Here is a 41,920-nt window from a genome sequence, read left to right as displayed (position 1 = left end):
GGCTGGTGCGGGGGCTGGTACGGGTGCTGGTACGGGTGCTGGTGCGGGGGCTGGTACGGGTGGATTCTGGGCTGAGGTCGATCGGGCGTCGCCCCTTATTTGGTTCCGCCTCGCCAGAAATATCTCAAAAGGAACGCCGTAATTCTCTACAGCCTGTTGAAGCCGCACGTCAGCTTTACCGTGAGTTGCTACCACACGGCCGTTGCTGTCGAGAACCGGGCCGCCACTCATACCGGGGAGAGATGCGCCGTCGTAGGATAGTTCGTAACCTTCACGAGAACCGGGTGCTCTACCGTTGACGTTGACAGGGTAAAAGCGGTAGCCGCGTTTGGTATCAAATTGTCCGGGACTGGGATAGCCTGCTACATAAACTGTTGACCCAGGCTGCAAATTTGCAGAGGTCGCAGTTTGAGCGACTCCATAGTTATTTTTGCTTTGGAACTGCAACACTGCTAAATCTGTTCCCGGCACGTTTATGGCTTCGTAGATTTTGTAGCGCATACCGTCGCCAGTTTGAATAAAGCATTCACCAGTAGTTGCTACGACGTGATTGGCAGTAAGGACTGTATAATTTTCACCTTGACGCTCAATGATCGAGCCCGATCCCTGACAGTCGCCAGCGATCATTACCGTAAATTTTTTAGCAATTTCCCCGATTTCGGTTCGTTCTAGTGCTGGTGCTGGCAGAATTTGCACTGAGACGACGATCGCCACCGCCCCTACCAATGTTGTTGGAATTCTGCTATAAAATTTTGTCATAGTCCAATTATTTAGTTTAGTTTCAGGAATATTAGGGCGGGTTTGTATATATTTTCGATCGCTCAAATCGCCACCAAGCCAAAGCACGAAATATCCCGCACTCAATCGCGCCTATTTTTTCACAGAATTGGTTGTCATTTCCAGCCCTGAAGGTGCTAGCTGCTTAAAAGTGTCGATCGGAATTCCCCAACTGTACTTACTCATCTGCTCTCGCAGCGCTGCATTCGGTTCAGTGCCATCTTTATACTGGTATGGGTCTCCCCACAGCGGGTAAGCGTGGACGCCGTTAACCCCCACCACCTCGCCGCGAACATTCAGCAGCGGCCCGCCGCTCATCCCTTTTTCAATCTCATTGGTGTAACCAATTTGATAGCCACCTTCCAAAGCTTTATCTAACACTCGCCAAACTTTGCCAGTTTTGAACACAAATCCTCGGTCTTTTTGACCTTCTTCTGTCAAAGGAAACCCACCTGCAAATACTGCATCCTGAACTTTTGGTACGGCACCCGGCTTAGCAGTGGTATATTCAACGCTGCTAGTAAAGCGCAACAACGCCAAATCATTGCCTTTAAAATTAGCGTCTTTGACAAAGATTGCAGGGTAAATTTTATTATCTGGGGTTTGGATTTGGTAGGGAGCCTTGCCGGCTTTGAGGACGTGTTCGTTTGTCAGTACGGTGTACTGCGAACCCTGCTTGCGAATGGCGATTCCCGTTCCGGCAACTTGTCCAGACGATCGCACCCTAACAGCGATCGACTCAGCGTGTTGCTGCAATTGCTGTTGCGACATTTCGACTGGCATCTGTTTTAAGAAATTTTTGGCACGCGGAAGTTGTGCAGGCAAAATCATTGAGATGCCACTGATACAAGTTGCCAAGATTAGTGAACGCCAATCCATGTTTGTTTAGCTCGCAGTTTCTTTGCTACTTTTACCACAAACGCTCGTTGTCTGGTAGTTCGTTTTCAAACCATTGATTGAGATTGACGTTAGCAAACCCATTTTCGTATGTTACCAGTTGCTTTTCCCCACTCAGGTAAAGCGGCTGCTTGGAGGCGCGGTTGCGGGTGTTAAGCATTTCTTCGAGAATCTGGTTGGCATTGTTGGGCCGGGGTACTGTCAGCACTATTGCTTCAGCACTCGAACAGTTCCCGCTACCTCTGACTCTATCGACGCACAATACTTGTTGACCATTGAAAGTCCCCGCTCTCATGAATCTGAGTTGACCGTTATCGTTAAACCGTTGAAATCTAGCCGATACGTCTTCGCAGCGCCGTTTGGGAGTCCAACCCGAACCGGAAAAAGCTTCATTGTTCCAAACTATCAGCGGTACGGGGCCTTTAGCGGCCGTGCGGACGATTGTTGCTGGTTTGCCTTCGCTAATCCCGCAGAAAAATTGATTTCTCGTTTGAGCTTGGCCCTGCTGGGAAAACACAGCCGATGTACCTACAACGAGCGCCGCCGCGGCGAGTTTGCCAAATAAAGGTTGTCTCATTAGAGTAGCCTATATAGTTTTAATGATTGGAATTTTTTTTACGTTCTCTCCCGTTAAACTCGATCGAGTTCACAGGAGACCCCTTGCCGCACATAGTTTTTAAATCTTGCGACCATTAACATTTTACTTTACATTATCAAGTAATATTAGTCAATCTGCGTCCAGCAAATTTTTGATAATTAGCTGCTAGCTGTTCTGAGCCTCGCCGCAGCCCGCCCCACAATCATCATATTCAATCTATTTTTAAAGTTTGTAGTGCGGACTTCAGTCCGTATGATGCGGACTGAAGTCCGCACGCTCGATCCCATTTTATTGTGGTCAATCAACCGGACATGAGATAACCTATTTTTGTGGAACAGGCTTCTAGCCTATTTTTGTGGAACAGGCTTCTAGCCTATTTTTGTGGAACAGGCTTCTAGCCTATTTTTGTGGAACAGGCTTCTAGCCTGTTCGATCGCACTTCCCAGCATTCCGTCAACCGTTTAAATAATAATCGCGCGTTCCCTTCGCATTCATAGCTTCTCCGAGTCGCTGCAAACCGTACACGTAAGCAGCAGTCCTCATACAAACCGACAATTCCTGAGATTTTGTCCAAATTGCCTCAGTTTCCTCCACCATTTTGTGCTGCAAGCGCTGGTTGACTTCCTCCAGCGTCCAATAAAGCCCGCTGCGATTTTGCACCCACTCAAAATAACTCACCGTCACGCCCCCGGCATTGACTAAAATATCCGGGAACACCTGAATTCCCCGCGCTTCCAAAATCAAATCAGCAGCAGAATCAATCGGCCCGTTCGCTACTTCAAAAATAAACTTAGCCTTGACATCATTGACATTTTGTGCAGTAATTTGATTCTCCAAAGCTGCTGGAACCAGCACGTCTACATCTAAGGCTAAAAGCTGCTCGTTTGTCAAGATTTCGTGTTCGACAATATTGCAAACAGAACCTTCGCAATAAATAGCTTTGATACCTTTGTTAGCTTCTTTGAAACGGCGGATGCTGGGAATATCCAGCCCTTGTTTCGCATAAATTCCCCCTTGGGAATCGCTGACAGCCACAACTTTGTAACCTGCGTTCCAGAGCAATTCTGCTAATTCAGCTCCAGCATTACCAAAACCTTGGACGGCTACCGTTGTCTCCCACGGAGTTCGGTTGAATTTGGGTAGGAGATTTTGAATTACAAAAAAAGCGCCGGTGGCGGTAGCAGTATCTCTGCCCAAACTGCCACCAATTGTTACTGGTTTACCTGTCACAACCGCCGGACTTAGCTGCCGCTTAATAATATTGTATTGATCCATCATCCAACCCATAATCATGGGATTGGTGTAGACATCCGGTGCGGGAATATCGACATCTGGGCCGATGAAATCTGCGATCGCATCTACGTAACCCCGACTCAATCTTTCCAATTCGAGTTTGGATAATTCTTTGGGGTTGACTGTGATTCCGCCCTTTGCTCCCCCAAAGGGTATGTTGAGCACTGCACATTTAAACGTCATCCAAAATGCCAGTGATTGCACTTCATCCAGGGATACTTTCGGGTGGTAGCGCACTCCTCCTTTCGACGGGCCTCTGGTATCGTCGTAGCGCACTCGATAACCTTGAAAAATTCGCAGCTCACCGTTATCCATCCGCACGGGAATTGATACGATTAAACTGGATTTGGGATATTTGAGCCGCTCGCTAGTATCCTCGGAAAGGGATACATATTTTAAGGCTCGTTCTAGTCGGCGGCTGGCATCGGCAAATAATGATTCAGACATAAGAATAGTTGACAGTTGATAGTTGACAGTTGACAGTTAGTAGGGGCGGTGCCCCCGTGCCCGCCCGCGATCTGTTGACAGTTGACAGAAGGAAGAAGCTAGAAGTAAGAGGAAAGACGGGAAAAGGAACGATGAAGAAGGAAGAATGAAGAAGGAAGAAGAAAGACGGAAGACAGGAGAAGGAAGAGGGAAGATAGGAGAATAATTTGCCGGAAAGCTCTGGGTTAGGTGGTATTTTAAATTTAATTATTGTGGCTTAACTGCTGGTTTTTCGATACTTTCTAATTTAATCACAATCCCGGTTTGATTCTGGATAACTGCCTTCTACCTTCTACAATAACTGCGTAAGTGGCTTCTGTCTGATTGTCGATCGACTTTGGGGGGCGCAGTCCCAAGCACCGATTCAGCAAATACAGTTAAAATAGAGGGTGATGTTTAAGCTCGATCGGCAATTTGAGTTCGATCGCTCAAATCACCGCCAGCCACCAAGCGGATTACCGCTTGCTGTGGGGATTCCGACAAAGAAAACTAAATTATTATGATAGTTGGACTCCTAGCCGCGCTCTCTGCGTCTGCGGCGGGGGGTATGAGAATTGCCCTACCGCTGCTGTTGATTGGTTTGTTGCGGATTGACAAGCTTTGGTCGGAAATACCTCTATTGTCTTGCCTTCACCCCCAAGTGGCAATATCCATCTTGGTGAGTTGGTCGCTGTTGGAGGTGTTTGCTTCTAAAACCTTTGCTGGACAGCGGGTGCTGCAAATTGTGCAAATTATTTTTAGTCCTATTGTAGGAGCAATTATGGGAATTGCGATCGCTCAGGTAAGTGCGATCGACGAAATCATTGTTCACCCTGGGATGCTGTGGATTATTGGTATTGTCGGAGGTTTGCTGGCTTTTGTGCTGCAACTGGTACAAGCAGGATGGCTTTACCGACTACAGATTTTACCAATTTGGGTGATTTTGCTGCAAGATGTTCTGTGTATTTCCCTGGTTTTGTTTGCCTTTGACGCTCCGAAAGAGGGTGCGTTAATTGCTATGCTGCTGCTGTGGTTCGCTATTCGCAGTTCTAAGGAGTGGTATCGCTGGTACAGAAGTCAGGGAGTACCGGGCGATGGGGGAAATCCCCGCCGCCACAAACGCAATCCAGATTAATTTTTAGGTATGTAGTTGCGCTTAAGCGCTCTTTCTTATATATATAAGAAAGAGTGATTTCATCGCAATTACGTACCTTTTGTTTGATCTGAATGTTGCGTCTAGGAATCAGTTTATTCTCCAATACAAAAACCTTTCCGGAGCGCTCAAGCGCAACTACCTACCTCGGAGCGCTCAAGCGCAACTACGTACCTTTGAAAGAGCGCCCAAGCGCAACTACGTACCTCGGAGCGCCCAAGCGCAACTACGTACCAAGAGCGCCCAAGCGCAACTACGTACCTTTGATTTAATGGATTTAATCTCCATGCAAAAACCGCCCTCTTGCGGTTTTTAGATGCGCGGGGCGGGTTTTATGTTGAGATTCTTTGTCTGCTGTTGGTTCAGATTGCAGGCTTAATCTGCACCTAAAAATAGATCGCACAACCGATTATTATTTAAAGCAAGCCGATCGAGTGTAGCGGGCCTTGACCCGTAATTAACTCGATCACTAATGCTATAAAACCAATCATTGCTACACGACCGTTCCAGACTTCCGCCCCCGTCGTTAAACCCCACTCCCACTGCTCTTGAGGGTACATTTTAACTTTCTTGGAAGGGCGTATCACATCCGAGAATTTAACGCTCGGAGATTCTATCGACTCGATGACTAAATCTGCCAAGGCTTCAATAAATACCGGATGAGTATTCAATGCAGGGACTCGGTAGAAATTTTCAATCCCCGACTCTTCTGCTAATTCTCGATACTCCATGTCAATTTCTTGCAGAGTCTCGATGTGCTCGGAAACAAAACTAATTGGAACTACCAACAAATCTTGAACTCCACTTTCTGCTAATTCGGTAATCGCTTCTTCGGTGTAAGGCTTGAGCCATTCCACCGGGCCAACCCGACTTTGGTAAGCTAGTGTATGTTCGTTCGATCGATTCAAATGTTCCATAATCAGGCGAGTGCAATCTTGAATCTCGCGCTGATAGGGGTCTCCAGCCTCTTCTACGTAGCTGAGGGGGACGCCGTGGGCGCTGAAAAAGATGTGAACTCGATCGGGATTTGGACTGTTATCTAATTCTTGGGCGATCAATTCCGACATTGCCTGAAGGTAGCCTGGTCGGTGATACCAAGAAGGAATCGCGGTATATTCTATCTGGTTGAGATCTGGATCTTGGTTCCACATTTCTTCTAGCTGTCGGAAGCTAGAACCGCTGGTGCTGATCGAAAATTGAGGATACAATGGCAAGATTGCCAATTGTTCGATACGATCGCGCTTTATTTTGCCGATCGCCTCTTCAGTAAAAGGATGCCAGTAACGCATCCCCACGTATACTCTGGCATCTTGTCCCTTAGACTGCAAAAGTTCTTGCAGCGCCAAGGCTTGTTCTTCGGTAATCCGCCGCAAAGGAGAGCCGCCTCCGATTTGGCGGTAGTTTTCCTGGGATTTTTTAAAACGTAGAGTCGAAATCAACCAGGCGAGCGGTTTCTGCATCCACGGAAACGGAATGCGAATGATTTCCGGGTCAGCGAACAAGTTGAACAGGAAAGGACGGACATCCTCGATTTGATCGGGCCCGCCCAAGTTTAATAGTAATACTCCCACACGACCCATAGCGGTTACAGCTCTCCCATCGTCTCAGTTCTGTTACTTATTTTTATCATATAACTTAATAATATCTTAAGTCGATAGCAAGATATACATAATTTTGAATATGGCAACAATTTTGAGAGATTTAAGTTATAGGTATCAGTGGCTGTACGATGCGATCGCGCGTCTGGCTGCTTTAAGCGTAGGTGGTGAAACTCGTTTTAGGCAGCTAGCCTTGGAAAATGTGACCCTGGGCGCGGAAACTAAGGTTTTAGACCTTTGTTGCGGTAGCGGTCAAACCACGCAATTTCTCGTGCAATATTCCCAGGATGTCACAGGACTTGACGCTTCGCCATTATCGCTGCAACGGGCAAGGAAAAATGTGCCCTCAGCAAATTATGTAGAAGCTTTTGCCGAATCGATGCCTTTTGGCGACAATCATTTTGATTTAGTACACAGCAGCGTTGCGATGCACGAAATGCAGCCGTTACAGTTGAGGCAAATCTTTGAGGAAGTATACCGCGTTCTCAAGCCCGGTGGTGTATTCACTTTGGTAGATTTTCACCGGCCCGCAAATCTGTTATTGTGGCCGGGGTTGGCTGTATTTTTGTGGTTGTTTGAGACTGAAACTGCTTGGCAGTTGATTGAAACTGACTTGCAGAGTTTGTTGGCCCAAGTGGGATTTCAACTCTACAATTCCGAAGGAAGTCAACAACCTAAACTTTATGCTGGCGGCAGTATCCAGGTAATTCAAGTTCAAAAATAGGTATGTTGTTGCGCTTAAGCGCTCTTTCATATATATAAATAAAGAGCGCTTAAGCGCAACTACGTACCTGGATTGAAGGCGACATTTGGGTTTATGAGTAACAACTAAACAAACTTTTTCGCTTCAGTCAAAGCTGCTTCAAACTTAAGCAATACATCCTTTTCTGTGTGAATAACTTTCTCCTGTTCTAGTAGCGGGCGACCAAACCGAAAAATACCATCTTGTTCTACGTGGTCTACAGCAGGAAGCGTTTCGGGATGCGGTAAAAATTTGCGACCAATCGGGTACGGCGTGTGGTAAGAAAAACTAAAATCGGGAAACTTATCGCTCTTAATTTCTAGGTAATAAAGCGAATAATAATCCTTTGTTTCACAGTACACGCATTCCCGGCACTTATTTACCAGTTTCCGGTTTTGATAGAAAAAATCCCACTTATCCCAATAGTAGTCATCTTTCATCATGTCCTGGTGGTCGTCGCACAGTTCGAGATATAATTTGTCAGCACCGGGAGGACGGTAAAAGTAAAGCATAGCGTAGGGCATTTCAATCAGTAATTTGACTGCTTGATTTTTGCGCTCGTACCATGCTTGCTGGTGAATTTCATAAATTTCGTAGACTTCGTTAGATTTAATTGCTTTAAAGCTGTTAAGCTGATTTTCTTTTGCCCACCGCGACGCCCAAACTGTCCAATAAGCTAACTGGAAAGTTGCTGAAATTTCCGCCGAACCTTGTTCTTTCCAGTCGGCAATAATTTTTTCCCACGCTGCACTAAAAGCTCCTCGCGATTGTTCGTTTTGTTCGGAGTTTTCTGTATTGATTGGCTCGGCTGTTGGGCGATGATTTTTAATCAACCCTTTTGGTTCTTTGCGCCAGTTATCAATGTCTGTTGGCGTGAGACTTAAGATGAATCTTCTGTCGTGAACGGGATATTCTAAATGAATTCCAGATTTGCGGAAAGAGCGGTATTCTAGGATCGGGAGTCTGCCTTGTTCGATCCATTGCTGGCGTTCTGCTGCTGAACACTTGAGCATTGCTTCTAATTCTACTGGATCGACGGCTAATTCACTTTTGAAGGTCTCCCAAAATCTTTCTTGTTCGGCTGCATTTGCTTCCAGCACTGATACAATTGTGCTGACTATGCGATCTGTTTGGTCTTGAGAATTGTCGGGAAGTCCTAGGAAGTCGAGGAGTTGGGCTTTGAGTATTCGTCTGGCAGAAATTAGCTCGGCTAACATGAGAAGCTCCAGTAGAGTCTGAACTTGCAACCTTGAATTCGCAAGATTTTTGCAAGTCTTATCTATCTTAATGGATTCTATTGGGTTGTCGGCAATTGAATTGACATCCGATCGCCAATTATAACGGATATTGTCTGGCACAGGTCGATTTTACGGGATTTGGGCTTGAAAGTCGTGAAGCGTAGCTATCGGAATCTTAATCGCCCGCCACTGGGTCAACTCTAAGCAAAAACACTCATATCAAATCCGGCTGTACCGAAATGATTAAACCACAGAGGGCGCAGAGGACACAGAGGGAGAGAATAGAGATGAATCATTCCAATGAAGCACCGGATTTGATATCAAAGCCTGGTTGTAAGGTCGATTCACGCTCGGGATAGCTACGCCGCGTGCTTGTGACAAAACCGGCTAAAATCGATAATTGCGATCGCGCACCCACAAACTCACAGGCACAGCATGGCCTGTTTTGTCAACCTTGACTTCTACGACAAAAGACTGTCGCTGCTTCCGTTGAGCTTCGCTAATCTCGTCATTGACTTTTTCCCTTTCATTCTCGGGCATATAATAAGTTTCCAAGCCGTATTCCATCTGGGAACCGTTATATTTGCCTTGAATGGCGATTTGATTGGCGGGTAAATTTGGGGGATTGTTCAGACTGACGCGCGTGGGCTTCCAAGGTTGGGGGCGGGCGGAATTTGTCGCGGCTGTTGGCGCTTCTAAGATTACATAAAAACTGATATTTGGGTTGACACGGTATATTTGTTTTTCGCAGACAACTCCGCGCGGACAAGGTAGTTTCTCTAGTTTTCCTGGTAAATCTTTCCAGCCGGGGAGCTTTTCGAGATTTGTGCGATCGGAAATATCATAACTCAAAACTTGGTAATATCCGCGCAAAAAGTCGTAGGGGTCTACCGGTGCAGTTTGCAAGACAACTGTTTTGCCAGTAACAAAAGTGTAAACTGCTGGAGCCGGTACTGCGGCAATCAGTCCAATTTGTAGAATCAATGGAGCCCACATCCGCCACCCGGGAAGCCGTTTTGCAGCCGGGGGAAGGGTGAAGGATGGGGGCTGAATTAAAGTGTTGGTTGTTTCTGAGTTTTCGGTATTCATATTAGGATTTGGGAATTTGTGATTAATTGGTACGTTGTTGGGCTTTAGCCCTCTTGAGACGTATAGACAAAGAGGGCTAAAGCCCAACAACATACCTAGAAACAACTATCTGACTCCTACTCATCGATTTTAGCGAAGTGTTTCTCGAACCACAAGCCTGCTGCAATTACGCCAATGCCGCACAATACAAATACAAAAGATTTGAGCAACAATTCTGTATTGTATTCAAAGACTCGACTGATAATTTGCAAAGTTATAAAGACCATTCCTCCCCAAAAACTCTGACGGTTTCCTAAAGCTAAACCTTCTCGGATTAAGCCGACTGCGAGCAGAAAGGATAAAACATTAAACAGAAAAGTTGCTAATTGAGGAATCGGAGTAAAAGTGAGGTGAAAAAACGGTATGAAAGCGCTGGCGAGAATGAAAACGCCGATCGCACCTGTAGTCAAATCCGCTCCTTTTCGCGGGCGGCGGCCTATCTCCAAACGTCCCAAATGCAGCCACTCAAACACTGCTAAACCACCCAAAACAGCGACATTTGCCAACAAAACCCAATCAGGCCCGGTTTGCCTGGGTGTCGGCGAATATTGCCAAAACCAGTGGAAAGACAGAAAGTAAAACAGGCCGGCGAAATACAGCAGTGCTAAACTGCGGGCGGTAGGTTGAAACAGCCTGCTGTGTACCTTCGGCCATATCCCATCGTCGTATCCCCACAGCAAGGCGGGCGCTAAACCACAAAATATTGCTGCACCCCAGCCGCCATCTGCTGCTTGGGCAATCGAAACTTGTAACGAGAAAATTATGGCGATCGCACCTATAGTAAAAATAACACGCGATCGACACCAATAAGCCAACGGCACAAACATCAAACTCCCAGCGATTGGCATTTGTCGCACCAAAACTTCCAGCCAAGAAAACTCAACTTTAGAAGACCAATCTAACACCGCCAGCCAATAGCCGAAACCGATTAAAAGCGCGGACAAAACACCCAACGAAGTCAAGCGCAAACTGTAAGCCATTCCTAACACTCCGATTCCCCAAACTAAAAAAAGTCCGTAGGAAGAACCGCCAACGTGGAACATTTGCGCCATCAGCGCCATATTTGCTCCTAAAATCAGAGCACCTAAGAGTAACAATCCTTCACCGAGAAGCTTGTTTCGCCCTTTTGTGGCAGGTAAAATACTTTGATTTAAGTTTTTGTTTTGGGATGGGGGAATGCGCCACAAATAGAAACCTGCGACATTGACTGCAACGAAAACGCTTAGCAGCAGTGCCACTCTCACTTCGCGCGACCAAACTTGCCAGTTGGCTGCTACAAATGTTATAACTCCTATGCCTAGAAGTATGCTGCCCAAACCGATGAGAATGCTCAGAAATTGGTTGCGGGAACTGGTTTCGATAATGTGGAATTGATATCGTTCCGAAAGTTGTTGGTAGAAAGATTTATCGATGAGTCCTTCTGCTTCCCAGAGTTTGGCTTCTGCACGCAACTCGCGCCGAAATTTATCTGAAATCATTTTCAATATTCCAGAGTGTTTTAACTGTGATTGTTACAATAATGTCACTTGTCGCTCGATTGTCGGTGGATGTTGGGACACCTGCTCAAGTTGCACAGGAGTGTTTGAAGACAGTAAACTTGAATTGCCTAAATTGTTAATAGATAGAGTAACCGCAGATGTGAGGCAGATAAACACGGATAAACGCGGATATTTTCAAGATAGTTTGCAATTTTTGCAATTCCAGTCTATTATTGATTTATAGTGATTTTCAAACGTATTGCTAGTGCGATCGAATTTATGTTTGATGCGCCTCGCCAAAGCCGGACACAGAAAAGCCGTTTCCCTACAAATTATCGCCTGTAATTTAGATATCGGGAAAAATCTCTGGCGTTGCTAATTTACTTACGGTATGAACGACTCAATAAGAAAAAACGAAACAAGCGAGTCAGTCAAGATATAGCCTTTCTCAAAAAGATGAGGTATAACTGACAGCTCGATAACCGCTTAAACTAAAAGGGCTCTCTTCCCAACAACGTCCGCGAATCTTTGTGAGAACCGCTATAGCTGAATTTTTAAGTTACTCATTTTCATACCCTGATTAAGCAACACCAAATCCCTTAAAGTTATAGCGGTTCTCAAGCGTGGTGAGCAATTTCCAATGCCCAATGCCCAATGCCCATGAGTACCTCATATTTTTGAGAGTGGTTCTAAACTTGATTTAAGTTCCAATCATAGGGCAAAAAAACGATCGCCCATTCATCGCTTACACCCACCTCCGGCCCCAAATAACCGCCCACATAGGCAGCTACCGAACCCGCATTCTTGACAAAATCCTCGCCGTACCACTCAAAAATCTTGCTCAAATAAAGCGTCTTTTTCCCAGCATCGTACCGCACTTTATCGGGATTCTTGATAAAACTATTCGCATCCGTCTCCAGTTGAGTTCGCACAGACTCGGGGAAGTAAGCACCGCGGCGCAACAACGGACATCCGACGGAAGCGCAAACTAAGGCAAAATGAATGCGCGCTTCGGCAAACTCCGGGCGCAAAATTGCGTGTTCGATTTGATTGAGACTGTACTTTTTGCCACCAATAATTGAATTTGAACGGGTGAAGAATTCCAGAAAACCCAGCCAGTTGGGGATTCCTAAAATTTTGGGACGGATGGACGCGATCGGGTATACTTCGATTACTTGGGAAATTGCGATCGCATTGTACGCATTCAGCCACAGCGCCAACCGCGCATCCGCATCCGTCATAGCAGCTAAATCTACATCTGCCAAAGTTCCCAGCCAATTGCTCAAAACCTCCGCCCCTTCAGCTTTCCAGCGTCGGTAATTGACGCGGCCGAAATCGTCAACGTAGCGTTTTAGCAACTCGTCCCAAGTCGAAAAGTCGATCGAATTTATCATTAAGTAGAAGGAAGTTCGGCAACGGATTTTGTAACGGATGTAACGGATGTAACGGATTTCATGAAGAAGGAAAAAGACATACACAGAAAGCTTTTTAGCTATCCGTATTTCACGTTTAGTTAGATAGATTTACCAGAAAGAATTGGTTGAAAGCCGGAACTCTTTGAGGGAGAAATTAAAATCAGACTATTCATTACTCCAATCCTGTTTGTTTGAGGTAGAGGTCGCTTTCAAACTATCAACTGTCCCAGGTCAACTGTCAACTGTCCCAGGTCAACTGTCAACTGTTGAATTACTGTCCGCATTCTAAAGCCGACATTGCTTTAGGTTCGGGTTTTATTTATTGTACGCTTATTTTATTTTAACTCTTGTGCGGTAGCCTTCGACGCTGCCGAAAAGTTAAATTCAAGTGTATAGCCTTTCTCAAATAAGTGAGGTATGCCCGATGCCCTCTTTGCCCCATGCCCTATGCCCAATGCCCATGCCCATGCCCTATGAGCACCTCATGTTACACCAGAAAGGCTATACAACAGCTTATTTAACCCTACCGTCAACCCAAGTAGCCCCTTTAAGCTTAGCATTTTCCAAATTCGCCCCCGTCAAATCGGCTCCGGTTAAATTTGCCTCAGTCAAATCAGCACCTGCTAAATTAGCTTGCCGCAAAGAAGCTCCGCTGAGTGAAGCCCCGCTCAAATTTGCCCCAGCTAAATTCGCTTCTCTGAGATTTGATCCTCTCAAATCTGCCCCTTGCAAATCGGCATTTGCTAAACTCGCTTGCTGGAGGGGAATGCTTCTCAAATCGCATCCCGGACATTGGTTAGTTTGCCGCAACTGGTTTATTTGTTGGGGGTTTGCTGCAATCACCACTGTAGCCATCCCAAATATCAGTCCAAATGAAATCGCTCCTAAAGTTACAGATTTCATAGTGTTTACCTTCTACAATTATAAAAGATTCTTAATTTAAACTTCAACGGGGAGCGGTTTATTCCGGCACAACACCAATCCCACTTTCCGATGGAAATTTGTAATTTTTCGTTACCAAACAAAGCAACTATGAGCGATCGCACAAATTTTTTTGATAAACTGTTAGCTGCTGTTGAAATAAATCAAAGCCTGCTTTATTTAGCCCTCGATCCCAACCCGGAAACCTTGCCAGCACTGGTTTCTATGACTGTTGAGGAAACTCAAAGTTTTGTCGCTGATTTGTTGAAAAGGCTCAAAAGTGCGATCGACCAAACAGCCGATTTAATCTGTGCCTGCAAAATCACCCTCGGTTTTTATCAATCTCTCGGCATTCCCGGCTGGCAACTGCTGCAACAAATATTAACAATTATTCCAGAGCACCTGCCAGTAATTTTAGATGCCAAACACAGCGATTTAAACACCAGCGCGGTGTTTGCCAAAACCGTATTTCAAGACTGGCAATTTGACGCTATTACCTTAAGTCCCTACGCGGGAATCGATGAAGTAGCGCCTTTTTTATTATATCCCGGAAAAACAGTCTTTGTCCTCTGTGCCACGGGCAACCCGTCGGCCGCCGAATTGCAAGAATATCCGACAGCAGAAAACCCTTTCTACTTGCAATTAGTCCGAGTATCTCAGACTTGGGGAACTCCCGAACAACTGGGTTTAGCTGTAGGAGTAATGCCGGATATGTTGGCGCGAATCCGCCAAGCTGCTCCCGAACGCCTGATTTTAGTTGAAGGAGACATCGCCGGACAAAATCACTTGACAGAAGAAAACGACCTCGCGCAACTGCTGGCGGCCGGTTTAAGCAAGAATGGTGAGGGTTTATTGCTGCCAGTCCCCCCAAGTTTGTTTGCCGGGAAAGAGCCACGCCGAGAAATTGAGAAATTACGGGATAATATTAACAAAGAGAGGCTGCGCGCGATCGAAGGAAGTCCGACTTGCGAATTGTGGCTACCGGATGTTTGCTTTTTGCAACCAGAACCCAACCGCGATTTAATCTTGCAACTTTATGACATTGGCTGCGTAGTTTTTGGCGACCACGTACAAGCATCGGGCGCTGTATTTCCATATTATATAGATCTGCGTAAGATCATCTCAATTCCGCAAATTTTCCACCAAATAGTTAGCGCCTACGCAGACATTCTCAAAGACTTAAAATTCGATCGCATTGCGGGCATTCCCTACGGTTCTTTACCTACAGCAACGGGTTTAGCATTGCGGATGGAACGCCCGATGATTTTCCCGCGCAAGGAAGTGAAAACCTACGGTGCGGGTAAGTTAATTGAGGGGCATTTTCAGCCTGGAGAAACGATTGTCGTAGTCGATGATATTTTGATTAGCGGTAAAAGCGTGATGGAAGGTGCGGGGAAGTTAAAATCTGTGGGGTTGAATGTGGAAGATATTGTGGTTTTGATCGACCACGAACAGGGAGTGAAAGATAAATTGCAGGCTAACGGTTATCGCGCACATTCTGTGCTAGCACTTTCGGAGATAGCTGAGATTTTGTATCAAGCAAATCGCATTGATACCGAGCAATTTAATATGTTGACAGCGGAAGGTTGAATCCCAATTCCTGTAGATACTGTCTTGAGCTGTCAAGGGGTAGCAAGTAAATAATTGGGGTCGAAAGGCTTTTGGGACTTTAAAATACCAAAAGCCAAATGCACCAATTTCCGCATCAAAGCACCAATCACCTGCATTTTGACCTTGCCACGACCCAATAAGGGAACACCACAGAATGATTGATCCTATAATGACCAAAAGATAATTTCAGTGTGCAGCCTATCTTATGTCTCTAAAATCTATAATGAAACTGACCGAACACGCCAAATCTCTTTACATCGAAACAGCTAAAAAACTTAAGGGGACAGACAGACGACAATTCATGGCATCGGTAGTCAAAGATTTAGGAATAGGTGGACAAACGTTAGTAGAACAGGAGTTAGGATGGAACAGACGCACCATTCGTAAAGGGATGAAAGAGTTGAAAAGTGGTGAGCCAATTGTCGATGGTTTCAATCGCAGTGGACGAAAGCGGATTGAAACAAAATTACCCAACTTATTGAAACAATACTTCGGACAGTTTTTAAGCCGCGAGAGTACCATAGGATAGGACTGATGGAAGGTTAGGGTGATTTAAAATTAAATTCCGGTCTAAATCTAACTTATCAATAAAGGTGTAAAGTATATGCCTATTGAATTCACGGCGTTTATAAGAGGTCATGGAAAACACGAATGTCTCGGGCGATGAATGACTATTATAAGCTTCATATTTGGCTAAATTCAGAGCAATTAGACTGGCATTAAAATGAAAATCAAGACATTGACCACTACGAGATTGACCAGAGGATAAGCCTGTAAATTGTTTGGCATCACGAAAAATAAACTCAATCTGAAAACGAGCCTGATAATACTCAAGTATTTGTTCACCTGTTAGCTCGATATCAGTGCTGAATAATAAAATATTTTTGATTTTACCATTGGGTTGAACTTCTGAAAGACAAGCTAAACGTATTTTACATTTTAAAGAAACACTCCATACTACTAATGAATAAAGCTTATAGCGTTTCTCAGAAAGATGAGGTATGCCGAGGTATGCTGCAACCCTTATAGTATCAAGCTTTTCTTGGCAAAATGGACACCTCACTTTTTAGAGAAAGGCTATAACTCCTGGCTTAGTTCTCTTGATAAAGGTTAAATCTTTTAAATTGTTACAATCTACTTTTCCATCATATTTGCGAGGAGCACCTATTTTATTTTTTTCACCTGTATAGAGGTATTTTAAGGTTAGCATCTGACCGTAATTTACTAATCAAATTCAAATTTGAATCTCGTACAGCATCCCAGAATTTAGCGCGACAATAATAACCGTCTGCCACCAAATAACGTATAGATTTTGGCAATAAAGAACGAGTATTTTTTAAATGTTGAGCATAGTCGTCAACTCTTGTTATCTCAGGCGTTGAGCTTTGAGAGCCTTTCTTTTTAGTAGTTTTTTTTTGACTTTTTTTTCGCTTGAGAAGTGAGGGGGTTTTTGGGTAGTTCTGTGGGAGGACGGCTGGGTGTTTGTTGTACACTCACACTATAAGACAAATGAGTTTCGACTTCGACCACAGAAATTACAGAAATTTCTAATCCCTCTTCTGGTCTGCCAGCTACACCATTATAAAAGCTAGCTTTTCCTTCGGTTTTTTTGCCACTCTTGTCAATAAATGAGCAATCGATTACAGCAATAATGGTTTGCTCAGGATCCAAGGCTTTATTGATAAAGTATTTATTAAATTCTGCGAAATCAAATTTTTTCAAAAAATGACGGCGATAAGTTTTTTCATTCAACGAACTGTAACGGCTCAGATTGGTAAAGTTCACCTTGCCATAAACAAGTAATATGGTGGAAAACAAAATCACCATAAACTTTTTTTGGGATTGACTAATCCCTGACATTTGTTGTAAAATAGATTCTAGAATATTCATGAGGCATTTTTTTAAGTTCGTGTGTTTTTTGAGCTTAACGTAAAAAGTGCCTTTTTTTTGCATTTTCGGTGAAAATTCCAGAGACTTTTTGTCTCTGCTCGCTTGTGCATCCCTGTTCCAAAACTGTCCGAAGTATTGTTTGACGCTTTTATTGATTTTAACTATTTTACACTTATTCCAATACCCCGGACTGTTTTTTGAGCAGCGACCCAAAGCCTCATTCTATCGTTAATATTTCACAGATACTGGAACCCAGAACCCGCATTCTACCGTTGGTCATTGAAAACTGTCCGGACTATTGTTATTCGGATATTTACAAAACCGGGATGCTCCCCTTGACTACAGTTACATTATTTTTTAAACTGGTATCAGTTATCACATTGACAGCACAATGATGCCTATCTCGTAATTTCGCATCAAATCAATCAGATTAATGCCAATGCGATCGAATTAGGACTGCTAAACCACCCAAATATGACGAGATGGTGCGTTAGTTTTGGCGACGAGTAGCAGGTGTTTAATGTTGGCTACATTAACTACACTTCCGCAGAAATTTTCAGGTTTCTCCGGCGCAGTTCACTACTAATATCTTTAATTTCATAGCGTCATTTTTAATCAGGTCGTCTCGTTTTCACATATCTTCAATCAACAAGCACCAAGCATAACAACTGAAAATGCAAAATCTCAATCAAAAAGACGATCGCCCAAACCGACAAATTCTCACAGGCTTAATCCTCGGATGGGGATTGCAAGGACTATTTAGCCTTCCAGCACTAGCACAACCAAGTTTACCCGAATCTCCCGCTGCGATTGAAAACCAGGCTCAACGCGCCCCTACGGAAATTACGGAAATTGCATTTGAGGCACCGGAGACAATCTTACCGGAAAATCAGCAATTTGTCGATCGGTCTATCCCACCATCCACACCCAGTTTACCCCTGTCTTCCCCAACTCTTGCAACTTTTGCTGAACCAGCCCCTACCGAAATTGCAGTTGACTCACTCCAGAAAAGATTAGTCGAAAATCCTCAATCAGCCAATCAAAATCTCGCAGCCGATGCCAGTTTACTGGAATCTCCAACAACTATTGACAACCAGAATGAACCTATCTCAGAGGAAAGCACAGAACAAGTTACATCTGTCTCTCAACTGGGCGATGTAAAACCTACTGATTGGGCATTTCAAGCACTGCAATCCTTAGTAGAGAGATACGGTTGTATAGCTGGATATCCCGACAGTACCTTTCGTGGCAACCGTGCTTTAACTCGCTATGAATTTGCAGCCGGAGTCAATGCTTGTTTAGATAAAATTAGAGAATTAATTGACACAGGCAATGAAAACAGAGTCAAGCAAGAAGACTTGGTAAAAATTCAAAAACTGCAAGAAGAATTTGCCCCCGATATCGCCGTACAGCGAGGGCGCACCGACTTATTAGAATCGCGAATAACAGAAGTAGAAGCCAATCAATTTTCGCCGACAGTCAAGCTATCAGGATTGACAATTGTGGGGATACAAGGTCGCAGTCCCAACCGTGCCGATCGCGCTCCTAGAGACGGCAAAAGAGATACGAAAGACCCCGGCACAAATATCAACACTATCGCTTTAAGTCAGTTATATTTAACGGCTCAATTCACTCCCCGCAGTAACTTATTCATCGGTCTTTTCAATCAGAGAGGAAAGACTTCACCCCAATTAACCGAAGACGTAAACCTTGCTTACGATTTTGGCGAAAATTCTGCCCTTACCCTCAGCGATCTTAACTATCGCTTTCTGGTAGGCGATAAATTAGCAGTAATTGGAGGGACAGCAGGAGTGAACATGATTAGCGGTTTCCGAGGGCCGAATCGAGCAGAAAGCGCCGCTTCTGGCCCGATTTCAACCTTCGCTCAAAGAAACCCTATTTTGAACATCGGTCTCGGTCAAGGCGGCGCGGGAATTGACTGGCAATTTGCCAAAAGAGCGAGTTTGCAAGCTGTTTATTCTACTACAGTTCCCGGATTTTTTGTCAGTTCTAACGGGCCTAGCGGACACAATACACTGGGATTGCAATTAACTCTCACTCCCGCCGATCCACTAGATATTACTGTTTATTATGTCAACGACTATTCGCCTAACGGCAATTTGCTTAGTCTGGCGGGAGACAGTCAGTTAACTGCTGTTAATTCCAGTACCAACAAATCAGCCTCCATCCAAACGAATGCTGTGGGAGCAACTGTAAATTGGCGGGTTTCTTCGCGTATTTCCTTGGGAGGTTGGGCTGGTTATACTAATTCTCGGATTCCTGGTAAATCTGGGAGTGTGGCAACTACAAATTATATGGTGTTTGTGAATTTTCCCGATTTATTTGGTGCCGGAAATTTGGGGGGAATTTATATCGGGCAACCTCCTAAAATTGTTAGCAGTAATTTACCGATAGGAAACAATATTCCCGATTTTTTAGATACGGGTTTAGGGCGCAAAGGTGGCCAACCGGGAACGACTGCTCATGTAGAGATGTTCTACCGCTGGCAGGTGAGCGAGAATATTAGCGTTACTCCTGGAGTAATGGTGATTTTTCAACCAGATCACACTCGCAATAGCGATCCGATTACGGTGGGTGTCTTGAGAACTTCGTTCTCTTTTTGATTTTGTCAGGACTTACGCACGGGTGGCCAGAAACCGGGTTTTTCCGAGAATACTTCATGAGAACGCTTGAACATGGCAAAAAACCCGGTTTCTTTGGTATCTATGCGTAAGTCCTGTTTGTTTGTAGTGGGACTTCAGTCCTGATAAAAGTGAGAGGATCTTAGTCATCACTATAAACTTATAACGGTTATTTTAAAATAATTAATATTAGTTATCAGTCAGATCGCGCCAGAACTTAAAGTTTTTTGCGGGATTCCTGAATTATTGCAACAAATACAATTTTTCAACCTCAATCAGTTTTGACTTTCTGAGGCGGATTAAAACGCCGAGGGAGATGTCTTAATCTTTTTTCTAAGTAGAAACACATGAGCTTTACTAAAACTTCACATTTTTAGGACTAATGTTGTCATTATATGTTTATTGTCTCACTAAAAATACGGAATTACTTGTAGAAAAAAGATCCGCACAAACACTCTAGGAATTATTTTTAAATTCAATTAACATCTTAACATATCTTCGATAGTTACTGAAGTTAGGATTTAGAAAAACATGATTAAATCAAATGGCTATTTTTGGGTTCTGGGTTTGGCAGCAATTGCGGCTCTCACAGCGTCTCCTTGTCAAGCACAAACGGCTGTTGAATTAAATATAAATTTAACTGGAGATAAGAATATAACAACCACTAACCAGCAGAATGGTGCTAACACTTCTACAGCCGCTCGCTCAAAAACTATTAACACTTCTAAATCTTTTGTGGTTTCAGAGACTAATACCGTACCCGTTCAACCTAGTGCGACGGCGGCGGCTCCGGAAAATCGAGATATACGCAGCAATCCCTTAGGATGTCGATTTTTTAATACTCCTTCAATGCGACAATAAGTACCACAGATATCGGAAAAAGAGAAGATAGTTGCCAAAGAGAGGGCGATGCTTTCTGAGAATTGCTCTCTATTTGCTTAATTAACTTCATTTTAAACTCAACTTTCTGGGGGAAAGTCAGAAAACTGTTTAATATTATTCAATATTATTTGAGGCTTGCTTTTGTACTGTTCAACCTTGCCGCTAATATACACGTAACCGCGTCCTTGACCTGCATAACGCTTTTCAATCAATCGCTTCAAAGGAGCCATTTCATAAGTTTCGGCATCGGGTATCCACAAATCTAATTTATGATAAACTGAACCCGCATAAATTAGGGCATTGCCGCCTATCCATTTATTAATCCCAGCCTGCAAGTCGCAGAAAATAGTAATAGATTTAGCTTCCTCGGAAGCGGCTAAGATTTTTGGGTAGTCCAATCTCACAGAAAGTGCTCTTGCCCTTGCTTCTGACAAGCGAAAGTCTTCTACAATCGAGCCTCGCATCGACCACCAAGGCAGCAAATTAGCATAATTGCGAGAGGGAATTTTGGCATTGGTAATCGGATTCCAAATCATCAGATTGTAAGCTTTTGCAGCCGATTCTGCCTCGGTCATTTTTCGGTGATACAATCTCGATCGCCCGTATTTCATAAAGTAGGGACTCCAGCCTTCTTTAATCAGTTTTAGATTGTAATTTTCTCCATCTTTATGTACGTAACATAAGAGGCGCCCGTAGTTGTCACGGTATTTTTCTAGAGCAATTTCAACCGGATCGTCTGTATCAAATTCAATGTCAATTTTAGCAAGCCCACCATTTGCTGTAGCGAAGTATTGTTTAGCCATTTCCGAAGCTGCTTTCCCTGCGGCAGTTACAGGCTTTGAAGTGTTAGAGTAACTTTCTTCTGTATCGACGCAAATCAGCCGCAATGACTCGGTTTTGCCGTTGAGAGCAACTTTGACAGTATCGCCATCAACTACTTGAGTTATTTGCAGGTTCGGAATTCTAGTTACCATATTTCGCACCCTGTTAGACTTGAGATTTCATTCACATATTGGCTAAAGTGTACATGAGTTTGCTGCTTGGTGCAATTGGTTGGGAGTGAGGCGCTCTGTGCGCTAACGGATATATAGCGCTCTGTGCGCCCACAAGCACCCTACGGATTAGTGTTGGTATTTTTGATATTGATTTTTGCAAGTGGCTGCGTAATTTATCAAGTCTGGGAAAAAAGCCCGAAAATCTGATTCAAGCTGCTGATAATTAACTGTTAAATCTTCTATTCCATCTGCTAAGCTATTAGTCCACTTGATTCTTGCCGACATTCTATTGAGAGCAATATCTATGCCACCAATTTCCCGGTAGGAGCACAGCAAGTCGCGGGCGATAATTGTTGGCACAATCTGCTGGAGCGATTCCGGCAATATATCTCGACTGTCTTGCAAAACTTGATAGACGCCACGAGCAAAATCTGGCAGCGGAACTTCTGAATATTCCAGCCAATTTTTAGCTAAGAAATGGTCGTAAAACATATCAATCAACACTCCCGCAAACCTGCGCCTTTGGGAGCAAACAAGGCTTTTACTCGATCGCACTATGGCATGACAGTCGGTGTAGCGATCGACTTTTCGGTGCAAATCGATGCCGCTTCTAATTGCATCGGGGTAAAGATTTACTGCCGAACCCTTGACAAAATCGCCTAAGAGGTTGCCAATCAGCGATGCTGGCGTGCGATCGGATAAAAAAAGATGTGCTAAGTAATTCATAGACGATCGATATGCTGGCTGATTTTTATATCTAAAACCGCAGATGAATACAGATAAAATTATATCTGCGTTCATCTGCCTAAATCTGCCTGCATCTGCGATCGCAAATATTCCCTACGCTTCACCCCGCAACTTATCCAAAACAGTCCGATCTTCCAAAGTCGAAGTATCCCCAGTCACCTCTTCTCCAGCAGCCAAAGAACGCAGCAAACGCCGCATAATCTTGCCGCTGCGAGTCTTCGGCAAAGCATCGGTAAATCGAATCTCTCCGGGACGGGCGATCGCCAGTAAATGAACCAAGGTTATCAATCTGGGTAAAGCAACTTATCTTCAACTTTTAAATTCCTAATTTGTTCGCGAATCACATCGGTTTTTGTTCTACCGCTGTTCGCGCAATAAGCTTCTAGGCGAAGCATTTCTACTTCAGGCAGCCGGATGGTTAGAACTTTAACATTTTTACTCATACTGCAATTATACTAAAAAATGCAGTACAATTCTAGCAGAGAAATGCGCCTTGGCAGAATGTTGCCGCACCATGCCAAGACGACTTCCCCGAAGTTGAACGTCCAACAAAGGAGCAATTTAATTATGATTCAAGATCCAGAAAAAGAACCAGAACGCTGGGATGAGCCGATTTTAGCGGATAACCCCAAGCAAGCGAAACAGGAGTGCCAAAAACGAGCCGATCGCTACCAGGTTGAATGAGAATCTGTAACTCAACCCCGAAAAGTCGAAAATCGCCCTCAAGTGTACCGTTGCAACTACAAGGAGAAAGAATAATGGCTGTTTTGGAGTGTGTAAAACCTGGTGCTAAACTCGGTCAAATTATTCTGGCCGTCGATTTAACTGTTGCCGGTGCGATCGATCGCATTTTAGCAACAATTCAAGACTTAGGATATGACCCAGAGATCCGTCATATCGAATACCCGTCAGGAGTTCACGTCTTAGCAATTCTCAAAGACGAACAGCATTCTCAAGCAGTCGATGATGATTACTTGTTAGAAGATTGGTTGCAATTAAGGTCGCAAATTAACCCCGATGCCGTTCATTTATGGCGAGGTAAATAAGCGAATTAACAACTAAACCGCAGACGAACACAGATGGAAATCTTATCTGTGTTCATCTGCGATCGCAAAAATCCCCTAGGAATCAGCCCGCAACTTATCCAAAACAGTCCGATCTTCCAAAGTCGAAGTATCCCCAGTCACCTCTTCTCCAGCAGCCAAAGAACGCAGCAAACGCCGCATAATCTTGCCGCTGCGAGTCTTCGGCAAAGCATCGGTAAATCGAATTTCGCCGGGACGGGCGATCGCACCAATTTCCTTCACAACGTGCTGCTTCAATTCCTTAGCCAATGCGTCGCTAGGCTGCTGCGAGTTATCCAGCGTCACAAAAGCAACTATTTCCTCACCTTTAATCTCGTCCGGTTTACCAACAACCGCAGCTTCCGCCACCGCTGGATGGGATACCAAAGCCGATTCAATTTCCATCGTTCCGAGTCGGTGTCCGGCGACATTAATTACATCATCAACGCGGCCCATTACCCAGAAATAACCATCTTCATCTTTGTGCGCGCCGTCCCCCGCAAAGTACACGAATTCGCCATCTTTTGGGTGCAAATATTCCCAATAAGTGCGACGGAAGCGATCGGGATCGTTATAAAGAGTCCGCATCATTCCCGGCCAAGGATGTTTGACAACTAAATAACCGCCGCTTTCATTAGTTACAGGTTCGCCATCTTGGTCAACAACATCGGCAACAATTCCGGGGAACGGAAGGGTTGCAGAACCTGGTTTTGTGGGAATTGCACCGGGTAAAGCAGTAATCATAATTCCGCCTGTTTCTGTTTGCCACCAAGTATCGACTATCGGACAATTCGAGTTACCAATTACCCGCTGATACCACATCCAAGCTTCTGGATTGATCGGTTCCCCGACAGTTCCCAACAACCGCAAAGATGACAAATCTCTAGCATTTGGCAACTCTTCGCCCATCTTCATAAAGGTGCGAATTGCTGTTGGTGCGGTGTAGAAAACAGTGACGCCGTATTTTTCGATTACATCCCAAAAACAACCGGGATTCGATGCGCGCGGAGCACCTTCGTACATGACAGTTGTTGCACCGTTGGAAAGGGGGCCGTAGACTATGTAACTGTGGCCTGTAATCCAGCCTACGTCTGCGGTACACCAGTAAACATCGGTGTCTTGGAGGTCAAAAATCCACTTGGTTGTCATGTGGGTGTAAAGGTTGTAACCGCCTGTGGTGTGGACGACACCTTTGGGTTTTCCGGTACTTCCTGAAGTGTAAAGAATGAATAGCATATCCTCGCTATCCATCGGTTCGGCGGGACAATGTGCGGAGGCGTTTTTTTGCAATTCATGCCACCAGCGATCGCGCCCTGGTTCCATCTGCACTTCTTGTTTGGTACGCTGGACGACGAGAACATTGGTAACACTAGGTGCGGCATTGTTGGCGAGGGCTTTGTCTACTTGTACTTTCAGCCCGACTGCTGCGTCTTTGCGGAAGCCACCATCTGCGGTGATGACGAGTTTTGCTTCGCCGTCGTTGAGTCGATCGCGCAAAGCTTCAGCACTAAACCCGCCAAACACAACACTGTGTACTGCACCGATTCTGGCACAGGCTAACATGGCGATCGCAGCTTCGGGAATCATGGGCATATAAATGCCGACGCGATCGCCCTTTTGGACTCCCAAATCCTTGATAACATTCGCCATTTGACAGACTTCGCGGTGGAGTTGCGCGTAGGTGAGGGTGCGCGAGTCTCCGGGTTCGCCTTCCCAAATCAGGGCGGCTTTGTTTTTGCGCCAGGTGGTTAAATGTCTGTCCAGACAATTGTAAGAAATGTTAATTTTGCCATTGACAAACCATTTAGCAAAAGGCGGCTGCCAGTCGAGTACGGCATCCCATTTTTGGAACCAGTCTAATTCTTGGGTAGCGAGTTCCGCCCAGAATGCTTGGGGGTCGGCTTTGGCTTTGTCGTAGAGGGCTTGGTACTCTTCTAGGCTTTTGATGTGAGCTTTTTGGGAGAATTCAGCCGTGGGCGGGAACAGGCGTTTTTCTTGCAGAATTGATTCGATGGTATCTTGTGACATCGCTGTTAGTTTTTAGTTCAGTTACTCTTTTTAGCTATTGTGTGCATAAATTGAGGGAAAAGTATGTTTATTTTCCTTAAGACTTTGGAAGATTTTGTAAGTGTTGGATCTGCGTGAGAAATTAGAGCACTGGTAAATTGTAAATTCTATCTTGGTACTCATTATCAAATGACGCTTCATAAATCAGAAGCAATACTTCAATGTTTTGACCGATACTCAGCTTGGAATTCAGGATGAATATTCCTGGAACATGGCTATTTTGCTCTAAATGCTCTGTCAAATAAACTGGCATAGAGCGACGGTTTTTGGTAACAAGAATAAAATTGTGAACTTCGCACCAAATAAGAATTTCCGGGTCGAGAGTACCTTTAGCAGGTGCTGTTAGTTCTCCAACTGCTAGAACAACTATATCGGGATTGCGCCTGCGAATTTGGTTAACATACGCAGGCTCGACATTTTCATCAAAGAGATACTGAATGGGCATCAGCTTTGCTCCTTGCATCTCTTTCTGCTTTGAATTTGCGGAGTTTTTCTGTCACTGGAGGAGGATTGCGGCGCTGTTCTTCTTGCATTTTTTCGCCCCATTCCAGCCATTCAGTTATGTACTTACCGACTGCTTCTTTGTTGTGCAGGTAGTACAAAATGGTTGCATAAACTTGTTCGAGGGTGAGGGAGGTATAAATGTTGGCAATTTCTTCGGGAGTTCGAGCGCGAAACAGGTATTCATAAAGAATGGTTTCGATGCCAATGCGAGAACCTTTGAGCCTAATATCGTCAGGTATTAGGAAGTTGAAGTAGTCTTCTAGTTGCATAGTTTGTTGATTGGGATAAGGTTTTATACTATTATAATACCTGAACAGAAGATCGCACAAAAGCCATGACCCAAAATTTAGGCATCTTCTTCATCTTCACCTGCACGCCGTTCGTATTCTAAAATAATGCCCATAATTTCATCGGCTGGAATATCAGCTTGTGCAGATTTTGTATAAACAGTCAGTAAAATAATTCCGTTTTCCGTTTTGACATAATAAATCAGACGATAGCCAGCACTTTTACCTTTTTGAATATTGGTATTTCTGACTCTTACTTTAAAAACCTCGTAACCAATCCCAGATATGCGATCGCCAGGTAACTCTCCCCGTTCAAGTTGTTCGATGACTGGTTGTATATCGTTACGAATACTGCGATATTTTTTGGCGAGGTTGCGTAAATTTCTGGTAAACGTTGGTGCAGCTTCAACTTGGATAGATGGTTGCTCAGACATCATCAATTCCCTCCCAGATTTGGGCAACAGGAATTGTTTTCCCAGTCATAGCTTCATGCCAAGCTTGACGTAAATCTGCTAAAATTTCTTCTTTAGATTGCTCATCTTCATTACTTTCTGTAACTTCGGGAATCAGCACAATTACTTCTACTCTGCTGTTTTGCTCTAAATTTAGCGGTTCATCAACGTATAATTGTCCGTTGTCGATCGTTGCCATCACTTTAATTGCTTTCATAGTTACTCCTGGTAATCTAGGGTGTAAGAAATAGACTGATGTCAAACGGTAATGAAAAGTGATAATATTAGATTATATCAAATCTGCCATATATTTTACAGGAAAAGCCGATCGCACAAAAGCCATGACTCAAAATTTAGAAGCAAGCCAACTTTCGCTAAATGACGTTAGCCGCCTTCTCAAACTGAAAAGACAAATAGGAGGCGCTTTTACTATTTTTTTTCCGTTGGAACCTCTAACAGATTTTGAACAGCAGGAATTATTGCTAATCCGCAATCACTTTTGGCGTCATCTAGAATCAGGGAAAGTTTCTGCAAAACTTGTTAAATTTTTAGTGCTTTCACCGTTGATGAGATTAACAGGATTTTTTGATATTCCGATCGTGCTGACTATGGAGGATAGCATACCCATTGAAGTTGAGGATGAGGATACTTTAATTAAAGGGCGGTTGGATATTTTAGCGGTAAATCAGTCAGATGCGGAGATAGGGGCGACACCGTTTTGGATTTTGGTGGTGGATGCGAAAAATAGTGCGATCGATTCTTGGGCTGGTTTGCCACAATTGCTGACTTATGCTTATAAAAGTTTGCAGCATCAACCGTCAGTGTGGGGATTGACGACGAATGGACGCAACTATCAGTTTGTTTATTTAACGCGGGGGAATCCTTGTACTTATCAGATTTTACCGGACTTGAGTTTGACGGATCGGGAGCGATCGCTCTTGTTGGCCCAAGTGTTGAAAGCGATTTGCAAGTTACAAAACGTGCAGTTGCAGTTGGCGTAATAAGGGCGATCGCGCGTGGAGTCAGAAACCGGGTTTTTTCACCAGAAGACGCGCTGCGACTCACAGATGCGGTCAAAAACCGGGTTTCTTTGGTGGAAAGGGCGATCGCACAAAACATCATTTTGATGGTGGCATTGTGCGATCGATCGCTAGATTTGGCGGTTGTTGGGTATTGGGAGGGGTGATCGACGCTGTGGCTAAGGGAATTAGGGCAGGAATTAGGGCGATCGCGATCGGTACTACAACTTCCTGGATCAACCACTTGATATTGGAATTGTCAAATTTTTTCACTTGCTTTACCTTTTTAGCTGATGCAGTCTTCTTCTGGGACAGCGGTTTTAAATTTTTCATGTATTTCATCTCCCTCTCTACAATTTCAAATGTACCGCTAAGTTAATTGGTATTATTTGATTGACAAATAAACCCGACAAAACAGTCGATCGCCTGGAACTCCAGTCATTTTTTCGCAATTAAGTTGAAGGGCTTGTGAAAAAAACTTCACAAATTAGCAGGTGTTTGTAAATTTGTGAAATTCAACTGACAATCCGGGCTGAAGCTGAAAATGGTGGTAAATTAGTAAAAATGGTAGGTAAGGTGTTAAGGCAGGTATGCGGATGATGGAACAAGATGAGTTTGAGGCGAAGTGGGAAAAGCTAACCCCTAAACAGCTTAAAGTGCTAAAACTATTTTTGCAAGGGAATACAGAAGCTCAAATTGCTAAGTCGATCGAAGTTAATAATCGATCGAGTGTCAGACATCACATTTCAAATATTTGCGAATTATTTGGTTTTCAAAATGAATCGGGCGAGCATTTACGACAGCGCGATGAATTAATCCCGCTATTTGCTGAGTATAAACCTCAATTAGTTAGCGATAAATTAAAAGAAACTTGTGGAATCTTATCTGGCAATCGACAAAAAGTTGAATTTTACTATATAGAGCGCGATTGCGAGCGCAAATGTTATGATAAAATTTTAGAAAATGGAGCGTTGATTCGGATTAAAGCTCCTCAGAAAATGGGCAAGACTTTACTGGTAGATAAAATTCTCGATCGCGCGTCGCAAGCAGGTTACAAAACGGCACTTCTCAGTTTTGAGGAAGCTGACAGCGAAGTTTTGGGAGATTACCGTAAATTATTGCAGTGGTTGTGCGTTACTCTGGGCGACTTACTGGAGTTGGAGAATAAATTAGCGGCACATTGGGATGATACTTTAGGCGGTATCAACCCTAACGTCACCAAATATTTAGAAAGGTATTTATTCAAAGATTTTTCTCAACCTTTGGTACTCGTATTAGAAAAAGTAGACCTGGTTTTTGAGCAAGCTACTTTTAATGTTGATTTTTGTCGCTTACTGCGTGCGTGGCATGATGCAGCTAAAAGAAACGATCGCCGCGGTGCAATCTGGCAAAAAATTCGGTTAATTGTCGTTCATGCCACAGAAGTTTACAGTTCTCTGGATATCAACTCATCGCCTTTAGCGGGTGTTGGGTTTACACCACCTTTGCCAGATTTTACCGTGGACGAAGTGAAGCAGTTAGCACGGCAGTACCGACATAATTGGCTGAGTGAAGCCGAGATTAAACAACTTATGGTAATGTTTGGTGGCTATCCTTATTTGGTGCAAACTGCTTTTGCTTACCTGCAAACACCTGAATGTTGTTTGACTAAGCTTTTGGAAATTTCACCGACTGCACAAAGTCCATTTATCAATCACTTACGAGAACTTTTGGGCAAGCTAGAAGAATGTCCCGAACTCACAGAAGTTTACCGAGAACTTGTAAATAAAAATCAACCGATGATACTAAAAACTCATCAAACATTTAAGTTGGAAAGTATGGGATTGCTGCGAGTAAAAAATAATGATTGTTTTCCCCGCTGCGATTTGTACCGTCAATATTTCTCCCAATGTCTATGACTTATCAATATATAGCTGAGTCAACTCTCCCAGAAGATACCCAAACCTATGTAACGCGAGAAGCTGACAGTCAGCTTTATGAAGCGTTGCTGGAAGGTAAACTCTGTTATGTTTTTAATTCTCGAAAAATAGGTAAGTCTAGCTTAGCACTGCAAACTATCAAGAAACTGCGAAAAGTAGATATTTTATCGGTTTTTATCGATTTGTCTGGCGACGAGACGAAGTTAGAGCATCCCGAACAGTGGTATGCGAATATAGTTGATACTTTGGCTTATGAATTAGATCTGGATGTCGATCTCAAAAATTGGTGGCAGGAAAGAAGTTGGCTGTCTCCGTTGCGAAGGTTTCGGGAGTTTATTGAATCGGTGATGTTGTCGCAGGTTCCCGGACAAATAGTCATTTTTATTGATGAAATTGATAGCGTTCTCAGCTTGAATTTTTCGGCAGACGATCTATTTGCTTTTATCAGAAGCTGCTACAATCGCCGCACCCAAAATCCAGAATACAATCGCATTACCTTTTGTCTGTTGGGCGTGGCAACACCTTCAGATTTGATTCAAGATAAAAAACGCACGCCATTTAATATCGGTCAAGCCATTGAATTAAAGGGTTTCACGAAGGAACAAGCTGCACCTTTAGCGAAAGGTTTAGAGGGAAAAGTCGATCGCCCTATTCACGTTTTAAATGAGATTCTAGACTGGACGGGCGGACAGCCTTTTTTGACTCAAAAACTTTGTAAGATTGTCCTAGAAAGAGCAGAAACCTGCAATCCTGACATTGCTGCACTGGTACAAGCTTACATTATTAACAATTGGGAAGAGAACGACAATCCCGAACATCTCGGCACAATTCGCGATCGCATCCTCAGCAACCAACAGCGTACCAGCCAACTTCTCGGCATCTACCAACAAATTATTACCCCCCCTAACCCCCCCTTGCTAAGGGGGGGGACAGATAGCACTGATTCTCCCGTCGATCGACAAGTTATTACCCGCCCTAACCCCGCCTTGCTAAGGGGGGGGACAGATAGCACTGATTTCCCCTTACTAAGCAGGGCGAAAGATAGCACTAATTCTCCCTTAGCAGAGGACAAAAAAAACAATCTTACTCCCCCCCTTAGCAAGGGGGGGCTGGGGGGGGTTACACCCTTAGATGAAGACAAAAAAAACAATCTTACTCCCCCCCTTAGCAAGGGTGGGCTGGGGGGGGTCGCCGCTGATAACAGTCCCGACCAAATGGAGTTACAACTCTCAGGATTAGTCGTCAAACGCAACGGATGTCTAAAAGTTTATAACCCCATTTATCGAGAAATATTTAACCTCGATTGGGTACAGCAAGAATTAGCGAAACTCCGCCCGTACCAGGAAAACTTCGCCGCTTGGATAGCTTCAAATCGTCAAGATACTTCGCGACTGTTGCGCGGTCAAGCGTTGGATGATGCGTTGCAGTGGAAAGTGGGGAAACGTTTGAGCGATGAGGATAATGATTTTTTAGATGCCAGTCGAGATGATGAACGTCGAGAACTGAAGAAAAATAATGAATCATTAAGAGAATTTCGTAAAGAATTCAGGGGAGTTTTCAAAATAGAAGAAGCTGGACGCAATGCCTTAACGCTTTTTCAGTCGAATGGAAATCAAATAAAAGCCTTACGGGCAGCTATTCAAGTAGGAGAAAATTTAAAGAAGTGGATACCAGACAATCCTCCGCTTACCGAATATCCCGTTACCAATCCTCTCCTAGTTTTGCAAATGATTCTTGCTAAAATCCGCGAACGACGCCTGTTTGTCGGACATAATTACTCGGTAAATAGTATGAGTTTTAGCCCCACAGGAGATGCGATCGCTATTACCTCAGATGACCGCACCGCAAAATTGTGCGACTTGCAGGGAAACTACTTAGTGACTTTCATCGGACATGATTACTCGGTAAATAGTGTGAGTTTTAGCCCCACAGGAAATGCGATCGCTACTGCTTCATCTGATGAAACCGCCAAATTGTGGGACTTGCAGGGCAACTGCTTGGTAACATTCACCGGACATTATGACTGGGTAACAAGTGTGAGTTTTAGCCCGACAGGAGATGAGATCGCTACTACCTCAACTGACGGCACGGCGAAATTATGGGATTTGCAGAGCAACTGCTTGGTAACATTCACCGGACATCATAACTCAGTAACAAGTGTGAGTTTTAGCCCGACAGGAGATGTGATCGCCACTGCCTCATCTGATGAAACCGCCAAATTGTGGAACTTGCAGGGCAACTGTTTGGTAACATTTACCGGACATCATAACTGGGTAACAAGTGTGAGTTTTAGCCCCAAAGGAGATGCGATCGTTACTGCCTCAGATGACAACACCGCCAAATTGTGGAATTTACAGGGCAACTGCTTGGTAACATTCACCGGACATCATGACTCAGTAACAAGTGTAAGTTTTAGCCCGACAGGAGATGCGATCGCTACTACCTCAACTGACCGCACGGCAAAATTGTGGAACTTGCAGGGCAAATGCTTGATGACTTTCACCGGATATCATAACTGGGTAACAAGTGTCTGTTTTAGTCGCACAGGAGGTGATCTCGCTACTGTATCACAAGACAAAACTGCCAAATTGTGGGATTTGCAGGGCAAATGTTTGGTGACTTTCACCGGACATAATAAGTCGGTAATAAGTGTGTGCTTTAACCCCCAGGGAGATGCGATCGCTACTGCCTCATCTGACAAAACTTTCAAATTGTGGGACTTGCAGGGTAAGCGCTTACTAACTTTCATCGGACATAATAACTCGGTCAATAGTGTAAGTTTTAGCCCGACAGGAGATGAGATAATCGCTACTGCATCAGATGACAACACCACCAAATTGTGGGATTTGCAGGGCAAATGCTTGATAACATTCATCGGACATCGTAACTCCGTAAGAAGCGTCTGTTTTAGCTCCAAAGGAGAGATGATCGCTACTGCATCACAAGACAAAACCGCCAGATTGTGGGATTTGGAGGGCAAATGCTTGGTAACATTCACCGGACATAACAACTCGGTACATAGTGTAAGTTTTAGCCCCACAGGAGATGCAGTCGCTACTGCTTCATCTGACAAAACCGCTAAATTATGGGATTTACAAGGCAACTGTTTGGTAACATTTACCGGACATAATAAATCGGTAAATAGTGTAAGTTTTAGCCCCACAGGAGATACAATCGCTACTGCATCACAAGACAAAACCGCCAAGTTGTGGGACTTGCAAGGCAACTGCTTGGTAACATTCACCGGACATAATGACTCAGTATGGATTGTCAGTTTTAGCCCCACAGGAGATAAGATCGCCACTGCATCACAAGACGGTACTGCTAAATTGTGGGATTTGCAGGGGTATTTACTGGCTGATTTTAGCGGATATAAAGGAAATTTGCTCAAAGGTGAGGCTGATTTTGTGGAGTTGAAAAGTCCGATTTACAGTATTTGTTTTAGTCGAGATGGGAAGTTTTTAATCACTGGTTCCCAGGATGGAAATGTGCGGTTTTGGCCGATCGAAAGTTTGGACGAATTGTTGGCCAGGGGCAGGGAATGGCTGGGTGAGAAATTTTAACCGCTAATGCACGGAGATGGTTTTGATTCTTATTCACTTCTTAAAACTGTTGTTAAATTTATACGATTTACCCATGAAAACCCAAGAAACCGGGTTTTTATGGGTTTCTGCGACTGTAATGCAGTATTCTCGCAAAAACCCGGTTTCTGACCACCCGTGCATAACTCCGATCGCGTTTCTTTTGAATTTGCCGATCGCACCCACGCAGATTTACAGACATATTCAAGTCAAGATTTGTTAAAAACTTGCAATTAGCCGTGACATCAAGCAAACTTTTATCTTACCATAAAAAACGACTCAACCCTAAAACAAAAGGTAAGAAAATGTCTGAGCTAAGACAAAATCTAATTACCAGAGATTGGGTAATCATCGCTACCGATCGCGCAAAAAGACCTGACCAATTCGCCAACACAAAAAAAATACCCGCATTCCTACCCTCACACCGCCCAGACTGCCCGTTTTGCGTGGGAAATGAGGAAGATGGCACAGTAGAAACTTGCCGTTTGGGCGATCGCACGGGATGGAAAGTCCGCGCAATTGGTAACAAATATCCCGCCCTCTCGCCGACAGCAGAACGGATCAGGATATCATCGGGAATTCACCGCATGATGTCGGGAATCGGCTTTCACGAAGTAATTGTCGAACACCCGCGACACGATTTGACGACTGCTTTGTTGACTGTTGAAGAAGTAACGGACATACTTTTTGTATACCGTCACCGCTATTTAGAAATTAGAAAATATCCCCACGTTGAAACAATTGTCATCTTCAAAAATCACGGGGAAAGTGCGGGAACTTCTCTCGAACACCCTCACTCGCAGATAGCCGCGACGCCCGTTGTTCCCAGCCAATTTCGCAGCCGCATCGATGCAGCAGTTCGCTATTTTGATGATACGGGAGAATGTCTGTTTTGCAGGACTTTGGAAGATGAATTAGCAGCGGGTGAAAGAGTTATTTTAGAAAGCAAACATTTTGTCGCTTTTATTCCTTACGCTGCACTTTCACCGTTTCATATCTGGGTTTTTCCGCGCCGACATTCTTCCTCGTTTGATGATATTACCGATCCGGAAATTACGGATCTGGCTGATACTTTGAAAACTGTACTCGCTCAGCTTTATTACGGATTGAACAATCCCGATTACAACTATAGTATTCGTTCTGTGCCGATCGCAGAACAAGCAACAAAATATTTTCACTGGTATATAGCGATTATTCCCAGAGTTTCTAAACAAGCTGGGTTTGAGTTGGGTAGCGGGATGTTTATCAATACAGCTTTACCCGAAGAAAGTGCTGAGTTTTTGCGATCGATCGCAATTCCTGGCGATCGCAATTTCCGACCATCCTAAAGTATAAAAAATTACAATTTATCAAAGAATGTCCCATACGAAGACGGGAGACAATTTAATAATTTTCAATCATCGGTTGAAATAGACAATTTAAATCTGCAACAGCTTCATTGACGCTCAAAATTGATCGACCTACAAATATTGATAAATTTTACAAAACTCACAACAAACTTTCGACATACTGCCAACAGTCATCGCTAAAATTAGCTCTCAATATATCTCTAATCTTAGCATCAAGCGACAATCTCGTCTGGGCAGACTCAGCACTCTCGCCGATTTCGCAACTGTCATCAGATAAATTTTCTTGGAGGTGGGCGAGAGTATTGGCAAAATTAGCCAGAAAATAATGTTCGTCCACCCACGCTGTCGGATCTGGGATGGCTGGACTTCCAAAAGCTCGATCGACTAAATCTTGTTTTGCAGAATCGTCAGTCTGGTTTTTCATGGAGCCCATTTAGATAGAATTTGCAACGTATCCCAATCTTAAGCTGAATTTTGACGGCTGGTGCGATCGCGATCGAGCCACCGCAGTGACAAATTTGGGTAATTTGTGCGATCGCGATCGAGGTTGTTTTGGCGATCGGGTGTTATCATGCTACGAGCGTCGCCAGCTATCTATAATTTGCACGTTGGGCAAAATCGATTTAGGTATCATTCCATGAACTCCTTTGCGGGGATTATTCACAGCCTGAGTAATCCGAAAATTGACCGCGAGGGAACAGAAAACATAGGCATCTTCTTCTTGAAAATCGGCATACTTTTGTAGCCAATTAACAGTCTGTTTTACCGCCATATCAAACGCATCATCTAATGTTTGACCAAAACCCATAACTACAATATGAGTAGGAGTTTCCGCAAACGGAAATATATAAAATAAATCCTTACGCAAGATGATTTGAATAGTCCCATTCATCGAAGTTTCAATCGCCGTACCATCAACTTCACCATCTCCCTGTGCCGAATGTCCATCGCCGATTGACAGCAAACCCCCGCGCACCGCAATAGGTAAAAATAACCGCGTTCCTGGTTGCAATTCCTGATTGTCCATATTGCCGCCGTAGCGTTGTGGAGGAATAGAAGAACGGTTGATTTCAAAATCTGCAACGCCGATAATTCCGAAAAATGGATGCAGGGGAATCTTGACACCGCTATTTGGCGGAAATTCGGCAATCTTTTGTGCTAAATCTAGGGGAATAAACCGCAATTTAGGATCGGGAAAATATGTAGGTAAAACTCCTGAACCAGCGCGAATTGCATTAAATCCTACTGGTAAACTTGGGTAAACTTCCTCGATGTAAATCTCTAAAACGTCTCCGGGTTCGGCGTTGTTAACATAAATCGGGCCTGTTAGCAAGTGCGGGCCCGGGCCGACTTTGCGCTTGTCAGGTAAATTCTGACAAATATCTAAAAATTCTGGCGTCAGAAATTCCGGCGGGGCCTTGTCAGCAACATAATACCCCGAATAGGTTTCGATATCGATGCGATCGCCCGAATCGACCGTTAAAGCAGGTTCTAGCTTGGGAGAGAAACCGCCTAAGTGTACGGTTTTGCAGTTAGCTTTGAGAATGTGGTGAGTCATTCGATTTTAGATTTTAGATTGGGGGGATTGGGGGATTTTGTAATTGTTAATTAATTGGTGAATACCTCATCTTTGGGAGAACCGCTATATTTTAGATTAATAGTTGAGGTTTCTGGGGTGCATCTCATATTTGGCAAATATATGTGTAGGGGCGAAGCATGACCGCATTCAATATGAGATTATAACTAATAACTTATCTGCGGTCATGCTTCGCCCTCTTCTTCAAAAACCAGATGCACCCGGTTTGCGATCTCTGAGATATTCTCAGAATTTCTTAACTTTTTGATAACTTTGGCAATCTAAAATTCAAAGCGGGGGCGGGTGTATATATAGCCTTTATCAAAAAGATGAGGTATAACTGACAGCTTATATAACCAGTTCCACTAAGAGGGCCCAAGCCCAACAACATATCTCATCTTTCTAAGAACCGCTATATATTAAGGTTGGGAGTTATATTTTGCTGGTGAAACCCTCCCCGACAGATTCATGACAATAACTTATGTTAACACCATTGCCCGAAAAATCAGAAATATCCCAAGGTTCTTCTCGGAACCTGTGGTTTTTTGCTGTTTTGATTTTGATTGTCCTATTCCTAGGTTTGATTATGCAATCTTTTCTCAACAAACCCAAACTTTTAACCGATCCGTTTCTGCAATTTCCAACAACTAACTCGGTGCGAGTTGTTTGGTTTACCGAATTTTCTGGGACTCGGAATATTGTTGCTTACGGCGAAAACTTGAGTAAAATTGCGACTGCAAATACTACCAAGCTAAGCCGGACTCGGGAAGACAAAGACTCGCACATCTCCGATGAAATGAAAAAGGGCATAATTGATAACAATCCAATTGTCCGCCACATCTGGCGCCACGAAGCAGAAGTTACTAATTTAATGCCCGGTGTTCGCATTCCTTATCTAGTGACTAGCAAAACAAAAGAGGGTGAATCTGTTAGTAGCAAAATTTTCAGCCTTTCTCCGACACCAGCAGCCGGAATTGGGCTAAAAATCCTGTTCACTTCCGACCATCAATTGATGCCGATGACAGCGGCTAATCTCCAGAAAGTAGCAGAAACAATTGATAAAGTTGATGCAGTTTTCATGGCTGGTGATTTAATTAATATACCCGATCGCGCTTCCGAATGGTTCGACGACGACCGAGGCCGCGCTTTTTTCCCCGCTTTACAAGGCCGCGCCTTCTCCGAAATCGACAAAAACGGCATCAAAACAGTGTACAGCGGTGGCGAACTGATCCAACACGCGCCTATATTTCCGACGATTGGGAACCATGAGATTATGGGTAGGTTTTCAAATAGCACCAGTCTCAACGACCAGTTTAATGACCCTTTACCCCGCGCTGCTGTGGAAAAAATATATCCATACCTCACTCAAAAAAATGGGATGAAAGACCAAGATGTTTTGTTGAAAAACAATAGTTTTAATAGTGATACTTACAACGAAATTTTCAGTTTACCCAGTGAAAAAAATTATTATGCTGTGACGTTTGGGGACGTGCGGTTAGTGACTTTGTATGTTACAAATATCTGGCGGACTCCGAATTTAGATCAAGGGGCCAGAGGCAGGTATCGGGAACGGGACGAAGATTTTGACCGTCCCGAAAAATGGGGATACGGACAGCATATTTTTGAACCAATTGTCAAAGGCAGCGCTCAATATTCTTGGCTGGAACAAGAGTTATATAGTGCGGAATTTCAGCAAGCTAAATATAAAATTGTGATGTTTCACCATCCACCGCATTCTCTGGGTGACAATATTGTACCTGCTTATACTGACCCAGTGCAAATAGTCGATCGCACTTTGGACGGCGAGATTAAGATGGTGCGTTACGAATATCCGAAACAGCAAGATTATCTGATTCGGGATGTGATGCCGCTGCTAGAAACGGCGGGCGTGCAGTTGGTTTTGTACGGACATTCACATTTGTGGAATCGGTTTGTGAGTACCAGCGGAATGCACTTTTTAGAGACTTCTAATGTGGGCAACAGTTACGGGGCCTTTTCGGGGAGAAAGCGCCGATTTGTACCGCCGGGATATCGGGAGGATTACAGCGCGATTGGAGATCCGAACGGATTGGAACCTGTGATGCCAACAGTTGCACCTTTGTTGGGGAAAGATGGGCTGGCATTGCCGTATATTGATAGTAATGATATTACGGCTTTTAGTATATTTGACACGGGCAATGCTACAGTTAGCAGCTATTATTTTGATACGCGGAAACCCGATTCGCAAGTGGTGAAGTTTGATGAGTTTAAATTGAAAAAATCGTAATTTAGTGCAGTCAGGTTCGTAGTGAGGACTTCAGTCCTCAGCATTTTCTGAGGACTGAAGTCCTCACTACGAACCAATTTAATTGTCGTTATAACTGATTAAACCTTCTCTTTTGGAGGCGGAACTAAACCAGTTTTATTCAAACCAGCATCAATATCCCTCAGCAATTTAAAATCATCTTCCGGTAAAGAATTAACAACCGAGTGTTTTTCCAGAAATGAGAATGCTTGGCGAAATTCGGGGGGCTTGCAGTCGATCGCGCGATCGAAGTGACAAGGTACAATGCGATCGAAGTCCCAACTCGCGACTTTATCCACCCAATCGAGAGTTTCCCTCGGCGCGCGGTTGAGAATCAGAGTCTGCAACACAGGGGCCACCAACAACCGCCCTCCTCCGCGCAAAGCCTCGAACGATCGCACCCAATCAGTTTGCCACTTAAACGGATACAATCCAAAATAAGCTTTTCTCGATCGCTCTGGCGCTTTCAGGGCGCTGGCTAACACCCCCGACCACGGCGGCACGTCCAACACGCTAGGGCGAAAATACATCGCAAATAAGGCGATTCTCTGCCACCCTTTGCATCGATTTTCCTGGGTGTCTGGCACCACATCCAAAGCGGTGTCTTTGGCGTGAAATAGCAGCGGGTACGAGTCGAGTTGGAGAATCGCCGGCGGGTTTTCGGGAATCGAAACCACGGAATCTGTTAACATTAGCGTGCGCGATCGCCTGTGAAATAGCGCAACTTCCGCAAAAAAGCCTAAACCGAGGTTGAGCGGGCCGAGGATTGCCCAATCAAATTCACCTGCAAGGGGCGTGTTGCTGCTATCAACAGGCAGTACAGAAGTGCGTTTTCCCGGCAAACCCAGCCAACTCAGCGGCAAATTTAGCGGAAAACTCCACTGTTTGGGAGTGACAAACACCTCTGCTTCGGGAAAACACCTAGCAAAGGGGCCGACAAATACCTTGTGTTCGATGCCCGAAACCGTTGTCAGCAGGATATACTTAACCTCGCCATGTTCTGCGACTAACTCGTTTACCAAGCGGATGCACTCTGGAGTCGGCGCGACGGGGGCGTAGACGAGAAGGCCTTCGGATTCGAGTTTGATGACTGTCATCCGAATCGGCACAATTACGTAGAAAATGCCTTGTAGTTGGTCAAAAGTCCAGATTTTGTCCTTGACTATTTCCTTGCGGATTGTCCGCCGCTTACTGTAGGGATAGATGGGGACAATTGGCCAAAAGGGCCATGAATAGTCCCGATTGTCAATCTGTACTGATGTTTGTGTGCCTTCGCCGTCTGTCACTGGTGCGACTCCTTGCCGATTTTTTGTACGTGCGCGCGATCGAACTTTTGTTATTTTATTTCAATGTCAGCGCCGAAGTGCGATCGAAAAAAATATGACAGCTAGACACTGGGTTTCTGGGCGTTGCTGATTTACGGTATGAAAGGCTAAATAGGTCTGTCATAGAAACCAGTATCCACAAAGGTTTTGGATTTTAAACTTATTTTTTTCATACCATGATTAAGCAACGCCCGCCTGAAAAACATCTCAGGCAACAATGGCTTGAAACAGTGGGCCCACAGATCGGTTTTTTTTGATCGAAGAAGCAACATGAACAGAACAAGGACGACCGCGCACAGTAAAAAGCTGTATTTGTGAACTAATAATTACTGAAAAACCTGTCGGGGCGACAAGTCACCTATAACCCTGATAGAATAAGCCTCATAGCTCTTATGCCTTGTTGATAATTAGGCAGTTTATGTGGAGATAAAGACATTAATTCAACAACAACCTGCCAATCACTAAACATCGAATCGACCCATGATTCACCCCAAAGTCCAATATAAAAAGTGCTATGGCGTGCATATTTTCTGTGACTTTCTGTTTTTCTACTTAGATATTCTTGAACTTGCTTTGACTTGATTTCTACCCCTTGAATTATACTCTTCAAGTATGCTAGTGATAACAAAATCAATAATTTACTCAATCGCTCACCCGTCAGATTAGTCCTTTCTAGGTTATATCCTCCACCCTTAAAGTCTCTGAACATCTCTTCAATTCCAAATCTTTTTGCATAGGCATCAACTGCTGCTTGTATATCTGCCAAGCTAGTCAGAATATACCAAGGTTCCTTTGTAGTAAAATTTCGATATTTACCCAGCCATTTACCTGCTAGATTAAACCCCGTAATTGGTGCTGTTTTTCGGATCGTTACTTCTTGACTGTAGTTAAATGGCACTGAAAAAGTGACGAAAAAAAAATCTGTAAGGCAAGATATACATAGATAATTGCCTTACAAACCAAAATATCTCCTTCCATTATGCCAAATCGTGCGTCCATTCTCAAACAACAATTTTTGCAAAGCGTTGCCTCACCTTGGGAAAAGCTGCTGCCAGATGCCTTAATCCAAGAGCTTCTAGCTTATGAGAAGATCACCTACTACCAAAGCATCTACCGCTCTTTTGTCACCCTGTGGGCAATGGTATCCCAGGTACTCGATCCCGACAAAAGTTTGAGTCAAGCCGTGAAGCGGATGAGTACGTGGCTGAGCGGGGCCTCCGCCAAGTCTCCTTCTTCTGACACCTACGGTGTACACACAACTCCTAGAAACCTGGCTATGTCTGACACAACCTGACGTAGGCAAAGTTTTGAGAGTAGCGAAGTTTTTATCAATTGTTTTAGCTTATTGATAATGGTTGACGGGAAATCAAGGATTAAAAAAATAAATTTCCGTTTTTTTGGGTCATCTGATTTCCAACTCGACTTGTGTGTACACCGTAGCTTCTGACACCGGGGCATATAGTAAAGCTCGTAAACGACTACCAGAAAAACTCGTTCAACAGTTAGTACCAATAGTCGCAGAAAACTTAGAAAAGGAAGGGAGGATAGAACAACAATGGTGTGGACGACGAGTGCGAGTATTAGATGGGACAACAGTATTGATGAGTGATACTGAGGAAAATCAAGCCGAGTATCCGCAACACAGCAATCAAAAACCAGGATGTGGATGGACTATTGCAAAAATGGTAGTTCTATTTTCATTACTTACAGGTGCAGTGGTATCTGCTGGTATAGCATCCTTGGCGGTGAGTGAGATTGTGATGAGCCGTTTAATTTATGGAAATTTAGTCCCCGACGATGTGGTATTAGCAGATCAAGCTTATGGTAATTATGTCGATTTAGTTTTGGTAAAACAGCAAGGAGCCGACGCTGTTTTTCGGAAAAATCATCTCCGTAAAACCCACATTCCGCAGATATTCGATCGGATTTAATTTTCAAACAAATCATAATTTTCAAAACCTGAGATGGTTGCTATGCAATCATTTGAGGTTTTTTAAGGTATAATGATTTGTCGCCGTGCAAA

41 protein-coding genes and 3 pseudogenes are annotated in these 41,920 nt (G+C 44.0%); 16 read left to right on the top strand and 28 right to left on the bottom strand.

The genetic code is table 11. The features are described from left to right. The 5 genes from QZ918_RS24440 to QZ918_RS24420 form a co-directional block, all read right to left on the bottom strand. The coding region (locus QZ918_RS24440) for a S1 family peptidase (protein WP_293339337.1) at window positions 1-759 on the bottom strand (759 nt) is incomplete at its 3' end. A 111-nt stretch (window positions 760-870) separates the two neighbouring features. Beyond that, entirely contained in the window at window positions 871-1,656 is a 786-nt protein-coding gene (locus QZ918_RS24435; protein ID WP_293147339.1) for a S1 family peptidase, read from the bottom strand. Between the two features lie 31 nt (window positions 1,657-1,687). Continuing rightward, window positions 1,688-2,251: a COP23 domain-containing protein gene (locus QZ918_RS24430; RefSeq protein ID WP_293339334.1), complete on the bottom strand. Its 564-nt coding sequence runs from the start codon at window positions 2,249-2,251 to the stop codon at window positions 1,688-1,690. Between the two features lie 179 nt (window positions 2,252-2,430). Then, window positions 2,431-2,559 (bottom strand): hypothetical protein, encoded by a 129-nt coding sequence (locus tag QZ918_RS24425; RefSeq protein WP_293339331.1) that lies wholly within the window; start codon window positions 2,557-2,559, stop codon window positions 2,431-2,433. Between the two features lie 166 nt (window positions 2,560-2,725). After that, window positions 2,726-4,012 carry a Glu/Leu/Phe/Val family dehydrogenase gene (locus tag QZ918_RS24420; protein ID WP_293339328.1) on the bottom strand — a complete coding sequence of 429 codons (1,287 nt, stop codon included), beginning with the start codon at window positions 4,010-4,012 and terminating at the stop codon, window positions 2,726-2,728. 541 nt (window positions 4,013-4,553) lie between these two features. Here QZ918_RS24420 and QZ918_RS24415 point away from each other — a divergent pair. Next, window positions 4,554-5,165: a DUF4126 domain-containing protein gene (locus QZ918_RS24415; protein WP_293339346.1), complete on the top strand. Its 612-nt coding sequence runs from the start codon at window positions 4,554-4,556 to the stop codon at window positions 5,163-5,165. 434 nt (window positions 5,166-5,599) lie between these two features. Here the strand turns inward: QZ918_RS24415 and hemH are convergent, their stop codons facing one another. Beyond that, a complete protein-coding gene (gene hemH, locus QZ918_RS24410; RefSeq protein ID WP_293339325.1) occupies window positions 5,600-6,763 on the bottom strand; it encodes a ferrochelatase in 1,164 nt (387 codons plus the stop codon). Between the two features lie 100 nt (window positions 6,764-6,863). Between hemH and QZ918_RS24405 the strand changes: the two genes are divergently transcribed. After that, window positions 6,864-7,505, top strand: a complete 642-nt coding sequence (locus QZ918_RS24405; protein WP_293339322.1) for a class I SAM-dependent methyltransferase — start codon at window positions 6,864-6,866, stop codon at window positions 7,503-7,505. Between the two features lie 104 nt (window positions 7,506-7,609). Here QZ918_RS24405 and QZ918_RS24400 read toward each other — a convergent pair whose 3' ends face one another. The 5 genes from QZ918_RS24400 to QZ918_RS24380 form a co-directional block, all read right to left on the bottom strand. Beyond that, the gene (locus QZ918_RS24400) at window positions 7,610-8,740 is read right to left on the bottom strand and encodes a hypothetical protein (protein ID WP_293339319.1); all 1,131 of its coding nucleotides are present in this window, start codon (window positions 8,738-8,740) and stop codon (window positions 7,610-7,612) included. Between the two features lie 408 nt (window positions 8,741-9,148). Continuing rightward, entirely contained in the window at window positions 9,149-9,850 is a 702-nt protein-coding gene (locus QZ918_RS24395) for a GDYXXLXY domain-containing protein (protein WP_293339316.1), read from the bottom strand. Window positions 9,851-9,966: 116 nt separating this feature from the next. Next, window positions 9,967-11,367, bottom strand: a complete 1,401-nt coding sequence (locus tag QZ918_RS24390) for a DUF2157 domain-containing protein (protein ID WP_293339313.1) — start codon at window positions 11,365-11,367, stop codon at window positions 9,967-9,969. 689 nt (window positions 11,368-12,056) lie between these two features. Beyond that, complete coding sequence (locus QZ918_RS24385) at window positions 12,057-12,761, bottom strand: DUF547 domain-containing protein (protein WP_293339310.1); 705 nt, start codon at window positions 12,759-12,761, stop codon at window positions 12,057-12,059. Window positions 12,762-13,295: 534 nt separating this feature from the next. Then, on the bottom strand, window positions 13,296-13,685 hold the full coding sequence (locus QZ918_RS24380) for a pentapeptide repeat-containing protein (protein WP_293339307.1): 390 nt from the start codon (window positions 13,683-13,685) through the stop codon (window positions 13,296-13,298). Between the two features lie 129 nt (window positions 13,686-13,814). On the opposite strand from QZ918_RS24380, the gene QZ918_RS24375 reads away from it, so the two are divergent. Further along, window positions 13,815-15,293 carry a bifunctional orotidine-5'-phosphate decarboxylase/orotate phosphoribosyltransferase gene (locus QZ918_RS24375; protein WP_293339343.1) on the top strand — a complete coding sequence of 493 codons (1,479 nt, stop codon included), beginning with the start codon at window positions 13,815-13,817 and terminating at the stop codon, window positions 15,291-15,293. A 32-nt stretch (window positions 15,294-15,325) separates the two neighbouring features. Here the strand turns inward: QZ918_RS24375 and QZ918_RS24370 are convergent. Continuing rightward, window positions 15,326-15,445: pseudogene (locus QZ918_RS24370) on the bottom strand (IS110-like element ISStma4 family transposase); the annotation flags it as partial. Window positions 15,446-15,519: 74 nt separating this feature from the next. Here QZ918_RS24370 and QZ918_RS24365 point away from each other — a divergent pair. Next, window positions 15,520-15,798, top strand: a pseudogene (locus QZ918_RS24365) (ISAzo13 family transposase); the annotation flags it as partial. A gap of 18 nt (window positions 15,799-15,816) precedes the next feature. On the opposite strand, the gene QZ918_RS24360 reads toward QZ918_RS24365, so the two are convergent. Then, window positions 15,817-16,377, bottom strand: a complete 561-nt coding sequence (locus tag QZ918_RS24360) for a hypothetical protein (protein ID WP_293339301.1) — start codon at window positions 16,375-16,377, stop codon at window positions 15,817-15,819. A 338-nt stretch (window positions 16,378-16,715) separates the two neighbouring features. Next, on the bottom strand, window positions 16,716-17,204 hold the full coding sequence (locus QZ918_RS24355; protein WP_293339298.1) for a hypothetical protein: 489 nt from the start codon (window positions 17,202-17,204) through the stop codon (window positions 16,716-16,718). A gap of 674 nt (window positions 17,205-17,878) precedes the next feature. Between QZ918_RS24355 and QZ918_RS24350 the strand changes: the two genes are divergently transcribed. Both QZ918_RS24350 and QZ918_RS24345 read left to right on the top strand, forming a co-directional pair. Continuing rightward, window positions 17,879-19,828, top strand: a complete 1,950-nt coding sequence (locus tag QZ918_RS24350; RefSeq protein ID WP_293339295.1) for an iron uptake porin — start codon at window positions 17,879-17,881, stop codon at window positions 19,826-19,828. 549 nt (window positions 19,829-20,377) lie between these two features. Beyond that, on the top strand, window positions 20,378-20,707 hold the full coding sequence (locus QZ918_RS24345; protein WP_293339292.1) for a hypothetical protein: 330 nt from the start codon (window positions 20,378-20,380) through the stop codon (window positions 20,705-20,707). A gap of 98 nt (window positions 20,708-20,805) precedes the next feature. On the opposite strand, the gene QZ918_RS24340 is transcribed toward QZ918_RS24345, so the two are convergent. From QZ918_RS24340 to QZ918_RS24325, 4 genes are all read right to left on the bottom strand, one after another. Further along, window positions 20,806-21,702 carry a thermonuclease family protein gene (locus QZ918_RS24340; protein ID WP_293339289.1) on the bottom strand — a complete coding sequence of 299 codons (897 nt, stop codon included), beginning with the start codon at window positions 21,700-21,702 and terminating at the stop codon, window positions 20,806-20,808. 147 nt (window positions 21,703-21,849) lie between these two features. After that, window positions 21,850-22,524, bottom strand: coding sequence for an acyl carrier protein phosphodiesterase (locus tag QZ918_RS24335; protein WP_293339286.1), 675 nt, complete (start codon window positions 22,522-22,524; stop codon window positions 21,850-21,852). Between the two features lie 39 nt (window positions 22,525-22,563). Further along, window positions 22,564-22,749 (bottom strand): hypothetical protein, encoded by a 186-nt coding sequence (locus QZ918_RS24330; RefSeq protein ID WP_293339283.1) that lies wholly within the window; start codon window positions 22,747-22,749, stop codon window positions 22,564-22,566. 5 nt (window positions 22,750-22,754) lie between these two features. Next, the gene (locus QZ918_RS24325; protein WP_293339280.1) at window positions 22,755-22,913 is read right to left on the bottom strand and encodes a YlcI/YnfO family protein; all 159 of its coding nucleotides are present in this window, start codon (window positions 22,911-22,913) and stop codon (window positions 22,755-22,757) included. Between the two features lie 19 nt (window positions 22,914-22,932). Between QZ918_RS24325 and QZ918_RS24320 the strand changes: the two genes are divergently transcribed. After that, window positions 22,933-23,154, top strand: a complete 222-nt coding sequence (locus QZ918_RS24320) for a hypothetical protein (RefSeq protein WP_293339277.1) — start codon at window positions 22,933-22,935, stop codon at window positions 23,152-23,154. A gap of 74 nt (window positions 23,155-23,228) precedes the next feature. After that, window positions 23,229-23,516 (top strand): hypothetical protein, encoded by a 288-nt coding sequence (locus QZ918_RS24315; RefSeq protein ID WP_293339274.1) that lies wholly within the window; start codon window positions 23,229-23,231, stop codon window positions 23,514-23,516. Between the two features lie 75 nt (window positions 23,517-23,591). Here the strand turns inward: QZ918_RS24315 and acs are convergent, their stop codons facing one another. The 5 genes from acs to QZ918_RS24290 all read right to left on the bottom strand — a co-directional run bounded on the left by acs (window position 23,592) and on the right by QZ918_RS24290 (window position 27,061). After that, the gene (acs, locus tag QZ918_RS24310) at window positions 23,592-25,562 is read right to left on the bottom strand and encodes an acetate--CoA ligase (RefSeq protein WP_293339271.1); all 1,971 of its coding nucleotides are present in this window, start codon (window positions 25,560-25,562) and stop codon (window positions 23,592-23,594) included. A gap of 121 nt (window positions 25,563-25,683) precedes the next feature. Next, complete coding sequence (locus tag QZ918_RS24305; protein WP_293339268.1) at window positions 25,684-26,046, bottom strand: DUF5615 family PIN-like protein; 363 nt, start codon at window positions 26,044-26,046, stop codon at window positions 25,684-25,686. After that, a complete protein-coding gene (locus tag QZ918_RS24300; protein WP_293339265.1) occupies window positions 26,024-26,374 on the bottom strand; it encodes a DUF433 domain-containing protein in 351 nt (116 codons plus the stop codon). The genes QZ918_RS24305 and QZ918_RS24300 overlap by 23 nt, the downstream gene beginning before the upstream one ends. Before the next feature lie 77 nt (window positions 26,375-26,451). Continuing rightward, the gene (locus QZ918_RS24295; protein ID WP_366665106.1) at window positions 26,452-26,829 is read right to left on the bottom strand and encodes a type II toxin-antitoxin system RelE/ParE family toxin; all 378 of its coding nucleotides are present in this window, start codon (window positions 26,827-26,829) and stop codon (window positions 26,452-26,454) included. Further along, on the bottom strand, window positions 26,819-27,061 hold the full coding sequence (locus QZ918_RS24290; RefSeq protein WP_293156928.1) for a type II toxin-antitoxin system RelN family antitoxin: 243 nt from the start codon (window positions 27,059-27,061) through the stop codon (window positions 26,819-26,821). Before QZ918_RS24290 ends, QZ918_RS24295 begins: the two co-directional genes overlap by 11 nt. Window positions 27,062-27,119: 58 nt before the next feature. Here QZ918_RS24290 and QZ918_RS24285 point away from each other — a divergent pair, with 58 nt between their 5' ends. Further along, window positions 27,120-27,845: a restriction endonuclease subunit R gene (locus QZ918_RS24285; RefSeq protein WP_367275435.1), complete on the top strand. Its 726-nt coding sequence runs from the start codon at window positions 27,120-27,122 to the stop codon at window positions 27,843-27,845. Between the two features lie 117 nt (window positions 27,846-27,962). On the opposite strand, the gene QZ918_RS24280 is transcribed toward QZ918_RS24285, so the two are convergent. Then, entirely contained in the window at window positions 27,963-28,196 is a 234-nt protein-coding gene (locus QZ918_RS24280; protein ID WP_293339262.1) for a hypothetical protein, read from the bottom strand. 263 nt (window positions 28,197-28,459) lie between these two features. Here QZ918_RS24280 and QZ918_RS24275 point away from each other — a divergent pair, with 263 nt between their 5' ends. The 4 genes from QZ918_RS24275 to galT all read left to right on the top strand — a co-directional run bounded on the left by QZ918_RS24275 (window position 28,460) and on the right by galT (window position 34,691). Next, the gene (locus QZ918_RS24275) at window positions 28,460-29,761 is read left to right on the top strand and encodes an AAA-like domain-containing protein (protein ID WP_293339259.1); all 1,302 of its coding nucleotides are present in this window, start codon (window positions 28,460-28,462) and stop codon (window positions 29,759-29,761) included. Continuing rightward, complete coding sequence (locus tag QZ918_RS24270; RefSeq protein WP_293339256.1) at window positions 29,758-33,345, top strand: WD40 domain-containing protein; 3,588 nt, start codon at window positions 29,758-29,760, stop codon at window positions 33,343-33,345. Before QZ918_RS24275 ends, QZ918_RS24270 begins: the two co-directional genes overlap by 4 nt. A 73-nt stretch (window positions 33,346-33,418) precedes the next feature. Then, complete coding sequence (locus tag QZ918_RS24265) at window positions 33,419-33,586, top strand: hypothetical protein (protein ID WP_293339253.1); 168 nt, start codon at window positions 33,419-33,421, stop codon at window positions 33,584-33,586. 82 nt (window positions 33,587-33,668) lie between these two features. Then, window positions 33,669-34,691 (top strand): galactose-1-phosphate uridylyltransferase, encoded by a 1,023-nt coding sequence (galT, locus tag QZ918_RS24260; protein WP_293339250.1) that lies wholly within the window; start codon window positions 33,669-33,671, stop codon window positions 34,689-34,691. A 160-nt stretch (window positions 34,692-34,851) separates the two neighbouring features. Here the strand turns inward: galT and QZ918_RS24255 are convergent, their stop codons facing one another. Both QZ918_RS24255 and QZ918_RS24250 read right to left on the bottom strand, forming a co-directional pair. Further along, window positions 34,852-35,136, bottom strand: a complete 285-nt coding sequence (locus QZ918_RS24255) for a hypothetical protein (RefSeq protein WP_293339247.1) — start codon at window positions 35,134-35,136, stop codon at window positions 34,852-34,854. A gap of 150 nt (window positions 35,137-35,286) precedes the next feature. Continuing rightward, window positions 35,287-36,270: an acetamidase/formamidase family protein gene (locus QZ918_RS24250; protein WP_293339244.1), complete on the bottom strand. Its 984-nt coding sequence runs from the start codon at window positions 36,268-36,270 to the stop codon at window positions 35,287-35,289. A 499-nt stretch (window positions 36,271-36,769) separates the two neighbouring features. Between QZ918_RS24250 and QZ918_RS24245 the strand changes: the two genes are divergently transcribed. Further along, window positions 36,770-38,554: a metallophosphoesterase family protein gene (locus QZ918_RS24245; RefSeq protein WP_293339242.1), complete on the top strand. Its 1,785-nt coding sequence runs from the start codon at window positions 36,770-36,772 to the stop codon at window positions 38,552-38,554. Window positions 38,555-38,652: 98 nt separating this feature from the next. Here QZ918_RS24245 and QZ918_RS24240 read toward each other — a convergent pair whose 3' ends face one another. Continuing rightward, window positions 38,653-39,858 carry a DUF4336 domain-containing protein gene (locus QZ918_RS24240; protein ID WP_293339239.1) on the bottom strand — a complete coding sequence of 402 codons (1,206 nt, stop codon included), beginning with the start codon at window positions 39,856-39,858 and terminating at the stop codon, window positions 38,653-38,655. 397 nt (window positions 39,859-40,255) lie between these two features. Continuing rightward, entirely contained in the window at window positions 40,256-40,795 is a 540-nt protein-coding gene (locus QZ918_RS24235; RefSeq protein WP_293339197.1) for a hypothetical protein, read from the bottom strand. Window positions 40,796-40,876: 81 nt separating this feature from the next. Here QZ918_RS24235 and QZ918_RS24230 point away from each other — a divergent pair, with 81 nt between their 5' ends. Together QZ918_RS24230 and QZ918_RS24225 are read left to right on the top strand one after the other, a co-directional pair. Continuing rightward, entirely contained in the window at window positions 40,877-41,191 is a 315-nt protein-coding gene (locus QZ918_RS24230; RefSeq protein WP_293339194.1) for a hypothetical protein, read from the top strand. Between the two features lie 145 nt (window positions 41,192-41,336). Next, window positions 41,337-41,798: pseudogene (locus QZ918_RS24225) on the top strand (transposase); the annotation flags it as partial. Window positions 41,799-41,920 lie beyond the last annotated feature (122 nt).

The sequence above is a fragment of the Microcoleus sp. CAWBG58 genome, from assembly GCF_020883045.1.
Classification (GTDB): domain Bacteria; phylum Cyanobacteriota; class Cyanobacteriia; order Cyanobacteriales; family Microcoleaceae; genus Microcoleus.
Note: the sequence above shows the minus strand (reverse complement) of the source record. Positions and strands in the feature narration are given on the sequence as shown.

What these genes read in the sequence shown, in the direction of transcription:
- QZ918_RS24430 (WP_293339334.1), bottom strand. Translation starts at nt 2,251, where the DNA reads ATGAGACAACCTTTATTTGGCAAACTCGCCGCGGCGGCGCTCGTTGTA.
- QZ918_RS24300 (WP_293339265.1), bottom strand. Translation starts at nt 26,374, where the DNA reads ATGCAACTAGAAGACTACTTCAACTTCCTAATACCTGACGATATTAGG.
- QZ918_RS24425 (WP_293339331.1), bottom strand. Translation starts at nt 2,559, where the DNA reads ATGGGATCGAGCGTGCGGACTTCAGTCCGCATCATACGGACTGAAGTC.
- QZ918_RS24340 (WP_293339289.1), bottom strand. Translation starts at nt 21,702, where the DNA reads ATGGTAACTAGAATTCCGAACCTGCAAATAACTCAAGTAGTTGATGGC.
- QZ918_RS24305 (WP_293339268.1), bottom strand. Translation starts at nt 26,046, where the DNA reads ATGCCCATTCAGTATCTCTTTGATGAAAATGTCGAGCCTGCGTATGTT.
- QZ918_RS24380 (WP_293339307.1), bottom strand. Translation starts at nt 13,685, where the DNA reads ATGAAATCTGTAACTTTAGGAGCGATTTCATTTGGACTGATATTTGGG.
- QZ918_RS24230 (WP_293339194.1), top strand. Translation starts at nt 40,877, where the DNA reads ATGCCAAATCGTGCGTCCATTCTCAAACAACAATTTTTGCAAAGCGTT.
- QZ918_RS24295 (WP_366665106.1), bottom strand. Translation starts at nt 26,829, where the DNA reads ATGATGTCTGAGCAACCATCTATCCAAGTTGAAGCTGCACCAACGTTT.
- hemH (WP_293339325.1), bottom strand. Translation starts at nt 6,763, where the DNA reads ATGGGTCGTGTGGGAGTATTACTATTAAACTTGGGCGGGCCCGATCAA.
- QZ918_RS24390 (WP_293339313.1), bottom strand. Translation starts at nt 11,367, where the DNA reads ATGATTTCAGATAAATTTCGGCGCGAGTTGCGTGCAGAAGCCAAACTC.
- acs (WP_293339271.1), bottom strand. Translation starts at nt 25,562, where the DNA reads ATGTCACAAGATACCATCGAATCAATTCTGCAAGAAAAACGCCTGTTC.
- QZ918_RS24325 (WP_293339280.1), bottom strand. Translation starts at nt 22,913, where the DNA reads ATGAGTAAAAATGTTAAAGTTCTAACCATCCGGCTGCCTGAAGTAGAA.
- QZ918_RS24355 (WP_293339298.1), bottom strand. Translation starts at nt 17,204, where the DNA reads ATGAATATTCTAGAATCTATTTTACAACAAATGTCAGGGATTAGTCAA.
- QZ918_RS24280 (WP_293339262.1), bottom strand. Translation starts at nt 28,196, where the DNA reads ATGAAAAATTTAAAACCGCTGTCCCAGAAGAAGACTGCATCAGCTAAA.
- QZ918_RS24345 (WP_293339292.1), top strand. Translation starts at nt 20,378, where the DNA reads ATGATTAAATCAAATGGCTATTTTTGGGTTCTGGGTTTGGCAGCAATT.
- QZ918_RS24395 (WP_293339316.1), bottom strand. Translation starts at nt 9,850, where the DNA reads ATGAATACCGAAAACTCAGAAACAACCAACACTTTAATTCAGCCCCCA.
- QZ918_RS24375 (WP_293339343.1), top strand. Translation starts at nt 13,815, where the DNA reads ATGAGCGATCGCACAAATTTTTTTGATAAACTGTTAGCTGCTGTTGAA.
- QZ918_RS24400 (WP_293339319.1), bottom strand. Translation starts at nt 8,740, where the DNA reads ATGTTAGCCGAGCTAATTTCTGCCAGACGAATACTCAAAGCCCAACTC.
- QZ918_RS24335 (WP_293339286.1), bottom strand. Translation starts at nt 22,524, where the DNA reads ATGAACGCAGATATAATTTTATCTGTATTCATCTGCGGTTTTAGATAT.
- QZ918_RS24250 (WP_293339244.1), bottom strand. Translation starts at nt 36,270, where the DNA reads ATGACTCACCACATTCTCAAAGCTAACTGCAAAACCGTACACTTAGGC.
- QZ918_RS24385 (WP_293339310.1), bottom strand. Translation starts at nt 12,761, where the DNA reads ATGATAAATTCGATCGACTTTTCGACTTGGGACGAGTTGCTAAAACGC.
- QZ918_RS24350 (WP_293339295.1), top strand. Translation starts at nt 17,879, where the DNA reads ATGCAAAATCTCAATCAAAAAGACGATCGCCCAAACCGACAAATTCTC.
- QZ918_RS24245 (WP_293339242.1), top strand. Translation starts at nt 36,770, where the DNA reads ATGTTAACACCATTGCCCGAAAAATCAGAAATATCCCAAGGTTCTTCT.
- QZ918_RS24435 (WP_293147339.1), bottom strand. Translation starts at nt 1,656, where the DNA reads ATGGATTGGCGTTCACTAATCTTGGCAACTTGTATCAGTGGCATCTCA.
- QZ918_RS24275 (WP_293339259.1), top strand. Translation starts at nt 28,460, where the DNA reads ATGATGGAACAAGATGAGTTTGAGGCGAAGTGGGAAAAGCTAACCCCT.
- QZ918_RS24270 (WP_293339256.1), top strand. Translation starts at nt 29,758, where the DNA reads ATGACTTATCAATATATAGCTGAGTCAACTCTCCCAGAAGATACCCAA.
- QZ918_RS24420 (WP_293339328.1), bottom strand. Translation starts at nt 4,012, where the DNA reads ATGTCTGAATCATTATTTGCCGATGCCAGCCGCCGACTAGAACGAGCC.
- QZ918_RS24320 (WP_293339277.1), top strand. Translation starts at nt 22,933, where the DNA reads ATGCAGTACAATTCTAGCAGAGAAATGCGCCTTGGCAGAATGTTGCCG.
- galT (WP_293339250.1), top strand. Translation starts at nt 33,669, where the DNA reads ATGTCTGAGCTAAGACAAAATCTAATTACCAGAGATTGGGTAATCATC.
- QZ918_RS24290 (WP_293156928.1), bottom strand. Translation starts at nt 27,061, where the DNA reads ATGAAAGCAATTAAAGTGATGGCAACGATCGACAACGGACAATTATAC.
- QZ918_RS24405 (WP_293339322.1), top strand. Translation starts at nt 6,864, where the DNA reads ATGGCAACAATTTTGAGAGATTTAAGTTATAGGTATCAGTGGCTGTAC.
- QZ918_RS24315 (WP_293339274.1), top strand. Translation starts at nt 23,229, where the DNA reads ATGGCTGTTTTGGAGTGTGTAAAACCTGGTGCTAAACTCGGTCAAATT.
- QZ918_RS24255 (WP_293339247.1), bottom strand. Translation starts at nt 35,136, where the DNA reads ATGAAAAACCAGACTGACGATTCTGCAAAACAAGATTTAGTCGATCGA.
- QZ918_RS24265 (WP_293339253.1), top strand. Translation starts at nt 33,419, where the DNA reads ATGAAAACCCAAGAAACCGGGTTTTTATGGGTTTCTGCGACTGTAATG.